General features: G+C 70.9%; 56 protein-coding genes (1 of these 56 only partly in view). 24 read left to right on the top strand and 32 right to left on the bottom strand.

Translation table 11 applies throughout. The features are described from left to right. From ACFYZL_RS31835 to lxmK, 6 genes are all read right to left on the bottom strand, one after another. On the bottom strand, nucleotides 1–45 hold the start of the coding sequence (locus tag ACFYZL_RS31835; RefSeq protein ID WP_384748666.1) for an LxmA leader domain family RiPP. It extends 111 nt beyond the left edge of the window; 45 of the gene's 156 nt are visible here — the first part of the coding sequence; its start codon is at nucleotides 43–45; its stop codon lies beyond the left edge, outside the window. A gap of 100 nt (nucleotides 46–145) precedes the next feature. Next, nucleotides 146–301, bottom strand: coding sequence for an LxmA leader domain family RiPP (locus ACFYZL_RS31830; protein WP_384748663.1), 156 nt, complete (start codon nucleotides 299–301; stop codon nucleotides 146–148). A 357-nt stretch (nucleotides 302–658) separates the two neighbouring features. Then, a complete protein-coding gene (locus ACFYZL_RS31825; RefSeq protein WP_384748660.1) occupies nucleotides 659–823 on the bottom strand; it encodes an LxmA leader domain family RiPP in 165 nt (54 codons plus the stop codon). A gap of 361 nt (nucleotides 824–1184) precedes the next feature. After that, nucleotides 1185–2489, bottom strand: coding sequence for an NAD(P)/FAD-dependent oxidoreductase (locus ACFYZL_RS31820; protein ID WP_384748658.1), 1305 nt, complete (start codon nucleotides 2487–2489; stop codon nucleotides 1185–1187). A 26-nt stretch (nucleotides 2490–2515) separates the two neighbouring features. After that, nucleotides 2516–3484, bottom strand: coding sequence for a T3SS effector HopA1 family protein (locus tag ACFYZL_RS31815; protein ID WP_384748655.1), 969 nt, complete (start codon nucleotides 3482–3484; stop codon nucleotides 2516–2518). Between the two features lies 1 nt (nucleotide 3485). Then, nucleotides 3486–4592, bottom strand: a complete 1107-nt coding sequence (gene lxmK / locus ACFYZL_RS31810) for a class V lanthionine synthetase subunit LxmK (RefSeq protein WP_388683776.1) — start codon at nucleotides 4590–4592, stop codon at nucleotides 3486–3488. Nucleotides 4593–4751: 159 nt separating this feature from the next. Between lxmK and ACFYZL_RS31805 the strand changes: the two genes are divergently transcribed. From ACFYZL_RS31805 to ACFYZL_RS31770, 8 genes are all read left to right on the top strand, one after another. After that, a complete protein-coding gene (locus ACFYZL_RS31805; RefSeq protein ID WP_384748651.1) occupies nucleotides 4752–6023 on the top strand; it encodes a M16 family metallopeptidase in 1272 nt (423 codons plus the stop codon). Then, nucleotides 6020–7303, top strand: coding sequence for a M16 family metallopeptidase (locus tag ACFYZL_RS31800; RefSeq protein WP_388683772.1), 1284 nt, complete (start codon nucleotides 6020–6022; stop codon nucleotides 7301–7303). Before ACFYZL_RS31805 ends, ACFYZL_RS31800 begins: the two co-directional genes overlap by 4 nt. A gap of 5 nt (nucleotides 7304–7308) precedes the next feature. Then, entirely contained in the window at nucleotides 7309–8283 is a 975-nt protein-coding gene (locus ACFYZL_RS31795; RefSeq protein WP_384748648.1) for an LLM class flavin-dependent oxidoreductase, read from the top strand. Next, complete coding sequence (locus ACFYZL_RS31790; protein WP_384748645.1) at nucleotides 8280–8900, top strand: flavoprotein; 621 nt, start codon at nucleotides 8280–8282, stop codon at nucleotides 8898–8900. The genes ACFYZL_RS31795 and ACFYZL_RS31790 overlap by 4 nt, the downstream gene beginning before the upstream one ends. Further along, nucleotides 8897–9838, top strand: a complete 942-nt coding sequence (locus tag ACFYZL_RS31785; RefSeq protein ID WP_384748643.1) for a hypothetical protein — start codon at nucleotides 8897–8899, stop codon at nucleotides 9836–9838. Before ACFYZL_RS31790 ends, ACFYZL_RS31785 begins: the two co-directional genes overlap by 4 nt. A 7-nt stretch (nucleotides 9839–9845) precedes the next feature. Further along, complete coding sequence (locus ACFYZL_RS31780; RefSeq protein ID WP_384748640.1) at nucleotides 9846–10241, top strand: transposase; 396 nt, start codon at nucleotides 9846–9848, stop codon at nucleotides 10239–10241. A 56-nt stretch (nucleotides 10242–10297) separates the two neighbouring features. Continuing rightward, nucleotides 10298–12079 carry an ABC transporter ATP-binding protein gene (locus tag ACFYZL_RS31775; protein WP_388683767.1) on the top strand — a complete coding sequence of 594 codons (1782 nt, stop codon included), beginning with the start codon at nucleotides 10298–10300 and terminating at the stop codon, nucleotides 12077–12079. 86 nt (nucleotides 12080–12165) lie between these two features. Then, nucleotides 12166–12471, top strand: coding sequence for a hypothetical protein (locus tag ACFYZL_RS31770; protein ID WP_384748636.1), 306 nt, complete (start codon nucleotides 12166–12168; stop codon nucleotides 12469–12471). 80 nt (nucleotides 12472–12551) lie between these two features. Here ACFYZL_RS31770 and ACFYZL_RS31765 read toward each other — a convergent pair whose 3' ends face one another. The 12 genes from ACFYZL_RS31765 to ACFYZL_RS31710 form a co-directional block, all read right to left on the bottom strand. Beyond that, nucleotides 12552–13409, bottom strand: a complete 858-nt coding sequence (locus ACFYZL_RS31765) for an alpha/beta hydrolase (protein ID WP_384748633.1) — start codon at nucleotides 13407–13409, stop codon at nucleotides 12552–12554. Further along, complete coding sequence (locus tag ACFYZL_RS31760) at nucleotides 13406–14128, bottom strand: indole-3-glycerol-phosphate synthase (RefSeq protein ID WP_384748630.1); 723 nt, start codon at nucleotides 14126–14128, stop codon at nucleotides 13406–13408. Before ACFYZL_RS31760 ends, ACFYZL_RS31765 begins: the two co-directional genes overlap by 4 nt. Continuing rightward, entirely contained in the window at nucleotides 14125–14871 is a 747-nt protein-coding gene (locus ACFYZL_RS31755; RefSeq protein WP_384748629.1) for an N-(5'-phosphoribosyl)anthranilate isomerase, read from the bottom strand. Before ACFYZL_RS31755 ends, ACFYZL_RS31760 begins: the two co-directional genes overlap by 4 nt. Next, complete coding sequence (locus ACFYZL_RS31750; protein WP_384578521.1) at nucleotides 14868–16013, bottom strand: acyl-CoA dehydrogenase family protein; 1146 nt, start codon at nucleotides 16011–16013, stop codon at nucleotides 14868–14870. Before ACFYZL_RS31750 ends, ACFYZL_RS31755 begins: the two co-directional genes overlap by 4 nt. Before the next feature lie 92 nt (nucleotides 16014–16105). Then, nucleotides 16106–16480, bottom strand: a complete 375-nt coding sequence (locus ACFYZL_RS31745) for an ectoine synthase (RefSeq protein ID WP_376656247.1) — start codon at nucleotides 16478–16480, stop codon at nucleotides 16106–16108. Nucleotides 16481–16573: 93 nt separating this feature from the next. Further along, entirely contained in the window at nucleotides 16574–17449 is an 876-nt protein-coding gene (trpA, locus tag ACFYZL_RS31740) for a tryptophan synthase subunit alpha (protein WP_388683761.1), read from the bottom strand. Continuing rightward, entirely contained in the window at nucleotides 17442–18512 is a 1071-nt protein-coding gene (locus ACFYZL_RS31735; protein WP_384748622.1) for a hypothetical protein, read from the bottom strand. The genes trpA and ACFYZL_RS31735 overlap by 8 nt, the downstream gene beginning before the upstream one ends. 53 nt (nucleotides 18513–18565) lie before the next feature. Continuing rightward, nucleotides 18566–18823 carry a phosphopantetheine-binding protein gene (locus tag ACFYZL_RS31730; protein ID WP_376656250.1) on the bottom strand — a complete coding sequence of 86 codons (258 nt, stop codon included), beginning with the start codon at nucleotides 18821–18823 and terminating at the stop codon, nucleotides 18566–18568. A gap of 11 nt (nucleotides 18824–18834) precedes the next feature. Beyond that, nucleotides 18835–20391 (bottom strand): AMP-binding protein, encoded by a 1557-nt coding sequence (locus ACFYZL_RS31725; RefSeq protein ID WP_384748619.1) that lies wholly within the window; start codon nucleotides 20389–20391, stop codon nucleotides 18835–18837. Beyond that, nucleotides 20388–21245 carry a MaoC/PaaZ C-terminal domain-containing protein gene (locus tag ACFYZL_RS31720; protein WP_384748616.1) on the bottom strand — a complete coding sequence of 286 codons (858 nt, stop codon included), beginning with the start codon at nucleotides 21243–21245 and terminating at the stop codon, nucleotides 20388–20390. The genes ACFYZL_RS31725 and ACFYZL_RS31720 overlap by 4 nt, the downstream gene beginning before the upstream one ends. Next, nucleotides 21242–22495, bottom strand: coding sequence for a beta-ketoacyl-[acyl-carrier-protein] synthase family protein (locus ACFYZL_RS31715; protein ID WP_384748613.1), 1254 nt, complete (start codon nucleotides 22493–22495; stop codon nucleotides 21242–21244). Before ACFYZL_RS31715 ends, ACFYZL_RS31720 begins: the two co-directional genes overlap by 4 nt. 56 nt (nucleotides 22496–22551) lie before the next feature. Next, on the bottom strand, nucleotides 22552–23763 hold the full coding sequence (locus tag ACFYZL_RS31710; RefSeq protein WP_384748610.1) for an aminotransferase class I/II-fold pyridoxal phosphate-dependent enzyme: 1212 nt from the start codon (nucleotides 23761–23763) through the stop codon (nucleotides 22552–22554). Between the two features lie 196 nt (nucleotides 23764–23959). Here ACFYZL_RS31710 and ACFYZL_RS31705 point away from each other — a divergent pair, with 196 nt between their 5' ends. Continuing rightward, on the top strand, nucleotides 23960–24853 hold the full coding sequence (locus ACFYZL_RS31705; protein WP_384748607.1) for a BTAD domain-containing putative transcriptional regulator: 894 nt from the start codon (nucleotides 23960–23962) through the stop codon (nucleotides 24851–24853). Between the two features lie 193 nt (nucleotides 24854–25046). Here the strand turns inward: ACFYZL_RS31705 and ACFYZL_RS31700 are convergent, their stop codons facing one another. From ACFYZL_RS31700 to ACFYZL_RS31690, 3 genes are read right to left on the bottom strand one after another with little or no spacing between them, the layout of a single operon-like run. Next, entirely contained in the window at nucleotides 25047–25799 is a 753-nt protein-coding gene (locus tag ACFYZL_RS31700) for an SDR family NAD(P)-dependent oxidoreductase (protein ID WP_384749972.1), read from the bottom strand. Next, a complete protein-coding gene (locus ACFYZL_RS31695; RefSeq protein ID WP_384749973.1) occupies nucleotides 25796–26782 on the bottom strand; it encodes a 3-oxoacyl-ACP synthase III family protein in 987 nt (328 codons plus the stop codon). Before ACFYZL_RS31695 ends, ACFYZL_RS31700 begins: the two co-directional genes overlap by 4 nt. An 11-nt stretch (nucleotides 26783–26793) precedes the next feature. Beyond that, nucleotides 26794–27048 carry a hypothetical protein gene (locus ACFYZL_RS31690; RefSeq protein WP_219665194.1) on the bottom strand — a complete coding sequence of 85 codons (255 nt, stop codon included), beginning with the start codon at nucleotides 27046–27048 and terminating at the stop codon, nucleotides 26794–26796. A gap of 205 nt (nucleotides 27049–27253) precedes the next feature. Here ACFYZL_RS31690 and ACFYZL_RS31685 point away from each other — a divergent pair, with 205 nt between their 5' ends. From ACFYZL_RS31685 to ACFYZL_RS31660, 6 genes are all read left to right on the top strand, one after another. Then, nucleotides 27254–28150: a class I SAM-dependent methyltransferase gene (locus ACFYZL_RS31685; RefSeq protein WP_384589387.1), complete on the top strand. Its 897-nt coding sequence runs from the start codon at nucleotides 27254–27256 to the stop codon at nucleotides 28148–28150. Nucleotides 28151–28169: 19 nt separating this feature from the next. Continuing rightward, a complete protein-coding gene (locus ACFYZL_RS31680; RefSeq protein ID WP_388683844.1) occupies nucleotides 28170–29723 on the top strand; it encodes a flavin-containing monooxygenase in 1554 nt (517 codons plus the stop codon). Nucleotides 29724–29736: 13 nt separating this feature from the next. Beyond that, a complete protein-coding gene (locus ACFYZL_RS31675) occupies nucleotides 29737–31260 on the top strand; it encodes an FAD-binding protein (protein ID WP_384749978.1) in 1524 nt (507 codons plus the stop codon). Nucleotides 31261–31370: 110 nt separating this feature from the next. Further along, entirely contained in the window at nucleotides 31371–31844 is a 474-nt protein-coding gene (locus tag ACFYZL_RS31670) for an SRPBCC family protein (protein WP_384749981.1), read from the top strand. Then, nucleotides 31841–32677 (top strand): alpha/beta fold hydrolase, encoded by an 837-nt coding sequence (locus tag ACFYZL_RS31665; RefSeq protein ID WP_388683751.1) that lies wholly within the window; start codon nucleotides 31841–31843, stop codon nucleotides 32675–32677. Before ACFYZL_RS31670 ends, ACFYZL_RS31665 begins: the two co-directional genes overlap by 4 nt. Further along, nucleotides 32674–33324 carry a 4'-phosphopantetheinyl transferase gene (locus ACFYZL_RS31660; RefSeq protein WP_384749986.1) on the top strand — a complete coding sequence of 217 codons (651 nt, stop codon included), beginning with the start codon at nucleotides 32674–32676 and terminating at the stop codon, nucleotides 33322–33324. Before ACFYZL_RS31665 ends, ACFYZL_RS31660 begins: the two co-directional genes overlap by 4 nt. Here the strand turns inward: ACFYZL_RS31660 and ACFYZL_RS31655 are convergent. The 4 genes from ACFYZL_RS31655 to ACFYZL_RS31640 all read right to left on the bottom strand — a co-directional run bounded on the left by ACFYZL_RS31655 (nucleotide 33310) and on the right by ACFYZL_RS31640 (nucleotide 36535). Then, complete coding sequence (locus ACFYZL_RS31655) at nucleotides 33310–34308, bottom strand: AraC family transcriptional regulator (protein WP_384749989.1); 999 nt, start codon at nucleotides 34306–34308, stop codon at nucleotides 33310–33312. The two genes, ACFYZL_RS31660 and ACFYZL_RS31655, sit on opposite strands and share 15 nt — an antisense overlap. Nucleotides 34309–34459: 151 nt before the next feature. Further along, complete coding sequence (locus ACFYZL_RS31650; RefSeq protein ID WP_384749992.1) at nucleotides 34460–34954, bottom strand: DUF1772 domain-containing protein; 495 nt, start codon at nucleotides 34952–34954, stop codon at nucleotides 34460–34462. Next, nucleotides 34951–35586 (bottom strand): hemerythrin domain-containing protein, encoded by a 636-nt coding sequence (locus ACFYZL_RS31645; RefSeq protein WP_388683746.1) that lies wholly within the window; start codon nucleotides 35584–35586, stop codon nucleotides 34951–34953. The genes ACFYZL_RS31650 and ACFYZL_RS31645 overlap by 4 nt, the downstream gene beginning before the upstream one ends. A gap of 130 nt (nucleotides 35587–35716) precedes the next feature. Then, a complete protein-coding gene (locus ACFYZL_RS31640) occupies nucleotides 35717–36535 on the bottom strand; it encodes an NAD(P)H-binding protein (RefSeq protein WP_384589359.1) in 819 nt (272 codons plus the stop codon). A gap of 356 nt (nucleotides 36536–36891) precedes the next feature. On the opposite strand from ACFYZL_RS31640, the gene ACFYZL_RS31635 reads away from it, so the two are divergent. Then, entirely contained in the window at nucleotides 36892–37884 is a 993-nt protein-coding gene (locus ACFYZL_RS31635; RefSeq protein ID WP_384749998.1) for an AMP-binding protein, read from the top strand. A 144-nt stretch (nucleotides 37885–38028) separates the two neighbouring features. On the opposite strand, the gene ACFYZL_RS31630 is transcribed toward ACFYZL_RS31635, so the two are convergent. Both ACFYZL_RS31630 and gdhA read right to left on the bottom strand, forming a co-directional pair. Beyond that, complete coding sequence (locus ACFYZL_RS31630) at nucleotides 38029–38835, bottom strand: SDR family NAD(P)-dependent oxidoreductase (protein ID WP_384589353.1); 807 nt, start codon at nucleotides 38833–38835, stop codon at nucleotides 38029–38031. A gap of 80 nt (nucleotides 38836–38915) precedes the next feature. After that, nucleotides 38916–40280 (bottom strand): NADP-specific glutamate dehydrogenase, encoded by a 1365-nt coding sequence (gdhA, locus tag ACFYZL_RS31625; protein ID WP_384750001.1) that lies wholly within the window; start codon nucleotides 40278–40280, stop codon nucleotides 38916–38918. A gap of 274 nt (nucleotides 40281–40554) precedes the next feature. Between gdhA and ACFYZL_RS31620 the strand changes: the two genes are divergently transcribed. Together ACFYZL_RS31620 and ACFYZL_RS31615 are read left to right on the top strand one after the other, a co-directional pair. After that, nucleotides 40555–41031 carry a GNAT family N-acetyltransferase gene (locus ACFYZL_RS31620; RefSeq protein ID WP_388683741.1) on the top strand — a complete coding sequence of 159 codons (477 nt, stop codon included), beginning with the start codon at nucleotides 40555–40557 and terminating at the stop codon, nucleotides 41029–41031. Nucleotides 41032–41069: 38 nt separating this feature from the next. Beyond that, on the top strand, nucleotides 41070–41618 hold the full coding sequence (locus tag ACFYZL_RS31615; protein WP_384750007.1) for a flavoprotein: 549 nt from the start codon (nucleotides 41070–41072) through the stop codon (nucleotides 41616–41618). On the opposite strand, the gene ACFYZL_RS31610 is transcribed toward ACFYZL_RS31615, so the two are convergent. The 3 genes from ACFYZL_RS31610 to ACFYZL_RS31600 all read right to left on the bottom strand — a co-directional run bounded on the left by ACFYZL_RS31610 (nucleotide 41615) and on the right by ACFYZL_RS31600 (nucleotide 44370). Then, the gene (locus tag ACFYZL_RS31610; protein ID WP_384750010.1) at nucleotides 41615–42784 is read right to left on the bottom strand and encodes an epoxide hydrolase family protein; all 1170 of its coding nucleotides are present in this window, start codon (nucleotides 42782–42784) and stop codon (nucleotides 41615–41617) included. The two genes, ACFYZL_RS31615 and ACFYZL_RS31610, sit on opposite strands and share 4 nt — an antisense overlap. 115 nt (nucleotides 42785–42899) lie before the next feature. Further along, entirely contained in the window at nucleotides 42900–43205 is a 306-nt protein-coding gene (locus ACFYZL_RS31605) for a GNAT family N-acetyltransferase (RefSeq protein WP_388683842.1), read from the bottom strand. Nucleotides 43206–43620: 415 nt separating this feature from the next. Further along, complete coding sequence (locus ACFYZL_RS31600; RefSeq protein WP_388683737.1) at nucleotides 43621–44370, bottom strand: TetR/AcrR family transcriptional regulator; 750 nt, start codon at nucleotides 44368–44370, stop codon at nucleotides 43621–43623. A 281-nt stretch (nucleotides 44371–44651) separates the two neighbouring features. On the opposite strand from ACFYZL_RS31600, the gene ACFYZL_RS31595 reads away from it, so the two are divergent. The 6 genes from ACFYZL_RS31595 (at nucleotide 44652) to tpg (ending at nucleotide 52177) form a co-directional block, all read left to right on the top strand. Then, nucleotides 44652–45887: an FAD-dependent monooxygenase gene (locus tag ACFYZL_RS31595; protein WP_388683735.1), complete on the top strand. Its 1236-nt coding sequence runs from the start codon at nucleotides 44652–44654 to the stop codon at nucleotides 45885–45887. Nucleotides 45888–46079: 192 nt separating this feature from the next. Further along, nucleotides 46080–46733 carry a ScbR family autoregulator-binding transcription factor gene (locus tag ACFYZL_RS31590; RefSeq protein ID WP_384750019.1) on the top strand — a complete coding sequence of 218 codons (654 nt, stop codon included), beginning with the start codon at nucleotides 46080–46082 and terminating at the stop codon, nucleotides 46731–46733. 207 nt (nucleotides 46734–46940) lie between these two features. Continuing rightward, nucleotides 46941–48197, top strand: coding sequence for a ParA family protein (locus ACFYZL_RS31585; RefSeq protein WP_388683731.1), 1257 nt, complete (start codon nucleotides 46941–46943; stop codon nucleotides 48195–48197). Next, nucleotides 48194–49099 (top strand): ParB/RepB/Spo0J family partition protein, encoded by a 906-nt coding sequence (locus ACFYZL_RS31580; RefSeq protein ID WP_384750025.1) that lies wholly within the window; start codon nucleotides 48194–48196, stop codon nucleotides 49097–49099. The genes ACFYZL_RS31585 and ACFYZL_RS31580 overlap by 4 nt, the downstream gene beginning before the upstream one ends. Before the next feature lie 135 nt (nucleotides 49100–49234). Beyond that, entirely contained in the window at nucleotides 49235–51616 is a 2382-nt protein-coding gene (tap, locus tag ACFYZL_RS31575; RefSeq protein ID WP_388683728.1) for a telomere-associated protein Tap, read from the top strand. 6 nt (nucleotides 51617–51622) lie between these two features. Next, the gene (tpg, locus tag ACFYZL_RS31570) at nucleotides 51623–52177 is read left to right on the top strand and encodes a telomere-protecting terminal protein Tpg (protein WP_384589317.1); all 555 of its coding nucleotides are present in this window, start codon (nucleotides 51623–51625) and stop codon (nucleotides 52175–52177) included. A gap of 106 nt (nucleotides 52178–52283) precedes the next feature. Here tpg and ACFYZL_RS31565 read toward each other — a convergent pair whose 3' ends face one another. Both ACFYZL_RS31565 and ACFYZL_RS31560 read right to left on the bottom strand, forming a co-directional pair. Beyond that, nucleotides 52284–52757 (bottom strand): MarR family transcriptional regulator, encoded by a 474-nt coding sequence (locus tag ACFYZL_RS31565; protein WP_384589314.1) that lies wholly within the window; start codon nucleotides 52755–52757, stop codon nucleotides 52284–52286. Further along, nucleotides 52754–53500: a hypothetical protein gene (locus ACFYZL_RS31560; RefSeq protein ID WP_384589311.1), complete on the bottom strand. Its 747-nt coding sequence runs from the start codon at nucleotides 53498–53500 to the stop codon at nucleotides 52754–52756. The genes ACFYZL_RS31565 and ACFYZL_RS31560 overlap by 4 nt, the downstream gene beginning before the upstream one ends. Between the last annotated feature and the right edge of the window lie 1511 nt (nucleotides 53501–55011).

Below are 55011 nucleotides of genomic sequence, written 5' to 3'. Positions count from 1 at the left end.
CGCGTCCGTGTAAGCCGCGTACCCGGCGATGAGCTTCTCGCTCATGTCAATCCCTCCTCTCCTCGATCGGGGAAGGGCCGGAACTCCTTGAACTCCCGGCACTTCGGCTTTCTCGACCTACGGGCGGCCCCGCGGCCGCGCCGCCTCAGCAGCGGATGTCGTAGGTCTCCGCCGAGGCGACGAAGGAAGCGACGGTGAGGGAGACGATCTCGATCGTGGCCGGCGCGCTGTCGAGGGCGTTGGCGGCGAGCTCCTCGGCGTCGGTGTAGGCGGCGTAACCGGCGATGAGCTTCTCGTTCATGGGAGTGACCTTTCGTTCGACTGAGGTGGGGAGTCGAGAACTTTTTCGACTCCCTGTCCGACGAGGAAGAATCTGGCACGCACGGTCCGGGGTGTCGACGTTCCGACAGCGGCCCCGTTTAGTGAGGAACCCGTCCCATCTGCGGGAATCCGCGGCGATCGGCAAGCTGGCCCGTTGTTTTGGAAACGGCCGCGGCGGGCCGGCGGGCCCCGAAACGCAGGGCGGGCGGTCGCGAAAACGCCACGGTGCGGTTCCCCGACAGAGGGGGAACCGCACCGTGTGGTGAGCATCAGCAGGCGACGGGAGGAGGCGGGGGACCTGTCTCCTTCGGCCGCCCGAGCCGGCGTGTTACCGGTTTCAGCAGCCGTGGTCGAAGGTGGCCGCGACGCTCACGCCGACGGAGGCGGCGGTGACCGCCCAGCTCACGGTCTCGATGGTGGCCGGCGCGTCGCCCAGCGTGGTCGAGCCGAACTCGTCGGCGTCGGTGTAGGCGGCGTAACCGGCGATGAGCTTCTCGTTCATGAGAATTCCCTCTCTTGTGATCCGAAAGCGAAGGCCGAAGGCTCTCCGGTGTCATTTCTTCTGACAGGGATAAATCTGTCACACGCCCACTGGGCTGTCGACGCCTCCGGGTTTCATCTGTTTAGCCAGAACATCGATTGAGCTGGGAGAATCGATCGAGAACACAAAATTCGGCCTACGTTGGCACCTCTGCGAGCCCTCTCCGAAGCCCGGAAAACACCCGCCGGAAACACGACGGTGCGGCTCCCGGTAAATTCCGGGGAACCGCACCGCGTGAAATACCGTCAGCGGAAATGGGAAGGCGCACGGAAAGCGGGCCGGCCCCTGCTGCCGGGCCGGCCCGCGGAAGACGCTCCGGGTCTCAGAGCGTTGCGGCCGCCTCCGCTTCGGCCCGGGCCTTCGCCTGCTCCGTGCGCTCCATGATGACTTCCCGCAGACCGTCCATGCCCATGGGGTCGAAGTCGACCAGGTCGGCCACCGCTCCGATGCCGGAGATCAGCGCGATGAAGCCGACCCGGGAGGACTGGGTGTACATCTGGGTGATTTCCTGGGCGCGTTCCATGTACTCCTCCCGCAGCCGGGTGGGGTCCATGAAGAAGCGCACGTAGGTGAGGATGTCCTTGAAGAGCTGCCGGTAGACGCTGTCGAACTGCTTCAGCGCCGCCTGCTCGTCCGACGGGTTCCTCAGCGCCGTGTCGAGGCTTCGCGCCGCCAGCCAGGCGCCGGAACTGCCCAGCCAGACCCCGGAGGAGAACAACGGGTCGACGAACGCCGCGGCGTCACCGACCGCCACCCACCCGGGGCCGTAGAACGTCTCGCTGAGGTGCGACCAGTCCCGCGCCGTCTTCATTTCCGCCTGGGTGTCCGCGGGGTCGACCATGGTCTTGGCGATATTGCTGGCCGCCAGGCCCTGCAGGAACAACTCCCGCTGGCTCAGCCCCTCCCGGAGTGCCTTCGCCATCCGCTCCGCCGACAGGACGTAGCCCATGCTCAGCTTGTCCTTGCCCAGCGGAATGCCCCACATCCATCCCCCGCCTTCGATGGCCTCGCACAGGATGTCGTCCCCGTTCTCTATCGGGGTGTAGGTGTCGAAGTAGCCCCAGACCGCGACGTTGCGCAGGTCCTCCTGCCACTGGGTCTCGGTCGTCTTGCGGGCGACCACGCGCGCCTGGCCCGAGGCGTCGACCACGAAGCGGCTGGTGACCCGGTGCTGCCGGCCCTCGTGGGTGTAGACCAGCCCGGTCACCGTGCCCGTGTCGGCGCCGATCACTTCGGTGACGTGCGCTTCCTCCAGGACCGTCGCGCCCATGGAACGGGCGTTGTCGAGCATGAGCTGGTCGAACTCGCTGCGGGTCACGTGCCACGCGTGGCTGTAGATGCTGCCCGTCGAGGAGAAGTCGCTGCGCCACGGCTGCGGATCCGACCCCCACTTCAGGGATATGCCGCTCTTGTGCTGGAAACGCCGGTCCAGTTCCTCGACCAGGCCGAGTTCCTCCATGAGCGGGGTCATGCCGGTGACCAGGGACTCACCGATGTGGTAGCGGGGAAACCGCTCGCGTTCGAGGATCAGGACGCGGTGACCGGCCTTGGCGAGGAGTCCGCCGGCCGTCGAACCGGCCGGCCCACCGCCGACGACGACGACGTCGTAGTTCTGGATGTCAGACATGCGCGAGTTCCCTTCGAAGGTGGACTTCAAGACGGCCGAACAACATCGGTGACGGGGGAGGAGAGGTTGCGGGCGGGCTCGGCGGGGTCGATCCCGGCGTCGATGAACGCCGTGGCGATGGTGTCGGCGAGCGGCTCGCCGTCGTCGACGGCCTGGGTGGCGTGCCGGACCAGGGCTTCCGCGAAGACCTGCGCCCGGTGCTGACCGAAGCTCAGGTCCTGCCGGGCCCGGCGCGGGTCGTCCGGCTCGAAGGCGCAGCCGACCGAGGCGGTGACGGCCCGGGTGAACGGGGAGGTCCCCTCCGTGAGGAGGCCGGTCTCCTCCAGCATGACCGCGCAGTCGCGGGCGATCCGCCACGACGGCCGCGGGAGGTACACGACCAGGGCGTCGTTGCGGGGGTACACCACCGGGGACGACGCGATCTTCGCCTGCCAGGGGACGCCCGCGTCCTCCAGGAAGTCGACGAGTACGCGCCACACGTCCGGCGCGGCCTCCGGCGAGTCGAGGTGCCCGTACAACCGCAGCAGCGGTCCCTTCCTCGGGGGAGCGGACAGGCTGGAGTTGGCGAGGAAGAAGCCCGACGAGAGACCCGGCCTGGCGCAGGGCAGCTCGACCGTGACCTCGTCGCCGGAACGTCCGGCCACCCGGTCGCGGGGCACCCGGACCCGCAGTCCGTCCAGGACCACGATGGTGTCGTCCTCCAGATCCGCGACGAAGCGTCCCGCCATCGTGGTGTGCCGTCGCCCGGTGGCCTCGTCGAGAGCCGCGTCCAGCTCGGGGTGGCGCAGCGAACGCGGCTTGACGTCCAGCGGCTTGGCGCGGCCGGAGTGCAGGGTGTCGTAGAGGACGCCGCCCAGCCGGCGGGCCAGGGCCTGCGGGTTGTCCGCCTCGTAGACCTCGCCGGCCGTCTCCGCCTTGAGTCCTCCGGCGGTGACGGTGACCCGTCCGGTCAGCGCGGCGATCCGGTCGGCCAGACCGAGATTTCCTTGCGGCATGTCAGGCCTCCAGACCCAGGGACGAGGTGAATTCGGCCGGGGACAGCAGGACCGTGCGCCCGATGCCCGCCGCGGCCTTGGACACGGGCGACAGCCGGGTCGAGGAGCTCGCCGTGGCGAGCATGCGGTCCATCATGTGCCAGCCGGCGTACGCGGCCGCCCTGGCGGCGAGCTCCTTGTCGTCCCGGACCGGTCCGGGAGCCCGGTCCAGGTAGGCGCCGTAGAAGCGGCGGACGAGCGGGCTGCGCTGCTCGATCTCGCCGACACCGGTGGCGATGATCTCCTCATGGGTGGGCGTGTGCCCGATGGGGGACGATTCGGCGAGGGTCACGGGGATCCGCATGGCCGCCTGGAAGAGCCACTCGCCCGCGAACGCGCCGAGGTCCCGGGCCGGGTCGCCGACGCGGGCCTCTTCGAAGTCCGTCAGGTACAGCCGCCCGTCGCTGAGGAGGAACTGGTCCAGCCGCACGTCACCGTGGATGGGGCCCCAGGACGGAACGGACTCGTCGTCCGCCTCGCGCAGCCGCCTCAGCGCATCGGCCAGGGGCGGGTCCCCGTGCATCAGCCGCCATGTCGCCAGTTCGGCGGCGGTCGCCCGGGTGTAGAAGGAGTACGGCACGGCCTCAAGGTGGCCCGTGGGCGGCAGCGGATGCGGCGTGGTGTCGAACCCCGCCGGCCCCAGTGCGTGCACGGCCGCGAGGGCCGACCCGGCCTGCTCGCACAGCGCCTCGGTGAAGGCGTCGTCCGCGACCAGTTCGGTGCCGCTCCGACTGTCGGAGAGGCGGTCGAAGACCAGCAGTCCGTGCTCCCTGTCGGACCCGAGCAGCCGAGGCGTCGTCACCCGGTTCCCGGCCGCCGCGCAGAACGCGATCGTCCGCGCCATCCGGGCGTCGCGGTCGGGCCCGCTGATCCGCTTGACGAATACCTCGGTACCGTCGGCGCCGGTTCCGCTCCAATTGTCATTGCGTCCCAGGGACGTACTCACCACGGTCCGGTCGAGAATTCCGATACCGAGCCGACCGAGCAGTTCGTCGACCTCCGGAACATTGTCGAGATCGACCGGCGTCAACTGGGGAGTTCCGCCCCGCACACGGTTTCCTGTCTCCATGCCAGGGACACTAAGGAGGGATCCGGGCGAGCGGCAACATCCAATTTTCCCGGTAAGTTGAAGGTCCGGCAGACCTGATGACCGCCCCACTGGGGGATTTCCCCCGGGCGGTCAATTAACGCTTGATGCGGTGCTGCCGGCGTGGTTGTAATCCTCCGTATGTCGGACGCCATCCATCACGAGACACTCGCCAACGGACTACGCATCGTGGCCCAGCGAGTCCAGGGAGCATCCGGTGTCGGAGTCTCCGTGAACTACCGGGTCGGCTTCCGGACCGAGAAGCCCACGCGCTCGGGATTCGCCCACCTCTTCGAGCACATGATGTTCCAGGGTTCGCGGAACGTCGCCGCCGGAGAGCACTTCGCCTCCGTCCAGGCCTGCGGCGGAATCGTCAACGGCAACACGTTCCCCGACTCGACCGACTACTACCAGGTCGTTCCCGGGTCCGCGCTGCGCATGGTCCTGGAACTCGAAGCCGACCGCATGGGACACCTCACGATCTCCCCCGGTCTCCTCGACACCCAGCGCAACGTCGTCAAGGAAGAGATAGGGCTGCAAGTCACCGGCAAGCCCTACGGCGGTTTCCCGTGGACCGTCCTGCCCGAGGTGATGTTCGAGCGGTGGGAGAACACGCACAACGGCTTCGGGGAAATGGCCGACCTCGACGCGGCGACCGCCGAGGACTGCGCCGAGTTCTTCCGCACCCACTACGCACCCGGAAACGCCGTCCTCGCCATGTGCGGCGACCTCGACCCGGAGCAGGCGGTCGCCGAGGCCCGCACCGCGTTCGCCGCCGTACCCGCCCGGCCCGTACCCACGCCACCCGACCTCCACGAGCCGGCCCCGGCGGGGGAACGCCGTGCGACCCGCCACGACGCCCTCGCTCCCCAGCCCGCCCTGGCCCTCGGCGCCCGTCTCCCCGACGCACGGCACGACGTACGCGGGTACGCCGCCCACGTCGCCCTGTCGCACCTGCTGACGACCGGCAACCACGCCAGGCTGCGCACCGCCCTGATCCCGTTCGGCGCGAAGATCGACTCGGCCACGGGCTACTTCGGGGCGATGACCGTCACCCATCCCGACACCTTCGTCATCGTCGCCCACCACCGCCCCGGCCAGGGCGACCGTACCGAGGAGGTCATCAAGGCCCAGCTCGCCGAGGTCGCCGGCGGTGCGGCCCGGGGCGCGGAGACGGCCCGGGCCGTGGCCGGCGCCCGTACGCGCTTCTACCGGGACTTCGACTCCCTCGCCTACCGCGTGCGGTTCCTCGCACGCGGCGCCCTCCTCTTCGGCAGGGCCGACATCGGCGAGGAACTCGCCCGGCACATCGGAGACCTCACCGACGCCGACGTCACGGCCGCGGCGGCCAACGTCTCCTCGCCCGCGGGGCGCGCACTGCTCAACCTGCTGCCCGAGGAGACGGCCCGATGACCCTTTCCACCGCACCCGCCCCGCACCTGGTCACCGAACGGGCTCCCAACGGCCTGGCGCTGACCGCGACCTCCCTCGACACCGTGCCGCTCCTGCAGGCGCGCCTCGCGGTGCGCCTGCCGCTCGGCACACCCGCCGACCTCGCCGCCTCGGACGTCGTCGCCGCCTGCTGGTCACAGCACTCCGCGACCGCCCGTCTCGAACAGGCCGGGGGCATCGCCAGCGTCAACCGCCGACGCGACTGGCTGCTGCTCGGGCTCCACGCGACGGCCGACCTCCAGCCCCTGCTCGCCGACACCCTCGCCGAGCTCGTCCACGCCGACTTCACCACCGCCACCGTCGACCGCGCCGTCGCGGTGGTCACCCAGCAGGCGACCGTGGCCGCCTCCCAGCCCGCGGTCCACGCCACCCGCCGGATGTGGTCCGAGTACTACGGGCAGCTCCCGCCCGCGGTCGACCCCGCACCCGATCCCGAACTGACCGGGCACACCACCCCGAGCGATGTCACGGCGGCGTTCGCCCGGTTCGTCACCCCGCACCGGGCCCACCTCGCGATCGTCGGCGCGGCGGACACCACGCAGGCCCTCACCCGGTTCACGACCGCCCTGTCCGGCTGGCGGGCCGGCGTCCCCGACGACCGTCCGGCGCTCCCGGCGCCACTGCCGTCACCCCGGATCGACACCAGCCACCGCCCCGGCCAGGAGCAGACGCAGATACGCCTCGTCGCACCCGCCCCACCCCGCGAGGACATCACGGACTTCGCCGCTCACCAGGTGGCCGCCACCGTCCTCGGCGGCAGCTTCGCCTCCCGTATCAACACCGTCCTGCGGGAGCGGCACGGCCTCGCGTACCGGTGCCGCGCCGCCACCGACTACGTCGACGCGGACGTCGTGGTCATCGAGGTCGACGTGCACACCCGCCACGCCGCCCGGGCCATGGGCCTCCTCATGGAACTCACCGACGAGTTCTCCACCGCCGGCCCGAACGAGGAGGAGGTCCGGGCGGCCGCCGGGTTCATCACCGGCGCCTACACCATCAACTCCGGCTCCCAGAGCGGCCGTGCGTCCCTGCTCACCGCGGCCGCCACCCAGGACCTTCCGCCCAGCGCGCTCATCGACGTCCCCCGCGCCATCGCCGCACTCACCGTCGCCGACGTCGCGGCCGCCGCCGCGTACTACCGGCCGGACCGCTTCGGCGGTGTCGTCTGCGGAGACGCCACCGGCTTCCCCGGCCGGTGGCACCCGCGGCCCGGCCACCCCGCACCCAGCAGCGAAGGATGAACGAGATGTCCACGATCAGCGTCATGTATCCGGCGATGCCGGCCGACATCGGCGACGTGCTCCCCTACGCCCGCGCCGCCGAGACCGCGTCCGGCCGGAGGTTGTGGCTCGGCCAGTCGTTCACCATAGAGAGCCACGCGGTCTTCGCCGCTCTGACCGGCATGGGACTCGACATAGGTTTCGGGACCGCCGTCACACTGATGCCGCTGCGCCACCCCATCACCGCCGCCGTCAACGCACGCTCCATCGCGGCGCTGTCCGGCCACGGCTACATCAGCGGCGTCGGCCCCGGAGGCAGGGAACTCCAGCGCCGGATCAACGGCCGCGCCTACGACAAGCCCGTGACGGCCGCCCGCCACTACGTCCGGATGATGCGCACCCTCCTCGACGGCGGCCTCGCCACGGACGACCACCTGTGGCCCACGGAGGGCCTCGAAATCGCCAAGATGGACACGCCCCCCGTCGAGATAGGCGTCGGCGTCCTGCGTCCGCCGATGGCCCGGCTGGCCGGAGAGGCCGCCGACTGGGCCATCACGTGGCTGACGCCCCTCAACTACCTCGGCGACCGGCTCATGCCCGCGATGGACGAGGCGGCCCGGAGCGCCGGCCGTCCCCGGCCGAAGGTGGCCGCCATCGTCCACTGTGCCGTGACCCGCCCCGGCCGCGACCTTCGCCAACTGGCCCTCAAAGCCGTCGGGCCACACCTGTCGTCGCCCCACTACAGCGACATGCTCAACCAGGCCGGCATCCCGGTCGACCGCGCCGACCCGGCGACCGCGGCGCAGCTGATCGTCGACCGGAACCTCTTCGCCACGGGTACCGCCGACGACATCGCCGCCACTTTGGCCTCCTACCACGAGGCCGGCGTCGACGACGTCGTCGTCAACGTCTGCGGCCTGCAGATGCACGAGGGAACCGGCTCCGCGATCCGCGACCTCACGGCCATCATCGCGGCCTTCGCCCGGCGAGGCACCCGATGACCCTGCCCTTGCCCTCCCCGCCCGCCGCCCCCGCCGCACCCGCCTTCCACGCCGAACGGCTCCTCTACATCACCACCGGTGGGATCCAGGCCATGCTCCTGCCGACCTGGATGAGCTGGCTGCGCACCCACTACCCGCAGACCGAGGTCCACAGCGTGCTCACGACGTCCGCCCGGCGCTTCGTGGGGACCACGGCCGTCGCCGCCGCCGGGGGCCGGGGACTGCCCACCGTCGACGTGTGGCCCGACGAACCCGACCGGGCCCTGCACGTCCATCTCGCCGCCTGGCCCGACGCCGTACTCGTCCACCCGGCCACCATGCACTTCATCGCACGCCTCTCGCTGGGCCTCGCGGACACCCCCGCGCTCCTGGCCCTCCAGAGCACCCGCGCGCCCATCGTGATCTGTCCCTCGCTGCCCCCGAACGGGCACCTGAACCCCGCCTACCAGCGGCACATCGTCGAACTGTCCCAACGGGACAACGTCACCGTCCTGCCGCCGGTGAGAGGGGTGAGCGTGTCCACCGGAGAGGAGGGCGTCGGCAGCGCCGCGTACCTGCCGCACGCCCTCACCGCCCTGGAGGACATGCGCGCATGGTCCGAGAGCGGTGCCGCATGACCGCACTCGACGAAGAGCAGCAGATCTCCACGTACGGCACCGGACTGCAGACGACCCGCATCACCCGGCGCCCCGACGGCACCATCCGCTGGCACCACAGCCGCGGCCACAACCACACCGTCCCCTACCCTCCGGTCCCCGACGACTTCGTCGCGCGCGCACGCGACGCGTCCGACGAACGTCTGCGCTTCGCCACACCCACCGAAGCGGACGCGAGCCGCAGCACGTGGGACACCGCCGGCCGGCGCAGCGCCGCCCGGTTCCTGCTCACCGACGACGACCCCGACCACCACCTGCACGGCATCCTCGGCCACCTCGGCGCCCGGCTCGCGGTCCTGCACGCGGCCCGTCCCGCCCCGCCGCGGGCCGCCTACCCGCCGGCCGCCGGTCCGGCCAGGCTGCGCACCTGGCTCGACCAGGGCCGCGGCACCCGGGCCGGCCCCGGCTTCCACTACCAACTGCGCAGCCGAATCGGCCCCGCGCGCTTCGCCAAGCTGCGCGCCTACACCGAGGCCCTCCTGGAGCCCACGGAGCACGACACCGTCCTGCACGGCTGGCTGACCCTCGGCAGCATCGTCCCGCCCGACCAGCCCGGATCCGACCGGCCCACCGTGGTGCTCTCCGGCGTCGAAGCCGCCTTCGGACGCCCCGAAGCGGACCTGTCCTCGATCGTCGGCGAGATCGAAGAGTTCCGCCGCACGGCGGAGCTGTCGGGCACTGCGAGGCCCTTCCTCCGAAGGCTGACGACCACGTTCCTGGACCGGTACGGACCGGGCTACGACCGGAGCCTCGTGGCCGCCGGCGCCGTGGTCCGCGTCGCCACGCACGCCCACGACTTCGCCAACTACGTCGGCTGGCACGCCAGCCTCCACACGTACGTCCCGATGCTGGCCGACCTCCTGGACCGCGACGGGAACACCGCCCTTCCCGACACGTGAGCGGCAGGTGTCCCGCCGCCTCCGCCGAGAACCGAAGAACGCAGCACACAAGGGGGATGCCGTGTCGCCGCAACCCGTCATACCGCCCCAGGAAAAGGTGCGTCTCGTGCTGGACCTGCTGTCCAAACGCATCACCCTTTCCCAGGCCGCGCAGCAGGCGGGCGTCTCACCACAGGCCGTCGCCAACTGGCGGCGCCAGTTCATCACCGCCGGTCACGACGGCCTGCAGCCGCCGGTCCGCCGCTCGGAAGAGGCCGACCGCCAACGCAAACTGCTCAACGAGATCACCGTGCTGAAGGCCGCGCTCGGAGAGGCCCACCTCGCCCTGCGCCAGCACCGCGGACGGAGAACCGGCCCGCCCGGCAGCTCCCGCCCCGGCCCGCCGGGCGGTTCCCGGTTCTGACCCGCTTCCCGTACGTCCGCAGCCACCGACGCCGACCACCGTGAAAGGCACCCGTCATGAGGCAACCGACCTCACCGCCGCCACAGCCCGCCGCGGGGCGGTCCATCCGGCTGATGCGAGAACTCGGCACCAAGCCCTGGCCCCTCGTCGCCGCCATCGTGCTGGCCCTGACCGCGACCGGAGCATCCCTGTCCCTGCCGCTCCTGGCCAAGGACGTCATCACCAGCTTCGCCGAGGACGAGTCGCTGGTCACTCCCGTCGTGTGGATGTGCGTCGCAGCCGTCGGAGGCGCGGCGGCCATGGCGGCCGGCGGTTTCCTCATAGCCCGCGCCGGCGAGCAGATGGTCTACCGGGTCCGCAACCGCGTCATGGGCCACACCCTGCGCCTGCCGCTGCTCACCGTCCGCACCCAGGGCACGGGAAACCTCACCGCGAGGATCACCTCGGACGCCCTGCAACTGCGTCAGGTCGTGGACGTCGGCGCCCAGTTCCCCCTCGCGATCCTCACCGTGCTGGCCACCCTCGCGGTCATGACCTGGATCGACTGGGTGCTCACCCTGGTGACGGTGGCCTCCCTGCTCCTCGTCACCGGCGCCCTCACCCTCACCTTCCGGCGCCTCAAGGCGAGCATCACCGGTCAGCAGATCGCCATCGGCAAGATCGCCCAGCGGTTCACCTCCTACCTGGAGGCGCTCACCGCCGTCAAGGCGAACCGCGCCGAGCCGCTCGTGTCCGAGGTCCTGGCCGGCGACGCCGACGTCCTGCGCCGCGAGTCCCTCACCAGCGCCCGGCTCCAGTCCATCGTTCCGGCGGCGACCCAGCTCGGCAATCAGTTCGCGATGATCGCCGTCATCCTGGCCGGTGGCACCCGCATCGCCTCCGGTGCCCTCGACGTCGCCGACTTCGCGGCGTTCCTCCTGTACCTCCTGCAGACCATCCCGTCGGCCACCACGCTGACCAATGCCCTCGGACGCCTCCAGGCGGGCCTGGCCGCCCGGGACCGCTGCAACGAACTGCTCGCCCTCCCCGACGAGGCCGCCGGCTCGCCCGCCACGCGGGCGCCCGCCGTGGACCCGGCCGCTCCGGCCGTCACCTTCCGCGACGTCTCCTTCTCCCATCCCGGTGTCGGCGGCCGCGCGCTGCGCGACGTCTCCTTCGAGGCTCCGGCCGTCGGCCTCACCGCCCTCGTCGGCCCCTCCGGCGCCGGCAAGACCACCGCCCTCACGCTCATGGACCGGTTCGTGCGCCCCAGCGGCGGCCGGATCACCGTCCTCGGCCACGATCAGGACGGTTGGCCGTTGGGCGATCTGCGCCGGCACATCGCCTACGTCGACCAGAAGTTCACCCTGATCGAGGCCAGTGCCCGCGAGAACCTCCAGCTCGGCAGGGACAGGCCCGCCACCGACGAGGAACTCGCCCACGTCCTCGACGTCCTGGACCTCACGGAGGTCATCGGCGCACTGCCCGACGGTCTGGACACGGTCCTCGGCCGCGAGACCGACCTCTCCGGCGGACAGCGGCAGCGCATGGCTCTCGCCCGGGCCCTGCTCTCGGACGCCGAGATCGTGCTGCTCGACGAGCCCACCAGTCAGCTGGACGGCATCAACGAACAGCGTTTCCGCGACGATCTGGACGCTCTGGCCCGGGACCGCGCCGTCATCGTGGTGGCCCACCGCCTGTCGACGATCAACCACGCCCGCCATGTCGTCCTGTTGGACTCCGGCACGGTCGTCGACTCCGGTGACCACCACTCGCTGATGCGGCGCTGCCCCCAGTACCGGGAACTCGTGGCGACGCAGACGTTGCGCGAGACGGCCGCTCCGGTGGCCGCCGGATAGTCCCCCTCGAACGCCGCCGCGTCCGTGCGGCGGATCAGTACGCCCGTGGCCGTCGCCTCGGTGTGACCGGACAGAAGGGAACCGACATGAACCGTTCGATCCAGAAGGCCGTGCAGTGCGCGATCGTCGCCGCCGCGCTCGCCCTCCACGCTCCTCAGGCCTTGGCCGCGTCCGGCGGCGACGCCGCCGGCGCCGCACAGCACGCCGACTCGTCCTCGGTGGGCGTCTGGCCGCCCCCCGCGGGCTACGTCAAGGAGGAGTCCTTCTACGGCACGGCCGCTGCCTGTGAGTCGACGGGCAGGGCCGGCGTCGCGGAGGGGAAGTGGATCGCGTACGTCTGCTACCAGGCGCTCCCTTTCACCCCCTTCCAGGACCTGTACGTCAAGAGGTAGCAGTGGCACTTCCGTGATGTGGAGACGGGCCGCACGCCCTCCCGTGCGGCCCGTCTCACGCCGTCCCGGCCCGGGCCGGCCTAGCCCCGCCCCGCCGGTGGCAGGCACTCCTCCAGGAACATCAGCACCCGCAGGTGGTACGCGGCCGCCGCGTGGCCGAGGCTGATGTTGTGGCCCGCGGCCGGGAGGTGTTCCAGGGCCACCCTCGGGGACGAGGTGAGGCGGGCGGCCATCGCCGTCAGGACGGCGGGGTCGAGGTCCCACCAGGCCTCGTGTTCGGCGAAGGTCAGGCGGACGGGGATGCGGACGCGGTCGGCCAGGTCCTCGTACTGGCCCGGCCAGCGCAGGGTTTCGGCCGACTCCCGCGGCGGGGTCGGGGACAGGAGGGCGCGGCTGGCCTGGAAGGTGCCGCGCGGGTAGAGGGGCAGCGGGCCCCAGTTGAGTTTGGTGGCGCCGCCTCCGAGGGTGGACGGGAAGTGCAGGGCCTCGGGGTTGTAGCGGTAGCCGACTCCCGAGGCGTCCAGGCCCAGCAGCGGAACGCCGCCGTCCGTGGCCGCCGTGTGGAGCGCGACTTTGCCGCCGTCCGAGTGGCCCAGGAGGAAGACTCCGGCGCCGATGTCGTGGGTGGCCGCGTGTTCCTTGAGGGCCGCGTGGAGGGTCTCCGCCTGGGCGGACAGGCCCTGGCCCTCCGGCAGCAGGTTCGCCGAGTCGCCGTAACCCGGCCGGTCGACCGCCAGGACCGCGTGGCCCAGGCTGGTGGCGAGGGGGATGAAGTGGTTCCAATAGGCCGCCCGCATGCCCCGGCCGTGGATGGCCAGGATCGTCGAACGGGGGGCCGGGTCCGCGGCCGCGCCTTCCGGCAGGGCCAGGATCGCCGACAGCGGGATGCCCGCCGCGTTCAGGGTGTAAGGGCGTACACCGTTCACAAGAGTCGTCATCGGACCGCCAGTTCCTTCCGTGCCGAGGCCATCGCGTCCACCCAGGCCGTCGGGGACCCGGTGCGCAGCAGCGAGGTGCCGACCAGCAGGCCGCCGAAGCCGGCGTCGAGGAGTTCGGCGGCGTTCGCCGGGCCCTCGATGCCGCTGGCGCTGACGGGGCAGGCGGTGCCGATCGCGCGGAGCGCCGGGAGCAGGTCCAGGGAGCGGCCGAGGTCGCCGGCGCCGCGCTCGCGCGTCTTGATGTCCTTGTTGTTGACCGCGATCACGCACTCCTCGGGGTGGTGGACCGCTTCGAGTTCGGATTCCTCGGTGACCTCCACGAAGGGGGTGAGGCCGGTCAGCAGGCATTCCGTGACCAGCGTGCGCATGCTCGACGCGGGCAGCAGGGCCGCCGTCAGCAGCACCGCGGAGGCGCCGAGCTCCTTGGCCGTACGGATCTGGTCCTTCCTCGTGATGAAGTCCTTCTGGAGGAGCGGGAGGTCGGTCAGCGCCGCCACGTCGCGCAGCAGGGCGGGCGAGCCGCCGAACCAGCGGCCCGTCACCACGGAGATGCAGGGCGCGCCCGCGAGTTCGTACGCCCCCACGATCGCGGCCGGGGTTCTGCCGCCGACCAGGTCGTAACCGTGCGCGTCGCGCCGCTTCACCTCCATCACGACTGGGGTGGGGGAAGCCTGGAGGGCCTCGAGAAAAGGGAAGCCGGTCCGGTTCTGCTTCGTCATCGCGAAAGCTCCAGTCGAGGGTCGTCGGTGAGGTGTGGGACGGGGGAGTCGGTGCGCCAGGCGCGGGCGAGGGCGGCGATCTCCGGGACGCCGAAGCGGCCGGTCGTCAGGTCGCGCGCCGCCGTGTCCACGTCGATGCCGCGGAACCCGGGGTGGTGCACGACCTCCTCGTAGGCGGCCCGGTTGGCCGGGGACAGGCCGCCGGCCAACAGGAAGGGCCTGGTCAGCCGGGGCAGCAGGGCGGTGAGGCGGTCCGGGTCGAGGGTGCGTCCGGTGCTGCCGATCCGGCCGTCCCCGGTGGCCGTGTCGAGGAGGAACAGGTCGGTGCCGGCCCGTTCGTACGCTCCGATCAGCGGGCGCTCCACGCAGCCGCCGCGCTCCTCGACGTGCAGCACCTTGACGATGCCGGTCTCGGCGGGCAGTTGCTCGCGCAGGGCCCGTACGACGGCCGGCGGCTGGTAGGCGTGGAGCTGGACCCAGCCGGCCCCGGTGCGCCGGACGAGCCCGGCGATTTCGGCGGGATCGGCCAGGAAGGTCACCAGGACCGGGAGGAGCCCGGCCGAGCGGGCCGCCGCCGCGAGGGCGGCGAACCCGTCCTGGTCCAGTTCCGACGGGCCGCCGGGTACGCCGTGCCAGAGCCCGACGCAGTCGGCCCCGGCGGCCGCCGCCGCCTCGATGTCCTGCGGGACCGTGGCCCCGCAGACCTTCAGCAGCGTCTGGGACAGCGGGCGGGCGGTGGTCACTTGCCCAGTCCCAGCGTGGAGGCGATGCGGTTGTACTGGATCTCGTTGGAGCCGGAGTAGATGGTGCCTCCAACGGCGTTGCGCACTTCCTGCTCGAGGCCGAACTCCGACATGTAGCCGTGGCCGCCGAAGATCTGCACGGCGCTGATGCTGCCGGCCAGGTTGGCCTCGCTGGTGACGAGCTTGGCGATGGCGAGGTCCTGGGTGACGTTCTCGCCGGCCTGCAGCCGCTCGCCCGTGTCGTAGAGCCACTTGCGGGCGGTCTCCAGCTGGATCTTCATGTCGACGATCTTGTTGGCGATCGTCTGGTACGAACCGATCGCCTTTCCGAACGACTTACGCGTCTTCGCGTATTCGACACACCGCTCCAGCCGGTGCTGCATCTCGCCCACGTTGACGATGAAGGAGAAGAGGATCTCCCGCTTCATCACGTAGTCCATGACCATGAACCCGCCGCCGACCCTGCCGAGCACCGCGCTCCTGGGCACCCGTACGTCGTCGAAGAACAGCTCGCTGATCGGCGAGGTCCGCAGACCCATCTTCTTGATGGGCTTGCCGGCGGTGATCCCGGGGGTGTTCCGGTCCACGAGGAACGCCGTCGTTCCCAGCGGCCCGCCGTCCGGGTGGGTCCGGGCGTAGACCACGACCAGGTCGGCGACCGGTCCGTTGCTGACGAAGACCTTGCTGCCGTTGATGACGAAGTCGTCCCCGTCACGGATGGCCCTGGTGCCCATCGCCATGGCGTCGGAGCCGCCCTCGGCCTCGGTGATGGCGTGGGCGCCGATCGCCTCGCCCGAGCAGATCAGGGGCAGGTAGCGCTCCTTCTGCTCGACGGTGCCGAACTTCTGGAGCGGGATTCCGGTCGAGCAGATGGACGTGGTGACCGAGAAGCTGAGGCCCGCGTCGCGGTTGTACTCGCCGAGCCCCTCCAGCACGTACATGGTGGTGAGGATCGACTGCCCGAGGCCTCCGAAGTCCTCGTCGAAGGGCAGTGAGAGGATCCCGGTCTTCTGGACGAGCTTCCACTTGTCCTCCGAGAAGGCGGACTGCTCGTCGAGCTCGATGTGGTCTGCGCTGAGTGCGTCTCCCCACCGCTCCAGGCTGTCGCGCAGCTCGGCCTGGTCGGCGTTCCAACGGATCACGACGACCCCTTTTTTCGATGGATTGGCTTTGTTTCGGTGGCGGTGCTTCGGATGAGTGGCGCTCCGGGTGGGCGCCGGGTGCGCCGGGCGCCTCAGTAGGCGGAGGAGGTGTGGGCGTCGAGGCTGTGGACCTCGTCGCCGCGCAGGGCCGGCGAGAAGACGCAGACCAGGCGCAGGTCCTCGTGCGGGCTGGCGACGAGGTAGTGCGCGTCGTGCTGGTCGAGGGCGTACATCCGGCCCGGGACGATCTCGTGCGAGGTGCCGTCGAGCTCGATGACCTCGCCGGAGCCCGCGATGCAGTAGCAGGCCTCCAGGTGGTTGACGTACTCCAGGCGGGACTTGGTGCCGGCCAGGACGAGGGTGTCGGTGAGCGAGTAGCCCAGGCCGTCGGAGGCGAGGAGGAAGCGGCGGCTGAGGCCGTTGCCCCACTCGACGGTCTTCACGGACTCGATGTCGCGAACGATCATGACGGTCTCCCGGTGTGATGGTGGTGCGCGGATGTTCCGGATGAGGGGTGGAGCCTTTTTCTGTGGAGCCTTCTTCTGGTGGATCGGTACCGGTCAGGCGGTGCGGTGCGGTTCCTGTGGCAGGACCGAGCGGACGAACTCGCGGAAGGCGTCGGTCACGTCGCGGCCGGCCTCCTGCGCCCGTTCCACGGCCGCCACCGCGGCGGAGCCGATGATCGCGGCGTCGGCGCCGGCCGCGCCGACCGCCTCGACGTCCTGCCGTGTGCTGACCCCGAAGCCGACGGCGATCGGGGAGTCGGTGTGCGCCCGGAGTTGGGTGACCGTCCGCGCCAGCGCGGCATGGCCTTCGGCGGGTACGGTCCCGCTGCGTCCGTAGTGGGCGACGAGGTAGAGGTAGGCCGAGGCGTGTGCGGCGGCCAGCGCCTGCGTCCCGGGGTCGCTCTTGGCGTAGCAGGTGGTGACGACGGGGAGGCCCGCCGCCGCGGCGGACTCCAGGTGTTCGGCCCGCAGCTTCGGCGGCAGCCCGTGCACGAGCAGTCCGTCCGCTCCCGATGCGGCGATCTCCCGGGTGGTGGCGGCCAGGTCCCGGTGCTTGAGGGAGTGGCTCCAGTCGGCGAGCAGGGCGATCCGCAGGTGCGACAGGTGCGGCCGTACGTCCGCGATGAAGGCGAGTACGTCGTCCAGTCCGGCCCCGCCCCGGTCCAGGGCCCGGCGCGCCGAGCGCCGGACGACCGGTCCGTCGGTGAACGAGTCGGGGAACGGGACGGCCAGTTCCAGGCAGTCCACGCCCTCCTCGTCGAGCATCAGGACCAGGTCCCGCAAGGCCGGCAGGGGCGGGTCCCCCGCGTTGAGGAACAGAGCCAGTCCGGGCACCCCGCCGGGGGTGCGGCGGGCGAAGAAGGGAGCGGGGGCGGGAGCGGCAGCCGCGGTCGGGGCCGCGAGGGTCCCCGCCGCCGTGAGGCTAGACACTGGCCACCGCCAGGGTGCGCGAAGCCGGAGCCGGTGCCGTGGCCGGAGCCTTGGTCGCGGCCGCGAGGCGCTGCGCCAGGTCGTGGGCGGCGCCGGAGCGGATGGCCTCCTCGGCCAGCGAGACCGCGGAGGGCCAGTCCCGGCGGGCGCCGGCGGCGACCACCAGGGCGGCCGCGCCGAGGCAGACCGTACGGGTGGCCACCCGGCCCGCCGCCCCGGAGAGGACGGAGAGGAAGTGCTCGACGGCCCCGGCCGGGTCGGCGGCCGGTCGCAGGTCGCCGAAGGAGCCGTCGCCGGGGGTGAGTTCGCCCGGCCGGATGATCCGGGTCGGGGAGCGGTCCCCGTGGATGGTGTTGGTGGCGAAGGGGAGCAGTTCGTCCGCGCCGGTGTCGTTGGTGGTGAGCCAGATGCGGCGGGTCGTGGTGGTCGCGGCGAGCTCCCGCAGGGTGTCGATCGGTGCGGCGGCCGAGACCCCGGTGACCTGGGCGGTCACCGGCAGGTCGGCGAGGAAGGGGCCCAGGGCGTTCAGGAACCGGCCGAAGGGCTTCATGCTGGTCGGGGCCACGGTCCTGGCCAGCCGGGTCAGCTGCGCCGGGTAGACGAACGGCCCGGCGAAGGCGATCCCGAAGGCGGCGAGGGTGTCCTCGGTCTGGGCGTACGAGGAGGTGAGACGGACTCCGAGCCGTTCCAGCAGGTCGACGGAGCCGAGCGAGCTGGTGTAGGCCCGGGAGCCGGTTTTGACGACCTTGACCCCTGCGGCCGCGGCGACGAACGCCGAGGCGGTGGAGATGTTGAAGGTCTTGGGCCCGCCGCCGGTACCGACGACGTTCACGGTGCCCTCCCAGGGGGTGGTCACCGTGGCCGCCGGCCGGCGCTCGGCGAGCGAGTCCAGCAGGTGGCGCAGCGTCTGGTGGTCGGGGAGCCGGCTGGTCAGGGAGGCCAGCAGGGCGAGGACCTCGGCCTTGTCGAGGCCTCCCGCGCCCAGCTGGTCCCACCAGGACCGCCAGGTCTCGCGGTCGACCGGAGCCTTCTGCTCCAGCAGACCGGTGAGTGCGTCGTGCACGGTCGTCTCCGTCTCGTCTACGTCGTGGCCCTCGGGTCGCGTGGGTGGTTGGCCTAGGCGGCGGCCGTGCTGCGGGCCTGGCTGATGAAGGTGTCGATCGCCTCGACGCTGCGGAAGTTGTTGGGGTCCAGGTCCTCGTCGCCGATGGCGAGCTCGAAGCGGTCCTCGACCCAGGCGATCAGCTTGAGGACGCCCAGGCTGTCGATGACCCCGTCGTTCAGGAGGTCGTGCTCGACGGCCAGCTCGGAGGCCGGGGTGCCCGGGAGGAACTCGGTGATGACGAAGTTCTTGATGGTGTCGACGTTGCTCATGGCTGCATTCCTTAGACGAGAGGTGAGGCGACGGGTGTGGTGGTGAGGCTCAGCTGGTCGAGCCGGTCGAGCGCCTTGCGGTCGACCTTTCCGGTGGCCGTCTTCGGCAACGGCACGTCGGTGAGGGTGAGTTGGTGGGGCACGGCGGCCCTGGGCAGGTGCCGGGCGCAGTGCGTACGCAGCTGCAGGCCGGTCAGGGTGGATCCGGGGGCCCGCTGGACTCCGGCGACGAGCCGCTTGCCGGCGATCGGGTCGGGCAGGGCGGCGACGCCCGCCTCCAGGACCTCGGGGTGTTCCTGGAGGACCCGTTCGATCTCGGCGGTGTTGACGGCGACCCCGCGCACCTTGACCTGGAAGTCGGTGCGGCCGGTCAGGTGCAGGGTGCCGGCGGCGTCGCGTCGTACGAGGTCGCCGGTGCGGAACCAGCGGCGGTCGTCGAGGCCGAGCGGGTGGCCGGTGAACTTGTCGGCGTGCCGGGTCCGGTCGAGGTAGCCGCGGGTCTGGAAGGGCGTGGAGACGAACAGCTCTCCGCTGCCGGGCCCTTCGACGGGGGCGAGGGTGTCGGGGTCGAGGACGAGGGTGTGCACGCCCGGCAGCGGGCGGCCGATGGGGACGGGCGGGAAGGAGGTGGCCGACGTGTCGACCTCGTGGATGAAGCTGTCGTTGGTCTCGGTGCAGCCGTAGATGTTGTGGATCCGGGCCTTGGGGAAGAGGGCGGGCAGGGCGGCGAAGGTGCGGTCGGGGATGGCGTCCCCGGTGAACATCACGTGCTCGACGCCGGGGAAGGTGTCGCCGGTCTTGGCGGCGGCGTCCTGGAGGAGCCCGAAGGCCATCGGTACGGCCTGCACGACGTGCACTTCGTGGCGCCGGACCAGGTCGCTGAGGTGGCGGCCGTGGGCGGCCAGCGCCGGGTCGACGAGGACCACGCGTCCGCCGCGGGCCAGGGTGGTCCACACGTCGAGGAGGCAGAGGTCGAAGTTGAGGGGGGCGTAGTTGAGGACGGTCCGGTCGGGGCCGATCCCGAAGGCGTTGCCCGCCCACCGGGTGAAGCGGTCCACGGCGTCCAGGGTGATCGGGACGATCTTCGGGAGGCTGGTGGAGCCGGAGGTGGTGAGCATGAAGGCCGTGTCGGCGGCCTCGTCGGCCGGCAGGGGCTGTGCGGCGACGTCCGGGTTGGGTGCGACCCGGGCGGTCTCGCCGCCGGGGGCGAGGACGTGGGCGCAGCCGGCCTGGGCGAAGAGATCGGCGAGCAGGGTGTCGGCGAGGGCGGGGGACGGGAGCAGCAGCGGCCGGCGGGAGAGCAGGCATCCGAGTACGAGGGCCACGGTGGCGGGGGACTTGTCGGCGAGGACGCCGACCGGCACTCCGGGGGCGAGTGCGAGCCGGGCGAGCCGGTCCCGCTCCTGCCCCGCCAGCTCGTACAGCTCGCGGTAGGTGGTCTCCTCGCCGTTGAAGACGAGGGCGGTGGCGTGCGGCCGGTCGCGGACCTGGGTCAGGAAGCCGCCCAGGAGGCCGAGTTCGACGGCGGGAGTGGTGGGGATGGTGGCTGTGGTCGGGATCCCGGTCACGGCGCCTCACCCGCCTCCGGCGCGGCCGGCCGGTCGAACTCGATCCAGCCGCTCTTGACGGCGGCGCCCTTGGGCGTCTTGCAGGTGAAGCGGACGACGCGGGCCTCGGCGTCGGGCTGGAGGGTGATCTCCAGCGGGATGCCGGGTGGCACGGGGGCCGAGAAGCGGCAGCCGAGGCCGCGCACCTTGGCGGAGTCGCCGTCCGCGAAGCGGTCGACCGCCTCCTCCACGGCGAGGGCGACGACGCTCATGCCGTGGGCGATGACGGTGTCGAAGCCGGCCCCGCGGGCCGCCTCCTCGTCGAGGTGGATGGGGTTCAGGTCGCCGGAGGCGTGGGCGTACGTGCTGATCCAGTCGGTGGTCAGCTCGTGCACCGCGGTCTGCGGCTCGCCCGCCCCGAGCGGGGTGGGGGCGGCGGGGCCGCCGGCGATGTCGCCGAAGGGCTCCAGCAGGGTGGCGCCGACCAGCAGGGCGGAGATGACGAGTTCCGCGAAGGGCTCCGGGCCGTCCTCGCCGATGAGGCGGACCCGCAGCGCGATCCGGGCGCCGCGCGGCTCCTTGCGTATGCCGAGCACGTCCAGGCGTACGGTCACCTCCTCGCCGGGCCGGACCGGGCGCTGGGTGCGGATGTCCTGGCCGAGGTGGACCACGGACACCGGGCCCGGCTCGGCCTCGGTCAACGCGGCGACGGTCTGCTCGGCCACCGTGTGGGCGAGGACGAAGGTGTGGACGGGCGAGGCCTGGCCGGGGCGGGCGGTGGTCAGCCCGCGCCGGGCGGCGCCGCGGTAGTCGGTGATCTGGGGCTCGGTGACGGTGAGCGTGCGGACCGGGGAGGGAAGCGACAGGAGCGTCATACCGGCGTCACCACCACGGAGGAGTTGTGGCCGCCGAACCCGAAGGAGTTCGTGATCGCGGGTCCCGAGGGCACGGCGCGGGGTGCGCCGTGCACGACGTCGATGTCCATTCCTGGCTCCAGCTGTTCGTGGTTGGCGGTGGGCGGCACCTCGCAGTGCCGCATGGCCTGCACGGTGGCGATGAGTTCGACGGCCCCGGCGGCGCCGATGAGGTGGCCGATGACCGACTTCGGTGCGGTGACGGGCGGCTGGGAGGTGCCGAACACCTTCCGCAGCGCTGCCGCCTCGGTCCGGTCGTTGTGCGGGGTCGAGGTGCCGTGCGCGTTGACGTGCACGATGTCGGAGGGGTCGAGGCCGGCGTCGGCGATGGCGTCGGCCATGGCGGCCGCGGCTTGCGCGCCGTCGGGGAGCGGCATCGCGAGGTGGTGGGCGTCGGCCGTGGCCGCGTACCCGGCGACCAGGCCGTACGTCTTCGCGCCGCGGGCCCGCGCGTCGTCCAGCCGTTCCAGTACGACGAACCCTGCGCCCTCCCCCATCACGAAGCCGTCGCGGTCCTTGTCGAAGGGGCGCGAGGCGTGCTCCGGGTCGTCGTTGCGGAAGGAGACCGCGTTGAGGTTCCCGAAGCCGGCCAGCGTGACCGGGGTGAGCGTGTGCTCGGCGCCGCCGGCGATGACGAGGTCGGCGCGGCCCGTCTGCAGGAGCATCAGGGCGTGTCCGATGGCGTCGGCGCCGCTGGCGCAGGTGTTGGCGACGGTGAGGGCGGGGCCGGTCCAGCCGAGCCGGATGGCGATGTGCGCGGCGGCCGCGTTGGGCATCGTCATCAGCGGCATCAGCGGGTTGACCCTGGCCGGGCCGCCTTCGGTGAAGTGGGCGGACTCCAGGTCGCTGGTGGCGCGCCCGCCGACGGCGTTGCCGACGACGATGGCGGTGCGGCCGGCTTCGGCGGTGGGCGATCCGGCGTCGAGGTGGGCGGCGAGGGCCGCGGCCGTTCCGTAGTGGGCGAAGGGGTCCATCCGGCGGGCTTCCTTGGCCGGGACGAGCCCGGCGAGGCCGTCGAGGCCGCGGACGCGGCAGCCGATCTTCACCCGGTGGCGGCTGAGGTCGAAGTGGGTGAGCTCGGCGGCGGTGGACCGGCCGGCCCGCAGCGTCTGCCACAGCTCGTCCGGGGTGCACCCGCCGGGGGTGACCACGCCCATGCCGGTGATGGCTACGGGCGGCCGCGCCGAACTGCCCCTGGACGGTCCAGGCATGTCTGCTCCCTAAAGCGTGTGAACGGTTGCCGTGAGGGCGGTCGTCGTGAGGGCGGTCAGATGATCCGGCACTCGCGCGCCGACTTGATGAAGGCCTCGGCCGCGAACTCGAGGTCCGCCTTGGTGTGGGCGGCGGTGATGGCGATGCGCAGCCGGGCCAGGTCGTTGGGGACGGCCGGGGTGACCACGGGGAGGCCGATGACGCCGTTCTTGCGGGCGACGGTGGCGAGGTCGTAGGCGGCGTCGTCGGAGCCGGCGATGACGGGGACGACGGCGGTCTCGCTGTCGACGGTGCTGATCCCGGCCTCGTTGAGGGTGTCGCGGAAGCGCTGGGATTCCTTCTGGATGAACTCGACGCGCTCCGGCTCGCGCTGCAGGATCCGCAGGGACTCCAGGGCCGCGCCGGTCTGGGCGCCGCCGAGGGCCGCGGAGAAGAGGAAGGGGCGGGCCGCGTAGCGCAGGTGGTGGATGAACTCGGCGGAGCCGGCGACCCAGCCGCCCATGGAGGGGATGGCCTTGGAGAGGGTGCCGAGCTTGACGTCGACCTTCACCTCGTGGTTGAAGTGCTCCTCGATGCCCTTGCCGGTGGCGCCGATGACGCCGAGCGCGTGGGCCTCGTCGACCATCAGCAGCGCGTTGTGGGCGTCGCAGACCTTGCGCAGGTCGACCAGGGGGGCGATGTCGCCGTCCATGGAGTAGACGCTGTCGACGATGACGAGGCGGACGCCGGTGTCGGGGGCGGTGGCGAGGCGGCGCTCCAGGTGGGCGACGTCGTTGTGGCGGAAGCGGACGACCTTGGCGCCGGAGAGCTTGCAGCCGTCGACGATGCTCGCGTGGTCGTACTTGTCGATGAAGACGGTGTCGCCGGGGCCGACGATCGCGCCCACGGTGCCGGTGTTCGCGGCGTAGCCGGAGCCGAAGACCAGCGCCTTCTCGCGGCCGGCCACCTTGGCGACCTCCGCCTCCAGCTCCTCGTGCAGGGGAGTCGTCCCGGCCAGGGCGCGGACGCCGTGGTTCCCGGTGCCGTAGAGGTCGACGGCGGCCTTGGCGGCCGCGACGACGCGCTCGTCGCCGGCGAGGCCGAGGTAGGAGTAACCGGACATCATCAGCAGCCGGCGGCCGTCCTGGTCGGCGTACGCGGAGTCCCGCTCGGCCGTGTAGGCGACGAAGCTGTTCTTCCGGTTGGGCTCGTATTCCAGCTGCGCGACGCGGTCGCGGAAATACGCCAGCTTCGGCTCCAAGCGCTTCCAGGCAGCGGATGAGTTCACGTTCTTCTCCTCGTCGTGATCGTCCGGCTGACCCGGAACTCCATCGTTGCTCCGCCGTTTTTCCGGCTCGGCTCTAGTGGAATTCCATTAAGGCTCGGGGGGCGCAAGAGCGACGCAAGAGCGGTCCGCCGCTATTCTCTGAATCGCACGACCTTGGGGGACTCGGCCGGATGACGACCGTTTCGGAGAGTGCATAGTGCTGATCAGACTCGTAGGCCTTGTCACGATCGAGCCGGACGGAGCACCGCCACAACACCTGTCGAGCGCCCAGGCCCAGGTGGCCTTCGCACGACTGCTCATGGAGCGCGCCGGGGGTACGGACCGTGACCAACTGGCCGAAACCATCTGGCCCGAGGGCCTGCCGGACACCTGGGCTTCCGCGCTGCGCAGCCTCGTGAGCCGGGTACGCACGTTCGTCACGACGCCCGGTGACCAGCCGGGGGTCACTCCCCTCATCGCGCAGGGCGGCCGTTACATCCTGCGACTGCCGCAGGACGCGGCCGTGGACGTGGAGTGCGCGGAGATAGCCGTGACGGAGGCCGCGGAGGCGTACGCGACGGGGGCCTACGCGGTCTCCCGGCAGCTCGCGGCCGGCGCGGTGTCGAACCTGCGCGGCTCGTTCCTGCCCTCCCACGAGGGCGAATGGGTCGACGCGATGCGCGAGCAGCTCGAGGAACTGCGCCTGAAGGCGCTGGAGATCGCGAGCCTGTCCTCCTCGGCGCTGGGCGACGAGCACCACTCGCTGCGCTACGCGGAGGAGGCGGTGCGCCGGGCCCCGTTCCGGGAGAGCGCCTACCGCTGCCGGATGACGGCCCACTCCCGGGCCGGCAACCGCGCGGAGGCGCTGCGCAGCTACCAGCAGCTGCGCGAGGTACTGGCCGAGGAGCTCGGCATCGATCCGGCCCCGGAGACGGAGGCGGCCTACCTGGAGTTGCTGCGCACTCCGGAGCCCAGGCCGGCCCCGCGCTCGTGCACCTGCCTGGACCCGGTGCTGATGGGGGTCTTCGAGGTGGACCACCGGGCGCCCGGCACCCGTTCACGGGCCACCGGCTGCGTCACGCACCGGGTGGCCTCCTCCCCCGCCGCCTGACGTACGACGAAGGCCGCCGCCGCGGGAGGTTCCCGCGGCGGCGGCCTTCGTCATGCGCCCATACGCCGATACGCCGATACGCCGATGCACCGGCACGCCCGCCCCACCCCTCCCAGGGCCTGTCGGGAACGAACGGCGGCTCCGGCCTCCCCGGGGGGTGGGAGGCCGGAGCCGAGGGGGACGACCTCGGGGGTCAGGTGATGGACACCCCGCTGTCGATGCTGATGACCTGGCCGGTCATGCAGTCCTGGTCCAGGAAGAGCCCGACGCTGCGCGCGACCTCCTCGACCGTGACGAACCGCGGGATGGGGGCCTTGTCCTCCATGCCCTCGATCACCCGGTCCGGAAGGGTGTTCGTCATGCCCGTGATCATGAAGCCGGGCGAGAGCGCGTTGACCGTCACTCCACGCCGGCCACACTCGGACGCGAGGGTCCGCGTGAAGCCGATCAGACCGGCCTTGGACGCCGAGTACGCCGTCTGTCCGGCCGTCGCGATGATGCCGGACGGGGACACGATGTTGATGACGCGGCCCCACCGCTGCCGCAGCATGTACGGCACCGAGACGCGGGCGGTGTGGAAGGAGCCGATCAGGTTGGTCTGGATGACCTGCGCCCAGTCCGCCGGGTTCTGCATGGCCATCAGGCTGTCCTTGCGGATGGCCCCGTTGTTGACGAGGACGTCCACCGGCCCGAGTTCGTCGGAGATCTGCTGGTAGAGGGCCTGGGTGGCCTCCCACGAACCGACGTCACCGGTGACGAGCACCGACGGGTTGGTCAGCTTCTCGGCGACCGCCTCGGCTCCCTCCCGGGAGCTGTTGTAGTGGACCGCGACCCGACACCCCAGCGCGTCCAGCTCCAGCGCCAGGGCTTGGCCGAGGCCGCCCGAGGCGCCGGTCACGAGCGCGACCGGGGAGTCCGGCCGCACACCCGCACTGTTCTTGCTCATGCCGCGACACCGCCCCATTCCATCAGGATCGAACCCCATGTCATGCCGGCTCCGAAGCCGGCCAGCAGGACCTTGTCGCCGGCCTTGATCCGGCCCTCCTCCAGGGCTTCGGTCAGCGCGATCGGGATCGACGCCGAGGCCGTGTTGCCGTACTTCTGGAGGTTGGTGATCAGGGCCTCCTGGCGGAGCCCGGTGTGCGACAGGATCGAGTTGATGATCCGGATGTTCGCCTGGTGCGGTACGACGTGGTCGATGTCGGCCGCGTCCACCTTGGCGTTCTCCAGCGTCTCGCGCACCGTGCGGACGGTGTAGCGGACGGCGTTGAGGTAGATCTCGTTGCCGTTGATCTGCGCGTAGTGGAGGCCCGCGTCCAGCGTCTCCTGCGTGGTGGGCATCCGGCTGCCGCCGGCGAGCACCTTCAGGGAGCCGGTGCAGGAGCCGTCCGCGCCCAGGTTCCAGGCCTTGACCCGGTTCTCGGAGCCCGGCTGCAGGACGATCGCGCCCGCGCCGTCGCCGACGAGGATGGACAGGTCCCGGTCGGCCGGGTTGGCCGTCAGGGTGTGGGTGTCGGAGCCGATCAGCAGGATCGGACGGGGGTCGATGGCGATCAGCGCCATCGCGGACACCAGCCCGTAGACGAAGCCGGCGCACTCGGAGTTGACGTCGTGCGCGCTTCCCGCGATGCCGAGCTCGTGGTGGACGAACGCGGAGGTCGCGGGGGACGGCTGCTCGGGCGTGGCGGTCGCGACGATGAGGTGGGCGATGTCGGCGCCGGTCAGGCCGGCCTTTTCCAGGGCACGCCGGCCGGCCTCGACGGCCAGGGAGGCGGTGGTCTGACCCGGGTCGACCGCCCGCCGCTCGCGGATGCCGCAGCGGCTGGTGATCCAGTGCTCGTCCACGCCGAAACGTTCGGCGAGTTCGGCACTGGTGACGATGCGTTCGGGTACGGACATGCCCCACCCGGTGATGTCGAAGCCGGTCACGTCACCCCTCGCTACGCCTGAGCCGGGACGAGCTCGACGATCTTCGCGTACACGTCACGCAGCGTGGTCGTGTCGTCGAGGTCGGCGAAGAGGGACTCGTCGGCCGGGATGTGCGGGTACTGGTTCTGGAATCCGTACAGCCACTCCATCAGGTCCAGCGAGTCGACGTCCGCGATGTGCTGGAGCGGGGCGTCGGGGCTGACCTCCGCGGCACCCGAAACGGCCTCGAGCTGGCTCGCCAGTTCTTCGATGGTGGGCAGCGACATGGGGTCGGTCCTCTCTCGGCAATGCAACTCGGCAGTGCGTGTCTGGTTTTCGAGAGCGATAAAAGCTCCGCCCCCGCAAGGAAGGCGCAACACCGGACGGTGGCGTGAAACCGGCCCGTCTTGCGCACGCCTTGCGGGGCATCCGGTTTTCTCTGACGCGAATTCGGAAATACGGCCCGCCGGACACGCAGGAAAGAGGATCAGGATGACAACGGTCGCCCCCAAGTCGGTGGACCCCGAGGTCGATGCGATCAGGCACCACTACGAGGTCAGCAACGATTTCTACCGGCTCCTGCTGGGCCCCACGATGATGTACTCCGGCGGCTACTGGGAGGACGGCGAGGACCTCGTCGCCACCCTGGACGAGGCCCAGGAGCGCAAGCTCGACAAGTTCGCCGAGCTCGCGGGCGTCAAGGCCGGCTCCACCAAGCGCGTCCTGGACGTCGGCTGCGGCTGGGGCACCATGCTCAACCGCCTCACCACCGTGCACGGCGCGGAGCAGGCCGTCGGCCTGACCCTGTCCCGCACCCAGGAAGCGTTCATCGACGGGCTGAACAACCCGAAGATCACCACGCTGGTCCAGAGCTGGGCGGACTACAAGGTCGCCGACGACAGCGAGAAGTACGACGCGGCGTTCTGCATCAACGCGCTGGAGCACTTCGTCTCCTCGAACCTGCCGCCGAAGGAGCGCACCAAGCGCTACCGCTACTTCTTCCAGCAGATCGCGAACGCCCTGAACCCGGGCGCGAAGTTCGTGCTGCACACCATGACCGCCGAGGCGCTGCCGATGAACCGCGCGCTCCTCGACGACCTGAAGTTCCTGCAGCGCTCCGAGTTCGAGGGCTGCCACATCCCGCACCTGCACGAGCTGAGCTCCGCCGCCGAGGGTCTCTTCGAGATCGACGAGATCGTCAACGAGCGCGAGTCCTTCGCGATGGCCTGCCGCGCCTGGCTGGTCCTCCTGGCCGAGCGCCGGGACGAGGCCGTGGCCCTGGAGGGCGAAGAGGTCGTCTCCCGCTTCGAGCGCTACCTCGACATCTTCGCGTACACGCTCGAGGACAAGTTCTTCAACAACTTCCGCGTCACCATCACGCGCCGTTAAGGAGGCCGACGTGGCGAGCATTCTCAACCCGGCCAAGGACGGCGGTGCGCTGACGGGCACCGCGGCGGCTCCCGGCGGCGGCGGCCCGACCCGGCACCTGCGGGTCGCGGTCATCGGCACCGGCTTCTCGGGCCTGGGCACCGCCATCCGACTGCTGCAGTCGGGCATCGACGACTTCCTGGTGTTCGAGCGGGCCGACGAGGTCGGCGGCACCTGGCGCGACAACAGCTATCCGGGTTGTGCGTGCGACGTCATGTCCCACCTCTACTCGTTCTCGTTCGCCCGGAACCCGAACTGGAAGTCGACGTTCGCCTCCCGCGACGAGCTGTACGCGTACCTGCGCGATACGGCCGACCGCTTCGGCGTGCGCCCGCACATCCGGTTCGGGCACGAACTGGAGGCCGCCCGCTGGGACGAGGGCGAGCGGCACTGGAAGATCACGACCTCGCAGGGCGAGTACACCGCGCAGTTCCTGGTGACCGGCACCGGCTACCTCAGCGAGGCGGCCGTGCCGAACATCAAGGGCCTGTCGGAGTTCGAGGGCAAGGTCTTCCACTCCTCGAACTGGGACCACGACCACAAGCTGGCCGGCCGCCGCGTCGCCGTCATCGGTACGGGCGCCTCGGCGATCCAGTTCGTCCCCGCGATCCAGCCCGAGGTCGGGCACCTGGACCTCTACCAGCGCACCCCCGCCTGGATCGGCCCCAAGCCTGACAAGCCCAACACCCCGCGGCACACCGCGATGCTGCGCTCGGTCCCCGGCTACCAGCAGTTCCGGCGCGGCTTCAACATGTGGGGCCGGGAGATCCTCGCGTTCTTCTGGAAGCGCCCCAAGCTCGCCGAGAAGGTCCAGAAGATGGCGAGCGACCACCTGGAGAAGTCGGTGAAGGACGAGGCGCTGCGCAAGCGCCTGACGCCGGACTACCTGGTGGCCTGCAAGCGGCTGCTGTTCTCGAACACCTGGTACCCGGCGATCCAGCAGCCGAACGTGGAGATCGTCACCGACGGCATCGCGGAGGTCCGCGCCAAGTCCATCGTCGGTACGGACGGCGTCGAGCGTGAGGTCGACACCATCATCCTGGGCACCGGTTTCCAGGCCACCGACCGCCCGGTCGCGCGCCGCATCTGGGGCAAGGGCGGCGTACAGCTGCGCGAGACCTGGAAGGACGGCATGTCCGCGCACCGCGGCACCACCGTCGCCGGCTTCCCCAACCTCTTCATGCTGCTGGGCCCGAACACGGCCCTGGGCCACTCCTCGCAGACCGTGATGATCGAGGCGCAGGTCCAGTACATCGTGGACGCCCTCCAGCAGGTCGAGAAGCGGGGCCTGGCCAGCATCGAGGTCCGGCAGGAGGCGCAGGACGCCTACAACCGGAAGCTCGACCAGCACCTCGAGGGCACGGTCTGGATGTCCGGCGGCTGCAAGAGCTGGTACCTGGACGCCAACGGCCGCAACACCTCGATCTTCCCGACGTACACCTGGCGCTTCCGCCGCGGCACCAAGCGCCTGGACCTGAGCGAGTACCAGCTCGCCTCCCAGGTGCGCAGCACCAAGCCGGTACCTCACCAGTAGGAGACGTACGCAGATGAGCAGCACCCAGAGAAACGCCGCGGGCACCGCCGCCGAGCCGTCCCGTCGCCGGGTCCTCGGCGGGATCGCCACCACGGCCGTGGCGATCGTCGGCTGGAACACCGTCTCCCAGACCTGGGCGACGGCCGCCGAGGCCGGCAGCTCCGACGTCGTCCCGGTGCCGGGCCTGGTCGGCACACTGGAGACGACGCCGGCCCGGGTCGAGGCCTTCGCCAACGACTTCGGCCACCTCTTCGACGGGGCGCCGAGCAAGCCGTGGGCCGTCCTGCGGCCCGGCAACGTGGACGACATCGTCAAGATCGTCAACTACGCCCGCACCAACGGCATCAAGGTCGCCGTCAACGGTCAGGGCGGCACCGGCAACGACATCGAGTCGCACTCGGTGTACGGGCAGGCGCGCGTCCCGGGCGGCATCTCCATCGACGCCAAGGGCATGTCCAACATCCTGTCGATCGGCAGCGACCACGCGATCGTCGAGGCCGGCGTGACCTGGGGTCAGCTGACCGACGCCACCCTGAAGGTGGGCAAGACCCCGCCGGCGCTCCCCGACTACCTGTACATCTCCGTCGGCGGCACCATCAGCATCGGCGGCATCGGCGGCACCGTGCAGCGCTACGGCCTGCTGTGCGACACCGTGCAGTCCATCGACATCATCACGGGCGACGGCAAGCTGGTCACGGCCACCGCGACGGTGCGTCCCGAGCTGTTCAACGCGGCCCTGTCGGGCGGCGGCCAGGTCGGCATCATCGTCCGGGTCAAGGTCAAGCTGATCCCGGCGCCGAAGCGCTCCGTCATCTTCAGCCTGTTCTACGCGAACGTCGAGACGTACCTCGCGGACTCGGAGAAGGTGCTGGCCGACGGCCGGTTCCAGGTCCACGCGGGCGAGATGCTGCAGAAGCCGGACGGGTCGGGCTGGCGCTACAAGCTGGAGGTCGGCGCCACCTACAACACCACCCCGCCCAACCGCGAGACGCTGCTGTGCGGCCTGCAGGACGTCCGGGCGGACGCGATCATCGAGGACGTGTCGTTCCGGGACTACATGTTCCGGCTCGACGGCTACGAGGCGGTGCTGAAGGAGGGCGGCCACTGGTACACGCCCAAGCCGTGGCTCAGCATGTTCCTGCCGGCGTCGAAGACCAAGCAGTTCATGAAGCTGGTCGAGCAGGAGCTGGACGCGAACTCCCTCGGCGGCGGGTTCCTGCTCTTCTACCCGTTCTTCACCTCGAAGATCAAGCGGCCGCTGGCGATGATGCCCAACGAGTCCGTGGTCTACCTCTTCGACCTGCTGCGCTTCCCCAACCCGGGCGAGCCCAACATCCAGGGAATGATCGACCAGAACCGCCGCCTGTACGACATCGCGGTGGGCCTGGGCGCCAAGCGCTACCTGGTGGGCTCCATCCCGATGTCGGGCGCCGACTGGCAGAAGCACTTCGGCAACCGCTGGACCGGCTTCGTGAACGCCAAGAAGAAGTTCGACCCCAACAACATCTTCACGCCCGGCCAGGGTTTCTTCGCCTGACAGCAGGAACCTGACCGGTCGTGGAGCACCGGCGGCGGGGGCGGGGAGATCCATCCCGCCCCCGCCACTTCCTTTTCCGGACGTTTCCCGTACCCCCTGGAGGCTTCGACATGACGACGTACGACCTGATCGACGAGGCGGTGATCGACGCTCCGGCGGACGCCGTCTGGGACGCGCTCCTCTCGGAGTTCCGCGGCGGGGAGAAGTGGTGGGTCCCGGCCAACACCTTCAAGACCATCTCCGGCGCCCCCGACGAGGTCGGCGGCCTGGTGGGCGTCACCGTGCACACCAAGGGCTCCGACAAGGGCGGGCTGAAGCTGCGCTTCACCTCGCGCACCGTGGCCGTGGAGCCGGGCCGCCGGCTGGACATCGAGTACGTGGACGGCGTCTTCCGGGGTCCCAGCAGCTTCCGCCTCGAACCCCTCGCGGACGGCCGCACCCGGATCTCCATGCACTTCGTCGGATCCCCGCACGGCTGGCTGAAGGTCCTCTCCAAGGTCGCGGACCTGGGCGCGGAGCACTCCAAGGGCACCCTGGCGGCCTTCGAGTCGCTGGACCGTCAGCTCTCGGCGGTCCCGCGGTGACCACGGCTCCCGACCTCACCCACGAACTGACGGTCCGCACGGACGACGGCGCCGACCTCGCGGTCACCGTCCTCGCCCCGCTGTCGGGCACGACCCCGGCCGGCGACGTGGTCCTCGTCCACGGCTGGGCGCACGCCCGCCGGGCCTGGGGCACGGTCGCCGACCGGCTGATCCGGGCCGGCCACCGGGTGGTGCTCTACGACCAGCGCGGCCACGGCGCCTCCACCGAGGGCCGCACCCCGGTGTCGGTGGAACGCCTCGGCTCCGACCTGGCCGCGGTGCTCGCCGAGACCGGCGCGCGCGAAGCGGTGGTCGTCGGCCACTCGGGCGGCGGCTTCGCGGCCCTCTCGTACGCGACCACCTCGCCGTCGGCGGGCCGGCTGCGCGGCCTGGTGCTGCTGGGCACGGCGGCGCACGGCCAGGACACCCCCGACAGCGAAGTGAAGATGATGGGCAACCCCCTCTTCACCAAGGCGCTGCGCCGCCCGTGGCTCGGCCGCAAGCTGCTCGGCTCCACCATGGGCAAGAAGGTCGACCCCATCCTCCTCGACGTCAACCGCCAGATGTTCGCGGCGACCCTCCCCCGGGTCCGGGCGGACTTCTTCCGCTGCACCCGCGGCTGGGACCTGCGCGGGGCCCTCGCCTCGGTCACCATCCCGGCGGTCGTCCTGCACGGCGAGGGCGACAAGGTCATCGACATCGACCTGGCCGAGATCCTCGCGAACGCCCTCCCCAACGCCCGCTTCGAGAAGATCTCCGACACCGGCCACATGCTCCCCCTGGAACGCCCCCTCCTCGCCGTCTCCGCGGTGGCCGAACTCGCCTCGCGATGATCGAGGAACTCCTGCCCCCGGGCGTCACGTCATCGGAAGCCTTCGACGACGCGGCGCCCGCTCCTCTGTTCCCGGCCGAGGCGGCCCTGATGGAGGGCCGCCGGGCGCGCCGCCGCCGCCAGTTCGCGACGGCCCGCGCCTGCGCCCGCCGCTGCCTCGCCCAGCTGGGCCGCCGCCCGGTCCCCCTCCTCCCGGGGCCGGGCGGCGCCCCCCAGTGGCCGTCGGGCGTGGTCGGCAGCATCACCCACTGCGACGGCTACCGGGGCGCGGTGGCGGCCCGCTCGTCCACCCTCTCGGCCCTGGGCATCGACGCGGAACCGGCCGGCCCGCTCCCCAAGGGCGTCCTGAACCTGATCACCTCCGAGGAGGAACGCGCCCGCCTCGGCGACCTCACCGCGGCCGATCCCTCCCTGCCCTGGGACCGGATCCTCTTCTCCGCGAAGGAGGCCGCGTACAAGGCCTGGTACCCGGCCACGGGCATCTGGCTGGGCTTCCGCGACGCCACCCTGCTGCTCTCCCCCGACGGCACCTTCACGACCACCCTGCGCCCACCGGTCCCGCCGCCCGTGGACCCGGTGTACGAGGGCCGCTGGCTGGCCGGGCCGGACCTCGTCCTGACGGCCGTGGCCCGCTCAGCCGGCCGGTAGCACCACCGTGCGCGGCGGCTGCGCCGCCTCCGGCGCGGCGGCCGGGCCGGCGCCCGTACGGAACTCCTGGGGGCTGACCCCCCGCACGCGCTTGAAGGCCGTCGAAAGGGCGAAGGCCGAGCCGTAGCCCACGCGCCGGGCCACCGTCGCGACCGTGGCGTCCGGTTCGCGCAGCAGGTCGGAGGCGAGCGCGAGGCGCCATCCGGTCAGGTAGGCCACCGGTGCCTCGCCGACGACCTCGGTGAACCGGCGGGCCAGCGAGGCCCGTGAGACCCCCACCTTCAGGGCGAGTTCGGCGACCGTCCAGCCGTGCGCCGGGTTCTCGTGCAGCAGCCGCAGCGCGGGGCCGACCACCGGGTCGCTCTGGGCGCGGTACCAGGCGGGGGCGCCGCTGCCGGGCGCCGCCAGCCAGGTCCGCAGGACCCCGATGAGCAGCAGGTCCAAGAGCCGGTCCAGGACGATCTCCTGGCCCGGTTCGTCCTTGGAGATCTCCGAGGTCAGCAGGGTGACCAGGGTGTTGTCGGCGGCCTCGGCCGGCCGCACGAGGATGGTCGGCAGCGCGTTCAGCAGCCGCCGGCCGATCTCGCTCGGCGCCTGGTAGGTGCCGCTGAGCATCACCGCGGAGCCGGCGTCCTGGAAGCCGGCGCCCCAGGTGCGTACGCCGAGGGCCATGGTCTCGGTGACGTCCTCGCCGTCCTCCGTGCTGCACCGCTGCTCCGGGCCGACGGTGATCTGCACCGGCGTGTCCGGGGCGTCGGCGACCGTGTAGCACTCGGGGCCCCGTACGACGGCCACGTCACCGGGCCGGATCCGCACCGGTTCCCCGTGGTCGGGGAGCAGCCACGCGTCACCGTGCACCATCGTCACTACGGACAGCGGGGCCCGGTCCTCGACGCGCAGCGACCAGGGCGGGTTGAAGACGGACTTGAGGAGGAAGGCCCCCCGGGCCTTGGGCCCTTCCAGCAGGCCGGTCAGCGTGTCCATGCGTACGTCCTCTCCGGACTCTCCGGACTCTCCGGACTGTCCGAACTCTGCAAACCGTCCGCGGGCACCCCGAAGCGCCCGCTCTGCCGCGGGGGACGGAGAGAGAGCGGGCGCCGTTCACGGGGGTGGAACCGGTGGTGCACCGGGCTGCCTACGCAGCCGATCCGCGGCCGTGCAGGGTCAGTACGCGGCCCAGCGCGGCGAGGGCCGCCGTACAGGCCACCGTGCGCACGACGTTGCCGGAGGTCCAGCGGCCGCCGAAGCGGGTGCGGGCGGCCGAGACGTCCGCTCCGGCCCGCGCGAGCTGGTTGTTGAGGGGGATGTTCACGATCGCCGTCACGAGCAGCGACAGCCCGTACAGCGCGAAGGCCACCCAGCCCCAGCGTGCCGCGTCGGGCCGGCCGCCGCGCTGCTGCTGCGTGGCCGCGACCCCGGTCGCCAGGAAGGCGCCCAGGAACAGCAGGCCGAACAGGCCGTTGTCGATGGCCTCGTTCATGTTCCGCATCGCGGTCACGTAGGTGTGGTCGTCGCCGCGGCCGAGGCCCGGCATCACCGAGATGTCGAAGGCGAAGTAGAGGCCGGCCATGAGGCCGGTGCCCACCGTCGCCGCCACCAGGGTCACGGATTGCGTCGTCGTGCTGGTCACTTCAGGATTCCCTTCAGCGTGCGCTCGTACCGCCTCTTCAACAGCGTCGCACCGATCAGCCGGACGGGCGGCGGAATCGTCTCGGAGACGTAGGCGACGGAGCGGCTGCCCGCACCGTCGAACATCCAGGGCTGGAGGTACGTCATCACGCGCATGGGGGCGCTGGAGATCAGCTTGCGTTCCTCGGCCAGGTAGGCGCGTTCGCCGAGCCGGTCGAAGACGGGGAAGACGATCCGCTCCTCGTCGCGCAGGTGGTCGCGCAGCACGCCCTCGAAGGTCGCCGCGGCCCGGACGAGGTCCTCGCCGCGGCGGTCGATCGCCGTCGACACGGCCGCCATGGCCGCGTCCAGTTCCTCGTGGTCCTCGTGCAGTTCGCGTGCCTGCGCGTCGAAGTCGGCGTCCCGGCGGCGCAGTCCCGGCCACAGGACGTCGTCCTCGCTGATGTGGTGCCATTCGACGACCTCGCGGAACCTCTGCCACCACTCGGCTCCCGAACCCTTCCACGCGGGTGCGGCGGCGCGCAGCCGTGCCGCGTCGCGACGCATCGCGATGTGCATCAGGGCGAAGCCGTGGAAGTGCGGGGGGAGTGAATCCAGTCCGTGTTCGCTGGAGAACGACTTGGGAGTGGGCACAGGAGCCTCCTGCCGGTCGGTCGTACGCATGACGCGGTTGCCTTCCCCGAATGCCCTGCGTGCCGGGCGGCGGCCGTACCAGAGTCGCCGCCCGGCAGGCGGGCAGTGGGCAAAGCGCTCGTGGAGCGGGTCAGACGTTCCAGACCCCGCTGGCGGCCGCCTCGTGGGCGAACTCGGCGAAGTCCTTGGGCTTGCGGCCCAGGGCCTCCTCGACACCGTGCACCAGGTGCGCGTTGCGACCGTCGAGGATCATGGTGAAGAGGTCCGCGAACTCCTCCGGGAGGTCGTTCTCCCGCAGGACCGCGCGGTACTCCTCGTTGGTGACGGAGATGTACTTGATCTCACGTCCGGTGGCCTTCGACAGCTCCGCGGCGACGTCCGTGTAGCTGAGCAGGCGCGGACCGGACAACTCGTAGGTCTTGCCGATGTGCTTGTCATCGGTCAGCGCGGCCACCACGACGTCCGCGATGTCGTCGGCGTCGACGAAGGCCTCCACGGCGTCCCCGGTCGGCAGGGCGATCTCGCCGGCCAGGACGGGCTCCAGGAAGAAGCTCTCGGAGAAGTTCTGGTTGAACCAGCTGGCGCGGACGATGGTCCAGTCGGCGCCGGAGGCCTTCAGGTTCTCCTCGCTGACCTCCGCGGCCTCCTCACCGCGGCCGGACAGCAGGACCAGACGGCGCGCGCCGTTCGCCACGGCCACCTTGGAGAATTCGGCGACCTGCTCGGCGGCGCCGGGGAAGGCGAGGTCGGGGAAGTAGGTCACGTACACCCGGTCGACGCCCTCGAGCGCCGGCACCCAAGTGGAGGGTTCGTGCCAGTCGAAGGCGGGCACACCGCTGCGGGAGCCGATACGGACCTCGCGGCCCTGGGCGGAAAGCTTCTCGGCGACGCGGCGGCCGGTCTTGCCGTTTCCGCCGATGACGAGGGTGATGTTCGTGTTCTGAGTCATGAGTACAGTCAATTCCAGTCTCGTGAGACGGGCCATAGCCACAAAGCTCAGTTCCATGTGCGTGCGTCTACGAGTGGTCCGCTCGGAGCACGACCGGGAAAGTGCGGCTTCGGTATGAGCCCGAGAATCGTAGGCACGCGCCGGGGGGCCCGGCCAGGTCGTCCCGAGCGGCCCTCGACCCCGTGTGCACCCGCCCTCCAGCGGTTCTCCAGCACCCCCGGACAAGGCCCGTACGGTCCCCTGACCTGCCCCCGACCCTCCCCTGACCGGTCCTGTACGGCAGGCCTTGAGCGTTTCTCCGGTGCCGCCCGACACCATCGGGCATTGGAGTAACGACCCGCCCGCTGGGAGGCCGCATGAACGCCACTCCGGACCGTCCGGAGCTTGACCAGTTGTCCGCCGACCTGGCCGGTCTGCTCGGACGGATCGGGCTCGACCCGGCCGGCGAGTGGCCCGTGGGCCGGGATCGCATCGACGTCCGTTTCGCGGCCGCGGCCGCCCGCCACCCGGGCCGGGTCGCCGCCCAGGACGCGGAGGAGAAGGCGACCTACCTCGAACTGGAATGGGCCGCGGACGACATCGCCCGCCGCCTGTCGGGGCGGACCGGCCCCGGCGCGGCCGTCGCCGTGCGGGCGCAGCGCTCGTGCATGGCGTCGTCCGCCGTGGTGGGCGCACTGCGCACCGGGGCCGCGGTGCTGCCCCTGGAGCCCGGGCACAACGCGGGGCTGCAGGAGTTCCTGATGCGCGATGCCGGCGCCGAGATGGTCGTCTCGGACAGTGGACTGCTGCGCGACGAGATCCCGGTGGCCAAGGCGGGGCGGTTCGTCATCGCGATGCGGCCCGAGGTGGCGATGCACCGCGAGATCCCGCCGCACACGGCGTTCCTGGCGCTCCCCTCGGGCGGCGACCCGGGCCGGGCGGTGGCCGTGCAGCCGGTCTCCCACCTGGACGTGCTCTCCTGGGTGGACGGTTGCGTCCCGATGCTGGAGACCGGCCCGGACGACGTCTGGACGTACTTCCACTCCATGAGCCTGGACCTCGGCATGCGCGAGATGTGGGGGCCGCTGCTCACGGGCGGACGGGCCGTGGTCGTGGACCGGGAGACGGCGTCCGACGCGCGCGCCTTCGCCCGGCTGCTGGCCGAGCGGGAGGTGACGGTGGTGACGCAGCTGCCGTCCGCCTTCGCTCGACTGACCTCGGCGGCGCACGGCAGCAGCCTGCCGGCCCTGCGGCACGTGCTGCTGGCGGACGAGCGGGTGGACTCGGAGGTGCTGGCCGCGTGGCGGGCCGCCGGGATCGCTCCGCAGGCCGTCGTACGGGATGTGACGGGGTCGCCGACCGTCCTGTGAACAGCACCGCACGAAGCACACAAAGCACACGAGGCCCACGAAGCACACCGAGCACGCGAAGCCCACGAGGCGAACGCACCAGAGGGCCCCGACCGGTGGAACCGGCCGGGGCCCTCTCTCGTACGTCCGCGAACGCCGACGGCCTCAGTAGTTCCCGAGACCGCCGCACACGTTGAGCGCCTGGGCGGTGATGGAGGCGGCCAGGTCCGTGGTCAGGTAGCCGACCAGACCCGCGACCTCCTCGGAGGTGGAGTAGCGGCCGAGCGGGATCTTCGCCTCGAACTGCTCCTGGATGTACTCCTCGGTGGTGTCCCAGGCCTGCGCGTAGCCGGTGCGCACGCGCGCCGCCATCGGCGTCTCGACGTAGCCGGGGCAGACCGCGTTGACGGTGGTCCCGGTCGTCGCGAGCTCCTTCCCGAGCGACTTGGTGAAGCCGATCACGGCGTGCTTGGAGGCCGAGTAGGGCGCCCCGAGCAGCACCCCGTGCTTGCCCGCGGTGGAGGCGATGTTGACGATGCGCCCCCAGGGCTCGGCCCCGAGACCCCCGCTGGTGAGGACCTCACGGGTCAGCAGGAAGACGCTGTTCAGGTTGGTGTCGATGACGTCGTGCCACAGCTCGTCGGTGATGCCGGCGGTGGCACCGCCGCCGCTGCGGCCCGCGTTGTTGACGAGGATGCTGACGGGCGAGCCGTACGCCGTCACGGCCGCCGCGACCAGCGCCTCCACGGCGGCGCGGTCGCGCACGTCGGCGGCCGCGCCCTCCACGGTCAGTCCTTCGGCCCGCAGGTCCTCCACGGTCTGCTTGACCACGGACTCGGTGCGGGCACAGAGGAACACCCGATGGCCGCGGGCTCCCAGGTCCCGGGCGACGGCCAGCCCGATCCCGCTGGTGGCCCCGGTCACCAGCGCCACGGGCCTCTCCGGAGCCTTGCCCATCGCCTTCACCGTCATCGTCAGCCCTCCATCGCTCGCATGGACGCGTCGAGCGTGTCCCAGCCAACTCGGGCCGCGACGGAAGTGGGATGGAGGCGTCAGATCAGGCCTTGCGCCAGCATCGCGTCGGCCACCCGCTCGAAGCCGGCCAGGTTGGCGCCCGCGACGTAGTCGCCGGGGCGGCCGTAGCGCTCGGCGGTTTCGTACGCCGTGTCGTGGATGCTCCGCATGACGCCGGCCAGCTCGTCCTCGACCCGGGCGAACGGCCACGCGTCGCGCGCCGCGTTCTGGCTCATTTCCAGGGCGCTGGTCGCCACCCCGCCCGCGTTCGCGGCCTTGCCGGGGCCGAAGGCGACGCCCGCTTCCCGGAGGACGCGTACCGCCTCGGGCGTGGTCGGCATGTTCGCGCCTTCCGACACGGCCTTGACCCCGCCGCGCACGAGGTTCAGCGCGTCGGCCTCGGTCAGCTCGTTCTGCGTGGCCGACGGCAGCGCCACGTCGCTCGGCACGTCCCACACGCTGCCGCCCTCGACGTAGCGGGCGGAGCCTCCGCGGCGCTCGGCGTACTCGCTGATCCGGCCCCGCTCGACCTCCTTGATCTGCTTGAGCAGCTCCAGGTCGAGCCCCTTCTCGTCGACGACGTACCCACCGGAGTCCGACACGGTCAGCACCTGAGCACCGAGCGCCTGCGCCTTCTCCACCGTGTAGATGGCGACGTTGCCGGAGCCGGAGACGGTGACCCGCTGCCCGTCCAGGTCCTCGCCGCGCACCTTGAGCATCTCGGCGGTGAACAGCACGTTGCCGTAGCCGGTGGCCTCCGTACGGGCGTGGGAGCCGCCCCAGCCGGTGCCCTTGCCGGTGAGGACGCCGGCTTCCCAGCGGTTGGTGATGCGCCGGTACTGCCCGAAGAGGTAGCCGATCTCGCGGCCGCCCACGCCGATGTCACCGGCCGGGACGTCCGTGTGCTCGCCGAGGTGGCGGTGCAGCTCGGTCATGAAGGCCTGGCAGAACCGCATCACTTCGGCGTCGGAGCGCCCGCGCGGATCGAAGTCGCTGCCGCCCTTGCCGCCGCCGATCCCGAGCCCCGTCAGGGCGTTCTTGAAGATCTGCTCGAACCCGAGGAACTTCACGATCCCGAGGTTCACCGAGGGGTGGAAGCGCAGGCCGCCCTTGTAGGGGCCGAGGGCGCTGTTGAACTCCACCCGGAAGCCGCGGTTGACCTGCGTACGGCCCTGGTCGTCCTGCCACACCACCCGGAAGAGGATCTGCCGCTCGGGCTCGGCGATCCGCTCCATCACCCTGGCCTCGCGCAGTTCGGGGCGCGCGTCGAAGACCGGCGCGAGCGTCTCCAGCACCTCCCGCACGGCTTGGTGGAACTCCGGCTCCCCGGGGTCACGGCGCTCGATCCGCTGCTCCAGCGATGCGAGCCAGGCGGTCGTGGTGGTGGTGGAGGTCGACGGCATCAGGGCGGTTCCTCTTCTCTGAGTCCGGGAGACACAAGGAGCTGGGCACATGGAACTGGACGCGTGGAGCCGGGCACATGGAGCTGAACATATGGAACTGCACGAACGGAGTTGGACGATCGGAGCTCGCCACACCGCCCGAGACACAGCTCACCCCATACGGAGCTCGACGCGCCCGATGGTGCCCCCCTCCCCTTGAGCGCCGGATGTGCGCGGCCTTTGCCGAACCACCCCCAACCCTCTGAGCAGCCCAAAGACCACCTACACTCCCCCCATGACCACCCCCGCCCCCCTCCGCTTGGAGCCCGTGACCGCCGACAACTTCGACGCGGTGTGCGCGGTACAGGTCCGCCCCGATCAGAACCATCTGGTCTCCCCCGTGATGAAGTCGCTGGCCGAGGCGTACGTCCACGGCGAAGCCGCCTGGCCGCGCGCCATCGTCGACGGTGACGAAGTGGTCGGCTTCGTGATGGCGTTCCTCGACATCGCCTGGAACCCCGCCGTGGACCCGGCCGACCTGCGCTCGGGCATCTGGCGTCTGAACATCGCGGCCGGCCACCAGGGCAAGGGCTACGGCCGCTTCGCGGTCCGGGCGGTCACCGAGGAGATCCGCGGCCGGGGCACCTCGCAGGCGTACGTCACCTGGCACCTGGGCGAGGGCAGTCCCGAGCCGTTCTACCTCGGCCTGGGCTTCCACCGCACCGGCGAGCTCAGCGGCGACGAGCCCGTGGGCGTCCTCCGGCTGACCTGATCGACAGCCGAGGTCGAGCAATATGATCATATTGCGACATGACCACGAAGACTCTCTACCTGCTCTGCTCCGCCGCTCCGCCCGTCTTCGACGTGGCCCACGTGGTCGAGGACGCCCAGGCCCGCGGCTGGGACGTCTGCCTGGGCCTCACCCCGACCGCGGCCCACTGGCTGTCCGAAAGCCTGGACGGACTGGCCGCCCTGACCGGCCACCCGGTGCGCTGGCAGTACAAGTTCCCCGGCGAGGCCGACGTATGGCCCCCGGCCGACGCCCTGCTCTTCGCCCCCGCCACGTTCAACTCGGTCAACGCCTGGGCCCTCGGCCTGACGGACCGCTTCGTGGTGGGGGTCGCCGCCGAGGCCATCGGCAAGGGCACCCCGGTCGTCGCCATGCCCTGCACGAACTCCGCCCTCGCCGCGCACCCCCAGTTCGACCAGTCCCTGGCCGTCCTGCGCACCGCAGGGGTACGGCTCCTCTACGGCGAGACCGGCTTCACCCCCGGACCGGCCGGCCCCGATGCCCCGCCGCACTTCCCGTGGCAGCTGGCCCTCGAAGCGGTGGACCGCCACCCCGCCCCCGACGCCTAGGCCGGCGGCCGCCCCTCCCTCACCTGCCGGAAGAAGGCCCGCACGTCCGCCACCAGCAACTCCGGTACCTCCATGGCGGCGAAGTGCCCACCGCGGTCGTACGAGGTCCACCGCACGACGGAGTCTGTCCGTGCGGCCACGTGCCGCAGCGGAATGAAGTTGTCGTTCGGAAAGTCGGCCACCCCGGTGGGCGTCGTCGACACCGCGACCGCCTCCCCCGCATACCCCGCGTGCGCCCTCTCGTAATAGATCCGGGCAGCGGACCCCACCGTCCCCGTCAGCCAGTACAGCATCACGTTGGTCAGCATCTGATCGCGGTCGATCGGGCACCGGGGATCGCTCCACTCCGCGAACTTCTCCCCGATCCAGGCGAGCAGCCCGACCGGTGAATCGTTCAACCCGTACGCGAGGGTCTGCGGCCGGGTCGCCTGGATGTCGGCGTAACCCTGCCGCTCACGCGCCCACACCCGGTACCGCTCCCAAGAGGCCCACGTCCGCTCCCTCTCCTCGGGACTCAGCGCGGCGAGCTCCTCCGCCCCGGGCTCGGCGGTGGCACCACCCCCCGGCAACAGATTCAGGTGCACCCCGATCACGTTCCCGGGCCGCACCCGCCCGAGCTCCCGCGAAACGGCGGCCCCCCAATCCCCGCCCTGCACCCCGTACTCCGCGTACCCGAGCCTCTCCATCAACGTCCCGAAGGCCCGCGCCACCCGCTTGAACTCCCACCCCACCTCGGTGGTCGGCCCGGACAACGCGAACCCCGGAATATGCGGCATCACCACATGAAACGCATCCTCGGCGTCCCCGCCATGAGCCCGAGGATCGGTCAGCGGCCCGACGACCCGCTGGAACTCCACGAACGACCCCGGCCACCCGTGAGTCATCAACAGCGGCGTAGCACCCGCCTCCGCCGATCGAACATGAGCAAAATGCACCCGCGCCCCATCAATGGAGGTCACGAACTGCGGCCATTCGTTCAACCGCGCCTCAGCCGCACGCCAGTCGTACTCATCCCGCCAGTACCGAACGAGCTCGCGCACCTCGGCCACCGGAATCCCGTAGTCCCACCCCACCCCCTCCAACCCCTCGACCCACCGCACCCGCCCCAACCGCTCCCGCAGGTCATCCAACTCCACCTGCGGCACATCAACCCGAAACCCATCCACCCCGGCATGCTAGGCACCGACCACCCGGAACCATCACACACGGCACTCCCCTCAAACCCCGCACTCCAGCCCCACCGGCACTCAAAGCACGAGTCCAGGGCCAAGCCCCAGGCGCTCAGCCCCGCCGGCACTTGAGACGCGGGGACTGGGGCGAAGCACCGCACTCAGCCCCGCCGGCGTTTGAGGCGCGGGGTCCGGGGCGGAGCCCCGGGAAACGGAGAAAGGGCGGGTCGGGGACCAGCTCCGCGCAGCGGCACACCCCCACCGCGAGAGCATGAGCAACCACCGCCGACCCCACCGCCCGGGCCAACCCCCGCCCTCGCGCTTCCGGAGCCGTCAGTACGCCGATCTGACCCGTCCGCCGCCGCCAGGCGCACGCGGCGGCAACCACTCGCCCCCGCCCCCACGCCCGCTCACGCACCACGAACGCCGGCGACGTGATCTCGTCCAGGGCAGCCTCACCGGCATCCTCACGCCCGGACAGCCGCTCCAGACTCCGCAGGTCCGTCTCCGCAGTGCGTCACGCACGAGCACGGCGACGCCGTCGCTCGGCGCGGTGACGTTCGCCGATCCCCCCAGAGCCACCCCTCCGCCCCAGCCCAAGGCACAGCCAGGACCGGGGAGAGACCACCACGTCCACACCACCCGACGGGGCGAACGACACCGGCACCCGGGCCAGGCCCTCCCACAGCGAACGGGCCCGGACCACCAGAGGATCCATCGACACGGCCCGATCGTGCCAGAGCCGGCAGGCCGCCCGCCCCCTGCCGGTTGCCGACCACAAGAGAGACCGCACCCCCTCAACGGGGTTAACGGCGTTAACGGCGTTAACGCCGTTAAGACCGCCCCCCACCCACCCGCCGCGCAACGAGCAACCCAAGCCCGTCCAGGATCCGGTCGAGCCCGAACTCCAACGCCTCGTCATGCCCCCCGTGCTCCGCCACCGAGGCCATCGCGGCCCCGAGCGCCGGGAACTCCTCCCCCCGCACCCGCATGGCCTCCCCCAGCATCACCGCAAGCTGCGCATCGGGCCCCGCACCTCCATCCGCCGTCACCCCGGCGGCCCGCCCCTGCTCCGCGATCCCCCGTACGTGCCCGGCGACCAGCACCACCGCATCCATCGCCTCGGCCCCGCTCAACCCGCACCCGTCCAGCGCGGACAGCGCCCGCTCCATCCACCCCAACTCCCGCGGCCCCATCACCCGCACCCCGACCGTCGCCTCCAGCAGCCACGGGTGCCGCCGGAACCCCGCGTACAGCTCCCGCGCCCACTCCCCCAGCCGCTCGCGCCAAGCACCCCCCACCGCCACCGACACATCCGGAACCGGCAACGCCCCCTCCACCATCAGCGCGACCAGCTCCGCCTTCCCCGGCACGTACCGGTAGAGCGCCATCTTCGTGACGCCCAACTCACCGGCCACCCGCTGCATCGACACCGCGCCCAACCCCTCGGCATCGGCGATCCCGATCCCCGTCCGAGCGATCGCCTCCAGCGTGAGCCCCCGCTTCGGCCCCCGCGCGGGCTTGGCCGACGGCTCCGGGCCCCACAACAACCGCACGGCCGCGCCCCACTGCTCATCCGCCATCGGACCAAATCCCCTTGCGCTCGCACGAAAACCGCGTCTACCGTACACACTAAATGTTCAGTATCCACCGGACACAATTAACGGCGTTAACGCCGTCCCCGCCGACCCGGCAGCCCCGTAAACGGGCGCCGGCATTAACGCCGTTAACGCCACCCCCTCCGGCAGCCCCCCTGAACCAACAGCGTTAACGCCGTTAACGCCGTTAACGCCGCGCCCAGCCCCGACCCCCACCCCAGCCCCCCACCCGAGCCCCCGACCCCCGCCCCCCAGGAGGAGCCCAAATGCCCCGCACCGTCCTCATCTCCGGCGCCGGCATCGCCGGCCCCGCCCTGGCCCACTGGCTCGTCCGCCACCAGGTCCACCCCACCGTCGTCGAACTCGCCCCCACCCTCCGCCCCGGCGGCCAGGCCGTCGACTTCCGCGGCGAGACCCACCTGTCCGTCCTCCACCGCATGGGCGTCCTCGAAGACCTCCGCCGCGTCCGGACGACCGGGTCCCCCATGACCTTCGTCGACGCGTACGACAAACCGCTCCTCCACCTCCCCTCACACTTCGCCGGCGGAGACATCGAGGTCCTGCGCGGCGACCTCTCCCGCGTCCTCCACGACTCCTCCCTCCCCTCCACCGAGTACCTCTTCGGCGACACGGTCACCTCCCTCACCGAATCCACCACCGGCGTGGACGTCACCTTCCGCCACGCCCCGCCCCGCACCTTCGACCTCGTCGTCGGCGCAGACGGCATCCACTCCCACATCCGCCGTCTCGCCTTCGGCCCCGAAGCCGACCACGTCACCCACCTGGGCCACTACGCCGCCGGCTGGAGCCTCCCCAACCACCTGAACCTCCGCCCCGGCACGGGAACCTTCGCCCACAACGCCCCCGGCCGCTTCGCCGGCGTCGGCGCCGACCACACCGACCCCACCCGCGCCCGCGCCTTCCTCGTCTTCGCCTCCCCGGAACTCGCCTACGACCGCCACGACACCGAGACCCAGAAGCAGCTCCTCCGACAGGCCTTCACCGGCCTCCCCTGGCACGTGGGCCACCTCCTCGACTCCCTCTCCTCCGCCGACGACCTCTACTTCGACTCCATCAGCCGCGTCGACGTACCCACCTGGTCGTCCGGCCGGATCGCCCTCCTCGGCGACGCCGCCTGTGGCGCGACGATCGGCGGCATGGGCACCGGCACCGGGGTCGTGGCCGCGTACGTCCTGGCGGGCGAGCTCTCCCGCACCCCCGAGGACCACCGGGGAGCCTTCGCCCGCTACGAATCCCTCCTGCGCCCCTACGCCCAGGGCTGCCAGAAGAACGGAGCGCGTACGGGTTCCTTCCTCGCCCCCGCCTCGAAGCTCGGCCTCGGCCTCCGCAACGGCCTGCTCGGCCGCCGCCGCATCCTCGACCTCATGCTGAAGGCCGGCGAGCACACCTCCACGCTCCCCCTCCCCTCCTATACGACGCCCCCACCCGCCCACAGCGTTAACGGCGTTAACGCCACCCCGCCCACCCCTCGCCCCCGTTAACGGCGTTAACGCCGTTAACGCCCAGCCCCCGACCAGCCCATCCCAGGCCAGCCCACCTAGGCCAGGCCAGGCCAGGCCAGGCCCAAAAAATACTGGTCGACAGGTTTCCTCCCCCGTAACCTGCCTCCATCGACGCCGCACTGCTCAGCGACCACCGCGCGGACGGCGCCTACAACCAGGGGGAACACGCACGTGGCGAGGATCAGGCAGCGGCGGGCCGAGATAACCCGGGAGGCCATCCTCGACGGCGCGGCCGTCGCCTTCGACGCCGCCGGCTTCGGCGGAACCAGCCTCAGCGAGGTGGTCAGGTACGCCGGAGTCACCAAGGGCGCGCTGTACTTCCACTTCCCGTCCAAGGAAGCCCTCGCCCGCACCCTGATCGACGAGCAGTTCCAGGTCTTCTCCGGCGTCCCCGACCTCGAGGCACCCGGCCTGCAGACCGTCATCGACCTGAGCCACCGGATGGCCTCCGGGCTGCGCGGCAACGTCCGCGTCCGAGCCGCCATCCGCCTCGTGATCGAGTTCGGGTCCTTCACCGACCCGGACCCGTCCCCGTACAACACCTGGATCGAGACCTGCCGCAGCTGTCTGACGCCGGCCCAGGCACGCGGTGACGTCAAGCCGTCGCTGGACGTCGACGACGTCGCGACCTTCCTCGTGGGTTCGTTCACCGGCATCCAGGTCACCTCGCACGTCCGCACCCGCCGCGAGGACCTGCACACCCGGGTCACCGACCTGTGGGACTTCCTCCTCCCTGGCATCGTGCCCGCGAGCCGCATCCCCCGCTTCGCCCCCGCCGGCTCGCCCGAGTGCCGGGCCGAACTCGGTCTCGCGCCCGCCGCCTGACGACGCGTTCGGGGCGGCCTCGCACACACCGTGGTGAACCACGGGGGTGCCCGCCACCCGATGTGCGGGGCCGCCCCGAACCGTTGACGGCGTTAACGCCGTTAACGCCCTCGCGAGGGCCCTCCGCTCCCCCATCTCTCCCACTTCGTTAGCAAAACTCAAGCGTGGTGCCCACGAACACCCCTGAACGTTAGTAAAGTCCCTCTCATGACTTCGCCCTCGTCTCAGAGCGACCGAGAGAAGGTCGTCTCCAAGCTCCCCCCGTGGCTGCGCCAGGAATTGAAGATCCGCACGGCCCAACTGCGGGTGGACATCCAGGACGCCGTCCACCAGGGCATCGCCCACTGGAGCGCGCTCGCCTCGGCCCCCTCCCCCGTCGACACCTCCGGCGCCGAATCGTTCTCCACCTGGCTGCCCGCCGGCCAGTGGGAGTCCTTCCGCGCCGACTCCAAGGACCGGGGCGTCTCCCTCATCCAGGGACTCGCCCAGGCCGTCCACCTCTGGCTGGAGCTGAACCCGGCTCCCACGGTCAAGCGCCCCTCCGTGGTCCGCCGCATCATCGTGTGCAACCAGAAGGGCGGAGTCGGCAAGACCGCCGTCACCGCGGGCACCGCCGAGGCGCTCGCCGAGGACCCGTCGGCCCTCCACCCGGTCCGTGTCGCCCGCCAACTGGCCCGCCTGGCGTCCCCCGAGGACGAACCCCACACGGACCCGGGCACCCCCCTGGACCTGGAGGACCTCCCCGGTCTGGGCATGCGCGTCCTGCTGATCGACTTCGACCCGCAGGGCCACCTCACCAAGCAGCTCGGCCGGCAGCCGCTGCCCATCGGCGGCGACAGCCTCACCTGCCACATGGCCGGCGAGGCCAAGGGCCCCCTCAAGGACCTCATCGTGCCCATCGAGCACGACCGGTTCGGCGACCGCCTCCACCTGCTCCCCGCCTGCACGGACGCCTTCCTCCTCGACGTCCGCCTCTCCACGGTCCGCGCCCGCGAGGCCGCCCTGGAGCGGGCCCTCACCCCGGTCGAGTCCGAATACGACGTCATCCTGGTCGACTGCCCGCCGAGCCTCGGCCTCAGCATGGACGCGGCCATCTACTACGGCCGCCGCCGCGACGCCGAGCAGCCCGGCGCCTCCGGCGCGCTGATCGTCGTACAGGCGGAGGACTCGTCCGCCGACGCGTACGACCTCCTCACCTCCCAGATCAACGACCTCCGCGACGACCTCAGCCTCGACATCGACTACCTGGGCCTCGTGGTCAACCTCTACGACGGCCGCCGCGGCTACATCGCGACCTCCTCCCTCCAGGCCTGGATGGACATAAAGGATCCGCGCGTCGTCGCCGTCGTACCCGACCTCAAGGAACAGCGCGAAGCAGTCCGCGTGAAGCAGCCCCTCTTCGTCTACGCACCCAAGGGCGACCAGGCCGTGGCCCTGCGCGCCCTCGCCCGGGAGATCTCATGAGCAGCAAGGCAGACAAGCTCGGCGTCTCGGCCTCCTTCGCGCGGGCCCAACCGGTCGGGGTGAGCTCCCGCCGCGCGGCCATCGCCGAAGCCACGGGCGCACCCACCTCCGGCGTGGTCCCCCCGTCCGAGGTTCCCATCGAGGCCCTCGCCCACAATCCGTTCAACCTCCGCGAAGACCTCACGGAACTCGACGAACTGGCCGCGTCCCTCATCTCCCGCGGACAGCTCCAGCCCCTCGCGGTCGCCACCCGCATGGCCTTCATGGAGGCCCACCCGGGCGCCACCGACGGCCTGGGCCGTGCCCCGTACGTCGTGATCGACGGCAACCGCCGACTGGCGGCGGCCCACCTGGCCGGCCTCAAGACGATGCACATCCACGTGAACGACGCCCTCTCGGCATCGTCCTCGGACATCCTCGAATCGGCTCTGATCGCCAACATCCACCGGGTCGACGTGGCTCCCATGGACCAGGCCCGTGCCCTCCAGGAACTCGTCGACGTCCACGGCTCCCAGGCCCAGGTCGCCAAGCGCCTCGGCAAGACGGGCGCCTGGGTCTCCCAGCGTCTGGCGCTCCTCAACCTGACCCCGGAGCTCCAGGACAAGGTCGAATCGGGCGAGCTCAAGGTGGAACCGGCCCGCCGTATCGGCCGCCTCCCCCAGGAAGCCCAGGAAGCGGCGGCGGACGAAACCCTCAACGCCGTCAACCCGCCCCGCCAGCGGACCCACCCCGTTAACGCCGTTAACGCCACCCCTGCCGCACCCGCCCCCTCCACCCCACCCGCCTCCCCCCGCATCACCATCTCCACAAACTCCCCCGAAACGATCGCGGACGCCCTCACCGCGCACCTCACCCCGGACGACCTCAAGGCCGTCACGGAGCTCCTCATGCTGCGCATTTGAGCGGGGCACCCGAGCCGCACCCGCCGGGGGCATTAACGCCGTCAACGCCATCACCGTTAACGCCGTTAACGCCCCCGCGTGCGTTTCATGTGCGTTTAACGGTGCGTTTCACATAGGCTGCCTTCGGAGGTACCGATGCCCAACGAACAAGAGAGCCTCTTCGCAGCGGTCGACGCCCTGCTGGAAGAAGCAGCCGCCAAGGACGCGCTCCCGCACCCGGACGAGCGCAAGCGCCTCCGCGAGGCCGCGGGCCTGAGCCAGGACCAGATCGCGAAGGCCCTCTCCGTCCGCCGCGAAACGGTCACCTCCTGGGAGATCGGCCGTACGGCCCCCCGCCCCCCGAAGCGCGCCGCCTACGCCCGCCTCCTGGAAGGCCTGGCCACCCTCCACCCCGTTAACGCCGTTAACGCCCCCGAGCCGACCCCGGCCGACACCCCCGAGCCCACGCCCGAGCCCACGGCAGAGGCAGAGGCAGAGGCAGAGGCAGAGGCAGAGGCAGAGGCCAACGAGCCCACCCTCACCGTTAACGCCGTTAACGCCGTTAACGCCCCCGAGGCGGAGCACGATGAGCCCGCCCCCACCGTTAACGCCGTTAACGCTCCGGAGCCCGAGGCCACCCGGCCCACCCGCACCGCCACCGCCACCGCCACCGCCACCAGCGTTAGCGCCCCCGTGCCCGAGCCCGAGGCCCATTCCGACCAGCCGGCCCCCGCCCACACGGCCGAGCCCACCCACCCCTCACCCGCCACAGCCCCCACAGCCCCCACAGCCCCCGGCCAGAGCAAGCACCCCCACCCGAGGTCCGTGACGCAGCCCCGGTTCCGGAAGGGGGCGCCCAGCGCGGGATCCCTGGAAGGCAACGGCCCCCTGGCCGTCCTGGACGGCACCGGCCACGCCTACGCCGCCGCAGGCCTCATCCTCGACCACCCCACCACCAACCTCCCCGACCTCGTCACCTGGGCGCTCACCGAGGCGAACCTCCGCTCCCCCCGCCTCCACCGCAACGGCCGCGACGGCGACCCCCTCCTCGTCCTCACCGCCCCCGCCGTGGAACGGCTCGGCCTCCCCCCGACCCTGGAGGACCGCCGCGCCCTCCGCCTCCCCGACAACCACCCCACCCTCAAGCAGCTCGCCAAGAGCAAATGGCAGCTGACCCGCCGCGGCTTCGGCCCCTGGCCCCGCATCTACCGCCCGGCCACCCCCACCACCGGCCGCCAGTGCGTGCAGCTCGCGATCCTCCCCTGGGGCGCCCTCGACCCCCGCGCCTGGGGCGAGGACACCGCCGACCTCTCCGCCCCCGAACTGGCCGAGCTCCTCACCACGTACGCCGCCCGCGTCCTCACCCCCCGCGGCTCCACCGCCGTCACCGGCCTCGAACTCATGACGGCCCTGCGCCCGCCCACCCGCGCCGCACGCGACGAAGCGACGAACACCTGGGTGTCGGCCCCCGTCCCCGGCTCGCTCACCCGCCCCGTCGACCCCGCTCCCCCGGAGGCTCCGGACGAGCACCCGGTCGTCGCCTCCCTCTACCCCCGCTCCCACCAGCGCACCCCGGACCAGGTCCTCGACGAGGAGGCGTACGACTGGATCCGCGACCCGGAGCTCCTCACCGACGCCGAGTGCACCCGCACCCACGCCGTGGGCATCGACGTGAACATGGCCTTCGCCGCGGCGGCCAACCGCCTCCCGGTCGGCCTCGGCCCCGCCACCCACGTCACCGCCCCCCGCTTCGACCCCAAGACCCCCGGCTGCTGGCTCGCGGACCTCTCCACCCTGTCCCTCGACCCCCGCCTCCCCAGCCCCTTCACCCCCCACGGCAAGCCCCCGACCGGCCCCGCCTGGTACGCCACCCCGACCCTCGCCTACGCGCAGGAGCTCGGCCACGACGTCCGCCCGACCGAAGCCTGGATCCGCGAAGACCACGGCCCGTACCTGGACGCCTGGTACACCCGACTCCGCGACGCCTACATGGCGACGATGGCGGACCTCGGCGTCACCCCGTCCCTCTCGGAACCCGACTTCCTCACCGCGATGTCCACCCACAAAGAGGGCAACCCACCCACCGCGGCCGTCCTCTCCGCCATCAAATCAACCGTCAAGGGCGGCATCGGCAAGCTCCGCGAACGCCCCCAGGGCGCCGCCTACCGCCCCGGCGAGCCCTGGCCCGCCCTCGAACGTCCCACCTGGCGCCCCGACATCCGCGCCGCCGTCATCGCCACGGCCCGCGTCAACATGCACCGCAAGATGCGGAAGCTGGCCACGGCAGCGGGCCTGCACCCCATCGCGGTCCTCTCCGACTGCGCGGTGTACCTTTCCGACGGTCCCAGCCCCCTGGACTTCCTCCCCCACACCCCCGAAGGCAAGCCCCTCCCCGGCGGCTTCCGCCTCGGCGTCAGCCCCGGCATGGTCAAGCACGAGGGCACGCAGCCCCTCCTCTGGGCCGTCCAGATGCTCGACGAACACCTCAACCCCGCCCGCCACATCAAGGGCCACGACGCAGCGGCAGACGGCGAGTAACCAAGCATGTCCGACATCTCCGACAGCCTGACCAGGGCCGACGAACAGCACTTCACCCGCCCCATCCCCAAATCTGCGGGCGCCCAGATGCGTTACCTGCTCAAACAGCTCAAATCCACCAAAGCGGTAGCGGCAACCCTCAACATCTCCCAACGCACCGTGGAGCGCTACGTCAAGAACGAGATCAAGCAGCCCAAGCCGGCCCTCGCCGCCCGCCTCGAATCAGAGGTACGCCGCCGCTGGCAGCCCCTGGTCCGCAAGCGCGCCCGCGACCAGGCTGCCCGCACCACCGGCCTCGTCATCGAGACCCGCGCCCGCTTCGGCTTCACCGCGGCCCCCGGCACCACCGACGACGGCCGCATGCGCCGCATCACCCAGCACCTCCCCCCGGAGTACGCGTCCCGGCTCTTCGCGGCCCAGGAGGCCGGCGCCACCGAGTCCCAACTCCGCCACATCGCAGCGGAAGGCCTCCAGGAGCTCTACTTCAAGGACAACGGCTCCCGCGCCACGAGCCTCCTGGTGGAATTCACGGACATCGACTACGTCGACTTCGCGTTCTGAGATCCAGAGCCCCCACAAGCCCCCCACCAGGCCCCAGAACCCAAAAGGGTCCCGGGAGTATCCCGGGACCCTCGCAAGCCCTCACAGGCCCGTCCAGACGTCCGCATCACCCCACGGCGTGCAACGTCCTACGCCGCTTCGACTCGGCAGCCTTCTTCGCCGCCGCCTGCGCGGCCCGCTTCTTCCGCTGCTCGGCCAGCTGGTCCTGATACTCCGCCACCGCCTGGTGGTAGCTGGCGACATACCCCCGCGCGTCGAGCCTCTCGTCGGGAGCCATCGCGTTGACGGCGGCGACGGCGTCCTCGAAGGAGTTGTACCCGGCCAGCATCGGGTTGATCTGGTACACCCCGTTCCTGACCTTCCGCACCAGCTTCGCGAGCTCCAGGCTCCGCAGCGCGGCATTGACACTCGGCCGGCTCAGCTCCAGCAGCCCACCCACGGTGGCCTGGTCGATGAGGATCCGCCCGCCCGGCTCGCTCAGCGAACGCAGCTTCAGCAGCACACGGTAGGCCGCAGGCGGGAGGTCGAGGTCGGAGAGAAGCCCGTCGGCGTTGACCGCAGCGAATCGCAAGGTGCTCACTGAGCTGTCCCTTCTTCCGTGCGCTTCGCTCGGCTAAGCCGACGCGCAGCGCGCTCTTTGGCCCGTTCGGCCCGCAGTTCCGCGATGGCCTGACGCATGTGATCCAGCGACGGGAAGCGCACCAGATCAGGCAGGCTCGTATCGCTACGAATCTGCGAGATGGTGCTGTGCTGCTCCACCTTCACGAACTCACCCGTCATCTCCGTACCCGGGATGAACTCAGCCACCCGGTAACTGTAGGGCGGGTTGAACTGGTACACACCCCGCCGCACCTTGAAGACGATCCCATGAGACATGACGGTGTGCAGCGCCTCCGACGTCTTTGTCCGGCTGACGTCCAGGATCGTAGCCATCTCCTCCTGTGTAAGAGGAATCCGCCCCCCCGCTCGTTGGCACGCGATGAGCAGCAGGATCAGCCTCAACGGCAAGGCTTCCCGGAAGTACTGGGCGATCACCAGGAAAAACTCGAGGCTGTCCATCGAAAACGCGTTTGGCTGACTTTGAGTCCCGTAGAACTCCAGCGGCTTGCGCTCTCCGTCCAGCGTGAGCTTCCGGCTGGGATACCGCCGGGCCAGACTGTCCAGATCCTTGACCGGAGCCAGCGGCTGACTCCACGCCGAGATCGCGTCATCAACGGGGAGATCAGGACGCGGCGCGCGCGGCGGACTCGGCCGACGGCGCTGTGGCTCTGATGACACGAGGATGCTCTCCACTTCGTTGATCTGCAGCAGAGAGTATGTCAACAAGGGTGACACAAGTGTCACGCTCGTTGACGTTCGGCGTGTCTTATGTAACCCCACAGGTGACATATCTCAGCCACACCCTCCCCGCCGGCCAGTCCCCGCCGGGCCCCCAACCGCTCCCCGCCCCGGACCAGTTCAGGGACACATCTCCAGCAAAACGTCAGCCGCGCAGACGTTTTAGCCCAAAAACCGTCAGTACCATTGACGTTTTGCGCTCGTTCTGTCCCCCTACCAGCGACACATCCCCCGAGTTATGTCCCTCCTGAGGGGACATAACTTTCCCCCCGAACCCCCCCTGACCTGCGGCAACGCATCTCCGTACCTTCTATAGGCCGTCTCCTGCCGCGCTGCGCGTACTGAACGCCGTCTCCAACCCACCCGAAGCCACAACTTCCTGACGTCCCAACACCCACCCCCACCCCCCACCAACCCCCCGCTCCCCCCACCGAAACTGACTGAATCCCGTCTCTATCCACCCCCCACTTTGAATCAAACCCCCCTCCACCGTTAACGGCGTTAACGCCCAAACCCAAGCCCCCACCCCTCCAAAACCCTCCATAAGCCAAAAAACACCACGAAACCCCCAATCACCAACCCCCCGCCCATACCCCCAAATAAAGGGCACCCAAAAAGTACAGAATTAGCCCACTTGCAACGAGCCCGTCCCCCAGTCCTGACCAAAGCAAAACCGCCCACCCAAAGGCCCCCAAAACCCAGAGCCCCCCACCCCCAGCACAGCAACGCCGCCCTTTGCCTCGAAGCGAAGCCCAGGCATACAAGCCAAAGACTGACCTTGGGCCGCGGAACGGTTCACTCTCGTCCTCAGCAAGAGGAACTCCTGGGCCGCAGCAACAGGGAAGGCATCCAACCGAGCACCAGGTCTTGAAGCCTGGAGGACTTCCACCAAGCACAGCAAAGCTGGCACTTTGGCCCGGAGCTAAGCGCGGGGCACCCGGCCAGAGGCCGGTTCTAGAGCCCCGAGCACCGCTCAGTTGAACGTAGCGAGGCGGATCCTTTCGGTCAGAGCGAAGCAGAGCCCTCACTAAAGACCAGCTTCAGTACGAGGATCGCCCCCGTCCCAAAACAGCCAGGAGGGCCTCACAGCCTGAGCGAAGCAAAGGCAAACCAGCTGAAGGCCAGCTCCAGGGCGCGCTGCGCCCCTCCGCCGAGCGCAGCGAGGCGGATCCCTTGGTCGGAGCGAAGCGGAGACCATCCCGCCGAAGGCGGGCTCCAGGGCGCGGAGCGCCCTTCCGCCGAGCGCAGCGAGGCGGTCTCTTGCTCGGAGCTCAGCGGAGAGCATTCGGTTAAAGCGGGGCTTCGGAGCACGGAGCACTCCCCCACCGAGCCCAGCTAAGCGGTCCTTTTAGTCGAAGCGAAGCGGAGACCATCCGGCCGAAGGCCGGCTCCAGGGCGCGGAGCGCCCCTCCGCCGAGCGCAGCGAGGCGGGTCCCTTGGTCGGAGCTAAGCGGAGACCAACCGGCCGAAGGCCGGCTTCGGGGCGCGAAGCGCCC

Origin of the sequence: Streptomyces sp. NPDC001717 (genome assembly GCF_042892775.1) — a bacterium.
Taxonomy (GTDB): domain Bacteria; phylum Actinomycetota; class Actinomycetes; order Streptomycetales; family Streptomycetaceae; genus Streptomyces.
Note: the sequence above shows the minus strand (reverse complement) of the source record. Positions and strands in the feature narration are given on the sequence as shown.

Bases quoted from the DNA above. Each gene is read 5' to 3' on its own strand.
- ACFYZL_RS31800 (WP_388683772.1), top strand. From the start codon at position 6,020: ATGACCCTTTCCACCGCACCCGCCCCGCACCTGGTCACCGAACGGGCT.
- tap (WP_388683728.1), top strand. From the start codon at position 49,235: ATGCCCAACGAACAAGAGAGCCTCTTCGCAGCGGTCGACGCCCTGCTG.
- ACFYZL_RS31580 (WP_384750025.1), top strand. From the start codon at position 48,194: ATGAGCAGCAAGGCAGACAAGCTCGGCGTCTCGGCCTCCTTCGCGCGG.
- gdhA (WP_384750001.1), bottom strand. From the start codon at position 40,280: ATGCCGTCGACCTCCACCACCACCACGACCGCCTGGCTCGCATCGCTG.
- ACFYZL_RS31745 (WP_376656247.1), bottom strand. From the start codon at position 16,480: ATGATCGTTCGCGACATCGAGTCCGTGAAGACCGTCGAGTGGGGCAAC.
- ACFYZL_RS31785 (WP_384748643.1), top strand. From the start codon at position 8,897: ATGACCGCACTCGACGAAGAGCAGCAGATCTCCACGTACGGCACCGGA.
- ACFYZL_RS31675 (WP_384749978.1), top strand. From the start codon at position 29,737: ATGAGCAGCACCCAGAGAAACGCCGCGGGCACCGCCGCCGAGCCGTCC.
- ACFYZL_RS31690 (WP_219665194.1), bottom strand. From the start codon at position 27,048: ATGTCGCTGCCCACCATCGAAGAACTGGCGAGCCAGCTCGAGGCCGTT.
- ACFYZL_RS31815 (WP_384748655.1), bottom strand. From the start codon at position 3,484: ATGCCGCAAGGAAATCTCGGTCTGGCCGACCGGATCGCCGCGCTGACC.
- ACFYZL_RS31635 (WP_384749998.1), top strand. From the start codon at position 36,892: ATGAACGCCACTCCGGACCGTCCGGAGCTTGACCAGTTGTCCGCCGAC.
- ACFYZL_RS31685 (WP_384589387.1), top strand. From the start codon at position 27,254: ATGACAACGGTCGCCCCCAAGTCGGTGGACCCCGAGGTCGATGCGATC.
- ACFYZL_RS31660 (WP_384749986.1), top strand. From the start codon at position 32,674: ATGATCGAGGAACTCCTGCCCCCGGGCGTCACGTCATCGGAAGCCTTC.
- ACFYZL_RS31770 (WP_384748636.1), top strand. From the start codon at position 12,166: ATGAACCGTTCGATCCAGAAGGCCGTGCAGTGCGCGATCGTCGCCGCC.
- ACFYZL_RS31805 (WP_384748651.1), top strand. From the start codon at position 4,752: ATGTCGGACGCCATCCATCACGAGACACTCGCCAACGGACTACGCATC.
- ACFYZL_RS31825 (WP_384748660.1), bottom strand. From the start codon at position 823: ATGAACGAGAAGCTCATCGCCGGTTACGCCGCCTACACCGACGCCGAC.
- ACFYZL_RS31585 (WP_388683731.1), top strand. From the start codon at position 46,941: ATGACTTCGCCCTCGTCTCAGAGCGACCGAGAGAAGGTCGTCTCCAAG.
- ACFYZL_RS31775 (WP_388683767.1), top strand. From the start codon at position 10,298: ATGAGGCAACCGACCTCACCGCCGCCACAGCCCGCCGCGGGGCGGTCC.
- ACFYZL_RS31630 (WP_384589353.1), bottom strand. From the start codon at position 38,835: ATGACGGTGAAGGCGATGGGCAAGGCTCCGGAGAGGCCCGTGGCGCTG.
- ACFYZL_RS31820 (WP_384748658.1), bottom strand. From the start codon at position 2,489: ATGTCTGACATCCAGAACTACGACGTCGTCGTCGTCGGCGGTGGGCCG.
- ACFYZL_RS31765 (WP_384748633.1), bottom strand. From the start codon at position 13,409: ATGACGACTCTTGTGAACGGTGTACGCCCTTACACCCTGAACGCGGCG.
- ACFYZL_RS31715 (WP_384748613.1), bottom strand. From the start codon at position 22,495: ATGCCTGGACCGTCCAGGGGCAGTTCGGCGCGGCCGCCCGTAGCCATC.
- ACFYZL_RS31620 (WP_388683741.1), top strand. From the start codon at position 40,555: ATGACCACCCCCGCCCCCCTCCGCTTGGAGCCCGTGACCGCCGACAAC.
- ACFYZL_RS31600 (WP_388683737.1), bottom strand. From the start codon at position 44,370: ATGGCGGATGAGCAGTGGGGCGCGGCCGTGCGGTTGTTGTGGGGCCCG.
- ACFYZL_RS31670 (WP_384749981.1), top strand. From the start codon at position 31,371: ATGACGACGTACGACCTGATCGACGAGGCGGTGATCGACGCTCCGGCG.
- ACFYZL_RS31830 (WP_384748663.1), bottom strand. From the start codon at position 301: ATGAACGAGAAGCTCATCGCCGGTTACGCCGCCTACACCGACGCCGAG.
- ACFYZL_RS31700 (WP_384749972.1), bottom strand. From the start codon at position 25,799: ATGAGCAAGAACAGTGCGGGTGTGCGGCCGGACTCCCCGGTCGCGCTC.
- ACFYZL_RS31615 (WP_384750007.1), top strand. From the start codon at position 41,070: ATGACCACGAAGACTCTCTACCTGCTCTGCTCCGCCGCTCCGCCCGTC.
- ACFYZL_RS31720 (WP_384748616.1), bottom strand. From the start codon at position 21,245: ATGACGCTCCTGTCGCTTCCCTCCCCGGTCCGCACGCTCACCGTCACC.
- ACFYZL_RS31790 (WP_384748645.1), top strand. From the start codon at position 8,280: ATGACCCTGCCCTTGCCCTCCCCGCCCGCCGCCCCCGCCGCACCCGCC.
- ACFYZL_RS31595 (WP_388683735.1), top strand. From the start codon at position 44,652: ATGCCCCGCACCGTCCTCATCTCCGGCGCCGGCATCGCCGGCCCCGCC.
- lxmK (WP_388683776.1), bottom strand. From the start codon at position 4,592: ATGGAGACAGGAAACCGTGTGCGGGGCGGAACTCCCCAGTTGACGCCG.
- ACFYZL_RS31640 (WP_384589359.1), bottom strand. From the start codon at position 36,535: ATGACTCAGAACACGAACATCACCCTCGTCATCGGCGGAAACGGCAAG.
- ACFYZL_RS31655 (WP_384749989.1), bottom strand. From the start codon at position 34,308: ATGGACACGCTGACCGGCCTGCTGGAAGGGCCCAAGGCCCGGGGGGCC.
- ACFYZL_RS31795 (WP_384748648.1), top strand. From the start codon at position 7,309: ATGTCCACGATCAGCGTCATGTATCCGGCGATGCCGGCCGACATCGGC.
- ACFYZL_RS31730 (WP_376656250.1), bottom strand. From the start codon at position 18,823: ATGAGCAACGTCGACACCATCAAGAACTTCGTCATCACCGAGTTCCTC.
- ACFYZL_RS31760 (WP_384748630.1), bottom strand. From the start codon at position 14,128: ATGACGAAGCAGAACCGGACCGGCTTCCCTTTTCTCGAGGCCCTCCAG.
- tpg (WP_384589317.1), top strand. From the start codon at position 51,623: ATGTCCGACATCTCCGACAGCCTGACCAGGGCCGACGAACAGCACTTC.